Annotated in this window: 53 protein-coding genes and 1 pseudogene (2 of these 54 running past the window's edge); 36 read left to right on the plus strand and 18 right to left on the minus strand. The window is 67.3% G+C overall.

Annotation, left to right across the window (positions count from 1 at the left end; translation table 11 throughout):
• From KO481_RS19545 to KO481_RS19565, 5 genes are all read left to right on the plus strand, one after another.
• Window positions 1-177, plus strand: partial view of a sensor histidine kinase gene (locus tag KO481_RS19545; RefSeq protein WP_245401175.1) — the 3' end only. 1,107 nt of this gene lie to the left of the window's left edge; 177 of the gene's 1,284 nt are visible here — the last part of the coding sequence; its start codon lies off the left edge, out of view; the stop codon is at window positions 175-177.
• 407 nt (window positions 178-584) lie between these two features.
• Entirely contained in the window at window positions 585-1,583 is a 999-nt protein-coding gene (locus KO481_RS19550) for an undecaprenyl-diphosphate phosphatase (protein ID WP_215918906.1), read from the plus strand.
• Between the two features lie 7 nt (window positions 1,584-1,590).
• On the plus strand, window positions 1,591-2,250 hold the full coding sequence (locus KO481_RS19555; RefSeq protein WP_215918627.1) for a response regulator: 660 nt from the start codon (window positions 1,591-1,593) through the stop codon (window positions 2,248-2,250).
• Between the two features lie 65 nt (window positions 2,251-2,315).
• Window positions 2,316-4,064, plus strand: a complete 1,749-nt coding sequence (locus tag KO481_RS19560; protein ID WP_308166690.1) for a serine/threonine-protein kinase — start codon at window positions 2,316-2,318, stop codon at window positions 4,062-4,064.
• 39 nt (window positions 4,065-4,103) lie between these two features.
• The gene (locus tag KO481_RS19565; RefSeq protein ID WP_215918629.1) at window positions 4,104-5,258 is read left to right on the plus strand and encodes a hypothetical protein; all 1,155 of its coding nucleotides are present in this window, start codon (window positions 4,104-4,106) and stop codon (window positions 5,256-5,258) included.
• A gap of 17 nt (window positions 5,259-5,275) precedes the next feature.
• Here the strand turns inward: KO481_RS19565 and KO481_RS19570 are convergent, their stop codons facing one another.
• The 5 genes from KO481_RS19570 to KO481_RS19590 all read right to left on the minus strand — a co-directional run bounded on the left by KO481_RS19570 (window position 5,276) and on the right by KO481_RS19590 (window position 12,099).
• Window positions 5,276-6,307, minus strand: coding sequence for an ATP-dependent 6-phosphofructokinase (locus tag KO481_RS19570; RefSeq protein ID WP_215918630.1), 1,032 nt, complete (start codon window positions 6,305-6,307; stop codon window positions 5,276-5,278).
• Between the two features lie 75 nt (window positions 6,308-6,382).
• A complete protein-coding gene (locus KO481_RS19575) occupies window positions 6,383-7,279 on the minus strand; it encodes a serine hydrolase (protein WP_308166691.1) in 897 nt (298 codons plus the stop codon).
• 144 nt (window positions 7,280-7,423) lie between these two features.
• Window positions 7,424-9,958, minus strand: coding sequence for a serine/threonine-protein kinase (locus KO481_RS43125; RefSeq protein WP_308166692.1), 2,535 nt, complete (start codon window positions 9,956-9,958; stop codon window positions 7,424-7,426).
• Window positions 9,959-10,030: 72 nt separating this feature from the next.
• Complete coding sequence (locus KO481_RS19585; protein ID WP_215918910.1) at window positions 10,031-10,684, minus strand: response regulator transcription factor; 654 nt, start codon at window positions 10,682-10,684, stop codon at window positions 10,031-10,033.
• 50 nt (window positions 10,685-10,734) lie between these two features.
• Complete coding sequence (locus tag KO481_RS19590; RefSeq protein ID WP_215918631.1) at window positions 10,735-12,099, minus strand: sensor histidine kinase; 1,365 nt, start codon at window positions 12,097-12,099, stop codon at window positions 10,735-10,737.
• 180 nt (window positions 12,100-12,279) lie between these two features.
• Between KO481_RS19590 and KO481_RS19595 the strand changes: the two genes are divergently transcribed.
• From KO481_RS19595 to gatB, 4 genes are all read left to right on the plus strand, one after another.
• Window positions 12,280-12,600, plus strand: a complete 321-nt coding sequence (locus KO481_RS19595; RefSeq protein WP_215918632.1) for a hypothetical protein — start codon at window positions 12,280-12,282, stop codon at window positions 12,598-12,600.
• Between the two features lie 20 nt (window positions 12,601-12,620).
• Complete coding sequence (locus KO481_RS19600) at window positions 12,621-13,421, plus strand: ABC transporter ATP-binding protein (RefSeq protein WP_215918633.1); 801 nt, start codon at window positions 12,621-12,623, stop codon at window positions 13,419-13,421.
• Entirely contained in the window at window positions 13,418-15,922 is a 2,505-nt protein-coding gene (locus KO481_RS19605) for an ABC transporter permease (RefSeq protein WP_308166693.1), read from the plus strand. Before KO481_RS19600 ends, KO481_RS19605 begins: the two co-directional genes overlap by 4 nt.
• Window positions 15,923-16,034: 112 nt before the next feature.
• On the plus strand, window positions 16,035-17,546 hold the full coding sequence (gene gatB, locus KO481_RS19610) for an Asp-tRNA(Asn)/Glu-tRNA(Gln) amidotransferase subunit GatB (protein WP_215918634.1): 1,512 nt from the start codon (window positions 16,035-16,037) through the stop codon (window positions 17,544-17,546).
• A 103-nt stretch (window positions 17,547-17,649) separates the two neighbouring features.
• Here the strand turns inward: gatB and KO481_RS19615 are convergent, their stop codons facing one another.
• Window positions 17,650-18,780 carry a PQQ-dependent sugar dehydrogenase gene (locus tag KO481_RS19615; protein WP_215918635.1) on the minus strand — a complete coding sequence of 377 codons (1,131 nt, stop codon included), beginning with the start codon at window positions 18,778-18,780 and terminating at the stop codon, window positions 17,650-17,652.
• 156 nt (window positions 18,781-18,936) lie between these two features.
• Here KO481_RS19615 and KO481_RS19620 point away from each other — a divergent pair, with 156 nt between their 5' ends.
• Window positions 18,937-19,749 carry a DoxX family protein gene (locus tag KO481_RS19620; RefSeq protein ID WP_215918636.1) on the plus strand — a complete coding sequence of 271 codons (813 nt, stop codon included), beginning with the start codon at window positions 18,937-18,939 and terminating at the stop codon, window positions 19,747-19,749.
• 108 nt (window positions 19,750-19,857) lie between these two features.
• Here the strand turns inward: KO481_RS19620 and ilvD are convergent, their stop codons facing one another.
• Together ilvD and KO481_RS19630 are read right to left on the minus strand one after the other, a co-directional pair.
• Complete coding sequence (ilvD, locus tag KO481_RS19625; RefSeq protein WP_215918637.1) at window positions 19,858-21,699, minus strand: dihydroxy-acid dehydratase; 1,842 nt, start codon at window positions 21,697-21,699, stop codon at window positions 19,858-19,860.
• A gap of 425 nt (window positions 21,700-22,124) precedes the next feature.
• Entirely contained in the window at window positions 22,125-22,673 is a 549-nt protein-coding gene (locus KO481_RS19630) for a PH domain-containing protein (RefSeq protein ID WP_215918638.1), read from the minus strand.
• Window positions 22,674-23,029: 356 nt separating this feature from the next.
• Here KO481_RS19630 and KO481_RS19635 point away from each other — a divergent pair, with 356 nt between their 5' ends.
• The 3 genes from KO481_RS19635 to ilvC all read left to right on the plus strand — a co-directional run bounded on the left by KO481_RS19635 (window position 23,030) and on the right by ilvC (window position 26,807).
• Window positions 23,030-24,958 carry an acetolactate synthase large subunit gene (locus KO481_RS19635; RefSeq protein WP_215918639.1) on the plus strand — a complete coding sequence of 643 codons (1,929 nt, stop codon included), beginning with the start codon at window positions 23,030-23,032 and terminating at the stop codon, window positions 24,956-24,958.
• The gene (gene ilvN / locus KO481_RS19640; RefSeq protein WP_215918640.1) at window positions 24,955-25,458 is read left to right on the plus strand and encodes an acetolactate synthase small subunit; all 504 of its coding nucleotides are present in this window, start codon (window positions 24,955-24,957) and stop codon (window positions 25,456-25,458) included. The genes KO481_RS19635 and ilvN overlap by 4 nt, the downstream gene beginning before the upstream one ends.
• A gap of 347 nt (window positions 25,459-25,805) precedes the next feature.
• A complete protein-coding gene (ilvC, locus tag KO481_RS19645) occupies window positions 25,806-26,807 on the plus strand; it encodes a ketol-acid reductoisomerase (RefSeq protein WP_215918912.1) in 1,002 nt (333 codons plus the stop codon).
• 81 nt (window positions 26,808-26,888) lie between these two features.
• Here the strand turns inward: ilvC and KO481_RS19650 are convergent, their stop codons facing one another.
• Both KO481_RS19650 and KO481_RS19655 read right to left on the minus strand, forming a co-directional pair.
• Complete coding sequence (locus KO481_RS19650; RefSeq protein WP_308166694.1) at window positions 26,889-27,680, minus strand: SAM-dependent methyltransferase; 792 nt, start codon at window positions 27,678-27,680, stop codon at window positions 26,889-26,891.
• 151 nt (window positions 27,681-27,831) lie between these two features.
• Window positions 27,832-28,071, minus strand: coding sequence for a hypothetical protein (locus tag KO481_RS19655; protein ID WP_215918642.1), 240 nt, complete (start codon window positions 28,069-28,071; stop codon window positions 27,832-27,834).
• Between the two features lie 575 nt (window positions 28,072-28,646).
• On the opposite strand from KO481_RS19655, the gene KO481_RS19660 reads away from it, so the two are divergent.
• Window positions 28,647-29,267: a DedA family protein gene (locus KO481_RS19660; RefSeq protein WP_215918643.1), complete on the plus strand. Its 621-nt coding sequence runs from the start codon at window positions 28,647-28,649 to the stop codon at window positions 29,265-29,267.
• Between the two features lie 451 nt (window positions 29,268-29,718).
• On the opposite strand, the gene KO481_RS19665 is transcribed toward KO481_RS19660, so the two are convergent.
• The gene (locus KO481_RS19665; protein ID WP_215918644.1) at window positions 29,719-30,135 is read right to left on the minus strand and encodes a PPOX class F420-dependent oxidoreductase; all 417 of its coding nucleotides are present in this window, start codon (window positions 30,133-30,135) and stop codon (window positions 29,719-29,721) included.
• Window positions 30,136-30,427: 292 nt separating this feature from the next.
• On the opposite strand from KO481_RS19665, the gene KO481_RS19670 reads away from it, so the two are divergent.
• Both KO481_RS19670 and KO481_RS19675 read left to right on the plus strand, forming a co-directional pair.
• A complete protein-coding gene (locus KO481_RS19670; RefSeq protein ID WP_215918645.1) occupies window positions 30,428-31,588 on the plus strand; it encodes an McrB family protein in 1,161 nt (386 codons plus the stop codon).
• A 2-nt stretch (window positions 31,589-31,590) separates the two neighbouring features.
• A complete protein-coding gene (locus tag KO481_RS19675; protein WP_215918646.1) occupies window positions 31,591-32,775 on the plus strand; it encodes an McrC family protein in 1,185 nt (394 codons plus the stop codon).
• Window positions 32,776-33,626: 851 nt separating this feature from the next.
• Here the strand turns inward: KO481_RS19675 and KO481_RS19680 are convergent.
• Together KO481_RS19680 and KO481_RS19685 are read right to left on the minus strand one after the other, a co-directional pair.
• Window positions 33,627-33,980: a VOC family protein gene (locus tag KO481_RS19680; protein ID WP_215918647.1), complete on the minus strand. Its 354-nt coding sequence runs from the start codon at window positions 33,978-33,980 to the stop codon at window positions 33,627-33,629.
• Between the two features lie 224 nt (window positions 33,981-34,204).
• Window positions 34,205-34,573 (minus strand): annotated as a pseudogene (locus tag KO481_RS19685) (nuclear transport factor 2 family protein); the annotation flags it as partial.
• 272 nt (window positions 34,574-34,845) lie between these two features.
• Between KO481_RS19685 and KO481_RS19690 the strand changes: the two are divergent.
• The 3 genes from KO481_RS19690 (at window position 34,846) to KO481_RS19700 (ending at window position 36,102) form a co-directional block, all read left to right on the plus strand.
• Window positions 34,846-35,280 (plus strand): guanyl-specific ribonuclease, encoded by a 435-nt coding sequence (locus KO481_RS19690; protein WP_215918648.1) that lies wholly within the window; start codon window positions 34,846-34,848, stop codon window positions 35,278-35,280.
• Window positions 35,281-35,549: 269 nt separating this feature from the next.
• Window positions 35,550-35,906, plus strand: coding sequence for an MmcQ/YjbR family DNA-binding protein (locus KO481_RS19695; RefSeq protein ID WP_215918913.1), 357 nt, complete (start codon window positions 35,550-35,552; stop codon window positions 35,904-35,906).
• The gene (locus KO481_RS19700; protein ID WP_215918649.1) at window positions 35,890-36,102 is read left to right on the plus strand and encodes a nuclear transport factor 2 family protein; all 213 of its coding nucleotides are present in this window, start codon (window positions 35,890-35,892) and stop codon (window positions 36,100-36,102) included. Before KO481_RS19695 ends, KO481_RS19700 begins: the two co-directional genes overlap by 17 nt.
• Before the next feature lie 21 nt (window positions 36,103-36,123).
• On the opposite strand, the gene KO481_RS19705 is transcribed toward KO481_RS19700, so the two are convergent.
• Together KO481_RS19705 and KO481_RS19710 are read right to left on the minus strand one after the other, a co-directional pair.
• On the minus strand, window positions 36,124-36,516 hold the full coding sequence (locus KO481_RS19705; protein ID WP_215918650.1) for a DUF4352 domain-containing protein: 393 nt from the start codon (window positions 36,514-36,516) through the stop codon (window positions 36,124-36,126).
• A gap of 304 nt (window positions 36,517-36,820) precedes the next feature.
• Complete coding sequence (locus KO481_RS19710) at window positions 36,821-37,813, minus strand: GIY-YIG nuclease family protein (RefSeq protein WP_215918651.1); 993 nt, start codon at window positions 37,811-37,813, stop codon at window positions 36,821-36,823.
• A gap of 162 nt (window positions 37,814-37,975) precedes the next feature.
• Here KO481_RS19710 and KO481_RS19715 point away from each other — a divergent pair, with 162 nt between their 5' ends.
• From KO481_RS19715 to mraY, 4 genes are all read left to right on the plus strand, one after another.
• Window positions 37,976-38,488: an NUDIX domain-containing protein gene (locus KO481_RS19715; RefSeq protein ID WP_215918652.1), complete on the plus strand. Its 513-nt coding sequence runs from the start codon at window positions 37,976-37,978 to the stop codon at window positions 38,486-38,488.
• A gap of 72 nt (window positions 38,489-38,560) precedes the next feature.
• A complete protein-coding gene (locus KO481_RS19720) occupies window positions 38,561-39,340 on the plus strand; it encodes a bestrophin-like domain (protein ID WP_215918653.1) in 780 nt (259 codons plus the stop codon).
• A gap of 11 nt (window positions 39,341-39,351) precedes the next feature.
• Window positions 39,352-40,179, plus strand: coding sequence for a hypothetical protein (locus KO481_RS19725; protein ID WP_215918654.1), 828 nt, complete (start codon window positions 39,352-39,354; stop codon window positions 40,177-40,179).
• 80 nt (window positions 40,180-40,259) lie between these two features.
• Window positions 40,260-41,336, plus strand: a complete 1,077-nt coding sequence (mraY, locus tag KO481_RS19730; RefSeq protein WP_215918655.1) for a phospho-N-acetylmuramoyl-pentapeptide-transferase — start codon at window positions 40,260-40,262, stop codon at window positions 41,334-41,336.
• Between the two features lie 6 nt (window positions 41,337-41,342).
• Here mraY and KO481_RS19735 read toward each other — a convergent pair whose 3' ends face one another.
• The 3 genes from KO481_RS19735 to KO481_RS19745 form a co-directional block, all read right to left on the minus strand.
• Complete coding sequence (locus KO481_RS19735) at window positions 41,343-42,782, minus strand: alpha/beta hydrolase (protein ID WP_215918656.1); 1,440 nt, start codon at window positions 42,780-42,782, stop codon at window positions 41,343-41,345.
• An 84-nt stretch (window positions 42,783-42,866) separates the two neighbouring features.
• Window positions 42,867-43,874: a Gfo/Idh/MocA family protein gene (locus tag KO481_RS19740; protein ID WP_215918657.1), complete on the minus strand. Its 1,008-nt coding sequence runs from the start codon at window positions 43,872-43,874 to the stop codon at window positions 42,867-42,869.
• 88 nt (window positions 43,875-43,962) lie between these two features.
• Window positions 43,963-44,979, minus strand: coding sequence for a LacI family DNA-binding transcriptional regulator (locus KO481_RS19745; protein WP_245401177.1), 1,017 nt, complete (start codon window positions 44,977-44,979; stop codon window positions 43,963-43,965).
• A 276-nt stretch (window positions 44,980-45,255) separates the two neighbouring features.
• On the opposite strand from KO481_RS19745, the gene KO481_RS19750 reads away from it, so the two are divergent.
• The 13 genes from KO481_RS19750 to serA form a co-directional block, all read left to right on the plus strand.
• A complete protein-coding gene (locus KO481_RS19750; protein WP_215918659.1) occupies window positions 45,256-46,158 on the plus strand; it encodes a TIM barrel protein in 903 nt (300 codons plus the stop codon).
• Window positions 46,159-46,166: 8 nt separating this feature from the next.
• Window positions 46,167-47,177, plus strand: coding sequence for a sugar ABC transporter substrate-binding protein (locus KO481_RS19755; protein WP_215918660.1), 1,011 nt, complete (start codon window positions 46,167-46,169; stop codon window positions 47,175-47,177).
• A gap of 11 nt (window positions 47,178-47,188) precedes the next feature.
• Window positions 47,189-48,256: an ABC transporter permease gene (locus KO481_RS19760; protein ID WP_245401178.1), complete on the plus strand. Its 1,068-nt coding sequence runs from the start codon at window positions 47,189-47,191 to the stop codon at window positions 48,254-48,256.
• Entirely contained in the window at window positions 48,253-49,035 is a 783-nt protein-coding gene (locus KO481_RS19765; protein WP_215918661.1) for an ATP-binding cassette domain-containing protein, read from the plus strand. The genes KO481_RS19760 and KO481_RS19765 overlap by 4 nt, the downstream gene beginning before the upstream one ends.
• Window positions 49,032-49,979 carry a 5-dehydro-2-deoxygluconokinase gene (gene iolC / locus KO481_RS19770; protein WP_308166695.1) on the plus strand — a complete coding sequence of 316 codons (948 nt, stop codon included), beginning with the start codon at window positions 49,032-49,034 and terminating at the stop codon, window positions 49,977-49,979. Before KO481_RS19765 ends, iolC begins: the two co-directional genes overlap by 4 nt.
• 40 nt (window positions 49,980-50,019) lie before the next feature.
• A complete protein-coding gene (locus tag KO481_RS19775; protein WP_308166696.1) occupies window positions 50,020-50,913 on the plus strand; it encodes a Cgl0159 family (beta/alpha)8-fold protein in 894 nt (297 codons plus the stop codon).
• A gap of 90 nt (window positions 50,914-51,003) precedes the next feature.
• Window positions 51,004-51,897 carry a 5-deoxy-glucuronate isomerase gene (gene iolB, locus KO481_RS19780; RefSeq protein ID WP_215918662.1) on the plus strand — a complete coding sequence of 298 codons (894 nt, stop codon included), beginning with the start codon at window positions 51,004-51,006 and terminating at the stop codon, window positions 51,895-51,897.
• A complete protein-coding gene (gene iolD, locus KO481_RS19785; protein ID WP_215918663.1) occupies window positions 51,894-53,735 on the plus strand; it encodes a 3D-(3,5/4)-trihydroxycyclohexane-1,2-dione acylhydrolase (decyclizing) in 1,842 nt (613 codons plus the stop codon). Before iolB ends, iolD begins: the two co-directional genes overlap by 4 nt.
• Before the next feature lie 101 nt (window positions 53,736-53,836).
• Window positions 53,837-54,046 carry a cold-shock protein gene (locus KO481_RS19790; RefSeq protein WP_215918664.1) on the plus strand — a complete coding sequence of 70 codons (210 nt, stop codon included), beginning with the start codon at window positions 53,837-53,839 and terminating at the stop codon, window positions 54,044-54,046.
• A gap of 122 nt (window positions 54,047-54,168) precedes the next feature.
• Window positions 54,169-54,300, plus strand: a complete 132-nt coding sequence (locus KO481_RS43975) for a hypothetical protein (RefSeq protein ID WP_281066137.1) — start codon at window positions 54,169-54,171, stop codon at window positions 54,298-54,300.
• Between the two features lie 320 nt (window positions 54,301-54,620).
• Complete coding sequence (locus KO481_RS19795) at window positions 54,621-54,824, plus strand: cold-shock protein (protein ID WP_215918917.1); 204 nt, start codon at window positions 54,621-54,623, stop codon at window positions 54,822-54,824.
• A gap of 245 nt (window positions 54,825-55,069) precedes the next feature.
• On the plus strand, window positions 55,070-57,121 hold the full coding sequence (locus KO481_RS19800) for an ATP-binding protein (protein ID WP_215918665.1): 2,052 nt from the start codon (window positions 55,070-55,072) through the stop codon (window positions 57,119-57,121).
• Between the two features lie 221 nt (window positions 57,122-57,342).
• Window positions 57,343-57,671, plus strand: partial view of a phosphoglycerate dehydrogenase gene (gene serA / locus KO481_RS19805; protein ID WP_215918666.1) — the 5' portion only. It continues 1,270 nt past the right edge of the window; 329 of the gene's 1,599 nt are visible here — the first part of the coding sequence; its start codon is at window positions 57,343-57,345; its stop codon lies beyond the right edge, outside the window.

Raw genomic sequence — 57,671 nt, forward strand, 5'->3', positions numbered from 1 at the left:
TCGGCGAACGGTACGGGCATTTCGGGCATGCGCGCCCGTGCGGAGGCCATCGGCGGCACCCTCACCGCGAGCCCCACGACGGAGGGTGGTTTCCGGGTCCGCGCGTTGTTGCCCCTGGCCCAGGCGTCGTCGAACGATGCCATCGCCGCTGCGGTCAACCCACCGACCCTGCCGTAACGTACGCACCTTGGCATCCGCGACGGTCGCCGATGCCGTTGCTGGATTTCCACACTGCGTCGATGTCGACGCGCGCCGACCCCTGGTCTGCCGTGCGTGCTGTTGGCGCTCGGGTCGGTGGAGCGCGCCTGCGCGGCGGGAGGTGAGCGGTCGCGCGCACCGGAGCCCAATGGCCGATGCCGGATCTCCACACTGCGTCGATGTCGACGCGCGCCGACTCCAGGTCCGCCGTGTGTGCTGTTGGCGCTCGGGTCGGTGGAGCGCGCGATGTGTGTCGGGAGGTGATCGGTCGCGCGCACCGGAGCGCGACCGCCGCTGGTCCGACGCGCGTGCCGGTGTGCGTCGTACCGGCTCGCGACCCCGCACCGGAACTGGTGCGGCGCATCGGGCGCACACATGCGAGACTCGTGGCGATGCTCACCTACATCCAAGCCATCGTGATCGGTGCGTTGCAAGGCGTGACCGAGTTGTTCCCCATCTCCAGCCTCGGCCACTCCGTGCTGGTCCCGGCGTGGATCGGCGGCACGTGGGAGAAGCTGGTCACCGACGGCGATGCCAAGAACGGCACGCCGTATCTGGCGTTCGTGGTCGCCCTGCACGTCGCGACGGCGCTGGCCCTGCTCGGGTACTACTGGCGCGATTGGCGCGACATCATCATCGGATTCGTCCAGACGCTGCGTACCCGCCGCATCGAGACCTCCGCGCAGCGGCTGGCATGGCTCATCGTCGTCGCCACCATTCCCGTCGGCCTGCTGGGCCTGGCGCTGGAACATCCGCTGCGCACCCTGTTCGCCACACCCATCTACGCGAGCATCTTCCTCATGCTCAACGGCGTGGTGCTGATCGTGGGCGAGGGCATGAAGCGGCGCAATGCGCCGTCGCTGGCCGAATACGGGCGCCGGTTCGCCGAGGCGGAGGATCGGGCCGCGCGCCGGCACGGCGACTACGACGAGTACGACGAGTACGACGGCTACGACGAGTACGACGACGTCCACGAGGAGACCCACCTGGCCTCGGACGAGCGGCTCGCGGCCCTGAGCGTGAAGGACGCGCTCGGCATCGGCCTGGCCCAGTCCGGCGCGCTGCTGGCCGGATTCAGCCGCTCGGGTCTGACGATGGTCGGCGGGCTGATGCGCGGCCTGGATCACGAGGACACCGCGAAGTTCGCCTTCCTGCTCGCCACCCCGGTCATTCTGGCCGCGGGTGTGCTGAAGATGCCGGAGCTGTTGGGGCATCAGGGCGACGGTATCCGCGGGCAGGCGCTGGTCGGTGCGATCGTCGCCGGTGCGGCCGCCTGGCTGGCGGTGCGATTCCTGGAGCGGTTCTTCAAGACTCGCACCATGCTGCCGTTCGCGGTGTACTGCCTGATCGCGGGGCTGTTGTCGGTCATCAAGTTTGCCGTGTGAGGCGGACGTGCCCATCACCGTCTTGATCGCCGACGACCAGGCGATGGTCCGGCAGGGCTTCGGGGCGCTGCTGGCCGCTCAGTCCGATATCAGCGTCGTCGGGGACGCGCCCAACGGCCGGGTCGCGGTCACCGAGGCCAAGCGGCTGCGCCCCGATGTGGTGCTGATGGACGTGCGTATGCCGGAGATGAACGGCCTGGACGCCGCCCGGGCCATCCTCGCGGCCGGATTCGACCCGCCCGTGCGGGTGCTGATGCTCACCACCTTCGACATCGACGACTACGTCTACGAGGCATTGAGTCTGGGCGCCAGCGGATTCCTGCTCAAGGACGCTCCCGCCGACGAATTGGTCCGGGCGGTGCGGGTCGTGTCCGAGGGGCAGGCGCTGCTGGCCCCGACCGTCACTCGCAGGCTCATCGCCGATGTCACCCGCCGCCGTGCCCGGCCCAAGCCGTCCCCGGCTCTGGACTCGCTCACCCCGCGCGAACGTGAGGTGCTCGAGCTCATCGCGCGGGGGATGTCCAACGCCGAGATCGCCAAGGCCCTATTCGTCGCCGAGCAGACCGTGAAAACCCATGTATCGAAGGTGTTTTCGAAGCTGGATCTGCGCGACCGCGCGCAGGCGGTGGTGCTGGCCTACGAATCGGGCCTGGTGACGCCGGGCTGAGCAGGTCGGGTTCGAGTAGGATCGCGTGACGCGATGAGCCACCGCTGGAAGGGGATCGTGAGTTGTTGCGCAGCGGTGACGTGTTCGCCGGTTTCACGATCGAGCACCTGGTCGGGCAGGGCGGCATGGGGTCGGTCTACCTGGCGCGCCATCCGCGGCTACAGCGACAGACCGCGCTGAAACTGCTGAACCGGGAACTGTTCGCCGATAAGGAGATCCGCGCCCGCTTCGAACGCGAGGCCAATCTGGTCGCCCAGCTCGATCATCCGAACATCGTGGAGGTCTACGACCGCGGGATCGAGGACGAACAGCTGTGGATCAGCATGCAGTACGTCGACGGTGTCGATGCGGCCACGGTGAATCCGCTGACGCTGCCGCCGGCGCGGGCGGTCCAGATCATCGAGGGTGTCGCGGCCGCATTGGATTACGCGCACGGCAACGGGGTGCTGCACCGGGATGTGAAGCCCGCCAACATTCTGCTGGGTCGCGCCGTAGGTGGTAAGGGGGAGCGGGTCTACCTCACCGACTTCGGCATCGCGCGGCTGCGGGAGGACTCCACCCATCTCACCCAGGACGGGATGTTCACCGCCACACTGGCCTACGCCTCGCCGGAGCAGATGACCGGTTCGCCGCTGGACAATCGCTCGGACCAGTATGCGCTGGGTTGTGCGCTGTACTGGCTGCTGTGTGGAGCGGGGCCCTTCGATTCGGAGGATGCCAACGAGCTCATCCACGGCCATCTGCAACTGCCGGTGCCGCCGATCAGCGCGCGGCGCGCGGGACTGAATCCGGCGATGGATCTCGTGCTGGCCCGGTCGATGGCCAAGCGGGCGGCGGACCGATTCGCCACCTGCTCGGACTTCGCGGCCGCGGCGAAACACGCACTGACGGCACCGAAACCGGCGGCGCTGCCCGTGCCCGCCGGGGGATACCCGGGGATGCCCGTGGGCCCGGCCGCGCCGCAGAGTGCGCCGCCGCTGGCGCCGGGCGCCCCGCTCAACGGTCACGTGAATCCGGCCGCACCGCCGTTGCTACCTCCGAGTCCCACCGGATTTCCGCCGAATTCGGTGCTGCTGCAACGCCATCGAAGACGATCCTCGAATGCGGTGCTGTGGGCGGTAATCGGCGTGGTGGCAGTGCTGGTCGTGGTCGTCGCGGGAATCTTCATCCTGTCGGATGGCTCGCCGCACCGGTCTACGGGCGTGAATCCCGGTCTGCGGCAGACCGGTCCGGCCACCGATACCGCCCGGCCGACGGGTGGCGCGCCACCCTCGGCAACGTCCGCCCCCGGCCACCAGCCGGATCCGGTCGCCGCGATTGCGCGGAACTTCCCGACGCTGCTGCCGCAGGGAGATTCGGGTTCCGGCGACGCCTATCAGGGCCGGGTCGCCTGCGAGCGCAGCGCACAGGGCCAACCCGGAAAGGTGCTACAGACCGCCGGCCAGACCCGGCGCAGTGATCCACTGGCCCAGGCGAATTGGCTCGGCGCGTGGGAATGCACCTCGCGCCGGACCTCGCTCGGCTACGCGATCGTGGTGTTCGATACCGCCGCGAACGCCCGGGCCGCGCTGGCCGCGGTGCCGCCGAACACCACCGCGTCCGGTAGCAAGGGCGACAGCAGCTACAGCCAGCGCAGCTGGGCCGAGTCCGACGACGAGCACACCGAGACCGCCGAGATGGTGGTGAGCTTCGACTCCGATCCGGCCCGCGCCACCGCGGTGCTGTACGCCTTCGACAGTGGCTCAGCGGAGCCGGGCTCGGACACCCCGCCGCACGAGGTGCTGGCGCAGTGGTGGGACAAGACCCCGCTGTAACACCGGAATCCCGATCGTCCACCGCCGCAGGGGCGCCGTGTGACAGTGTGGACACTGATGATCGGCGCACAGGGTATGAGGATGCGGTGGCGGCCGGAGGCGGGGCGGCTGGTGACGTTGATGGCGGTGGCCTTCGGGCTCACCGTCGTGATCACCCGGCTGTACCTGATGGCCTCGGGATATCCGAAGATCGGCGGGGGCACCTATCACATCGCCCACGCCCTGTTCGGCGGCCTGCTGCTGGTGATCTCGGTCCTGCTGCTGCTGATGTCCTCGGGCCGGCGGGCGATGATCTGGGCGGCGCTGCTGTCCGGCGTCGGGCTGGGTCTGTTCATCGACGAGGTGGGCAAGTTCATCACCGCCAACAACAACTATTTCTTCCCGCTGGCCGCGCCGATCATCTATCTGGCGTTCCTGCTGACCGTCGCGGTCGCGCGGACCTCGGCGCACCGCACGGCCCGCTCACCGGAGCAGGCGCTGGGCGCGGTCACCCAGGAGGTGGGCCAGTTCGTCGGCACCCGCCTGACCTCCCAGCGCCGCGAGCTGCTGCTGGCCGAGCTGCGTGCGGTGGACATCGAGGGGTGCGGTCCGCAGCAGCGCGAACTCCACGCGGCGCTGACCAACTACGTGCGGGCGGTGTCCTGTGATGTCGCGCCGACTGTCGGCGGGCGCCTGGCTCGCCTCGGTGTCCGGTTCGAGAACCGCTTCCTGCCGCTGCCCGCGCTGCGCGTCGTGCTGATCGCGGTGCTGATCGTGCACGCGATCTGGTCGCTGCTGCGCTTGATCCTGGCGGGTGTCGTGATCGCCGGATGGCATTCGCGCTGGCCGCAGCTGAACCACCTGCTCGACGTCACCCAGGGCCACGGCTGGAAGTCGATGGTGGGGCTGTCGATCGCCGCCGTGGCCGAGGCCGCGGTGGGCATCGGCTGCGCGGCCGCCGCGGTGGCGTGGCTGCGCGGGCACGAGGAGATCGCACTGCGGCTCGGTATCTGGTCGGATGTCGTCTCGCTGACCGTCGTCAACGTGCTGGCCAGTTACTTCAGCCAGTTCCTCACGGTGTTCACCGCGATCGCGGAGGCGGTGCTGCTGTGGGCGCTGGTGCGGTACCGCAGCCGCCGGATGGAGCAGGCCGGCTCGACGGACGCGGGACCGGCTGGTGCAGTGCCGGCGCCGTCCGGCGTGGCGACGCCGTAGCGATCGGCCGATACGGCTCAGCCGAAGAAGGCGGCCGCTTCCTGATACCTGTTGGTGGGCACCAGCTTCAGCTGTTTGGTGGCCTCCGACAGCGGCACCAGGTTGATGTCGTTGCCATGCAGCGCCACCATCTGCCCGAACTGGCCGTCGTGCACGGCCTCGGTGGCGTGCACGCCGAAACGGGTCGCCAGCACCCGGTCGTAGGCGGTCGGGGTGCCGCCGCGCTGCACGTGCCCGAGCACGGTGGTACGCACCTCCTTGCCGATGCGGCGCTCGATCTCCACGCCCAGCTGGTGCGCCACCCCGGTGAACCGCTCGTGCCCGTATTCGTCGATGCCGCCCTGCCGCAGCGCGAAGGATCCCTCGGCGGGCTTCGCGCCCTCGGCAACGACGCAGATGAAGTGTGAATCCCCGCGCTGGAAGCGGCGTTTGATCAGCGTGCACACCTCGTCGACATCGAAGGGCACCTCGGGCACCAGCGTCAGGTGGGCGCCGGAGGCGATGCCGGCGTTCATCGCGATCCAGCCCGCGTGCCGTCCCATGATCTCCACCAGCATGACGCGCTGATGCGATTCGGCGGTGGTGTGCAACCGGTCGATGGCGTCGGTGGCGATGGTGACGGCGGTGTCGTGCCCGAACGTGGTGTCGGTGCAGTCGATGTCGTTGTCGATGGTCTTGGGCACCCCGACGACCGGTACGCCCTCATCGGCGAGCCAGCTGGCCGCGGTCAGGGTGCCCTCGCCGCCGATCGGGATGAGCGCGTCGATGCCGTTGTCGTCCAGGGTCTGCCTGATCCGGCCGAGTCCCTCGCGCAGGACGTCCGGATTGGTGCGCGCCGTGCCGAGCATGGTGCCGCCCTTGGTGAGCAGGCGGTCGGTGCGGTCGTCGTTGAGGATCTGGATCTTGCGATCCTCCAGTAGGCCGCGCCACCCGTCCTGGAAGCCGACGATCGCGTCGCCGTACCGGCCGTTCGCGGTGCGGACGACGGCTCGGATGACCGCGTTCAGTCCTGGGCAGTCTCCGCCTCCGGTCAAGACTCCGATGCGCATGCCGCCCATCATGCCGTCATTGCCGTGACGGCGAGGATTCGGGTCCGTGAACAGTCGGTGCCGGGCCCTGTGGGCTCAATGTCCCGTTTGGCATTTCCCGGCCGGCAGGTCGCCCAGATGCTTGACGATCAGGGGCGCGATCTTGGTCAGCATCGCCTCGCCGTCGTCGAGGCCGCCCGAGTTCGCCTGCGCGGCAACGGCGACCGCCATCTGACCGTTGGGTGTCTGGACCAGCCCGAGCTGGCGGACCAGATAGTTGCCCGCCTGATCGGGACCCCATCCGCCCTTGTAGGACGCGTTGTCGACATGGCCCAGGCCCCACTGCTGGCTGGACACCACCTTGCCCATCAGATCGGTCACCGTGCCGGCGTTGGGCAGGCAGGGCAGGCGCGAGGCGAACCGCACCTGATCGGTGAGGGCCCAGGTGGCCTGGCCGAAGGCCGAGTAGTCCGATCGTGCGCGGTTCGCGGGCACCTGGGTGGTGGTATCGCCGCCCTGGCGCAGAATCGCAGCGATCTGCGCGGCGGCCTGATCGGGCGTGCCGAGGGACTGCCACAGCTGATCGGCGGCGCTGTTGTCGGATTCGGTGATCGCCGCGGAGAGCTCGTAGCTGGGCGTGTTGCTGTCGCTGTGCAGCGTCGCGAGGGCCAGCGGAATCTTCATCGTCGACCAGGCCGGGCCGGTCTTCCAGTCGCCCATGGTCGCTACGACATTGCCGCCCACGGCCATGATCGCCATCCCGGCGTGGCCGCCCAGCGTCGGCAGCAGCGTGGCGAAGTCGGCGGCCAGCGTGCCCGGCATCGCGACGACCGCGCCCGGGGCCGCGTTGACGGGCCGCGACAACACCCCCGCCGTGTCGTCCTCCGGAGGCTTGGCCGAACATCCCACGCAGGCCGCGACGGTCAGGGCGAGCCCGCACACCGCCGCGATGAGGCGTCCGCCGCGCCTGCCCAGCGTTCCCGCTACGTACACCCGGCTATCCTCCAGCTTTCGCGCGGTGGCTCGTGCACGGGCCACCGGTTGGTCGAGGAATTCTGTGCCGTCGTGGTCCTGCGGTCAACCGGAACGACCGAAGTGTCCTATTTGTGACGAACGCCGAGCCACTTCCGGCGGTGCTCAGTACAGGTACACCATCGCGCCGTCGCCGCCGGTGCAGGTGATCAGCCGACCGGTCGCCGTGCAGCTCAGCGTGTATGACTTCCCGGTGGCAGGACTGACAGCGACCACCGACGACGGCGTGGCGGTACCGGAGTCGGAGGACTCGGCCGCATAGGCCTTGCGAACCGCCTCGGCGAATCCGCAGGTCGTTCCCGAGCCCACGGCCGACTTGGTATACGGGGTCTCCGTGGACGAGGTGGATCGGCAGACGGTTGCCCCAGCCGGCGGGGTCTTGCGGGCGGCGCTGGTGGTGGTGTCCGCGGCCGAGGTCACCGGCGCGCCGGCGGGGCCGGTGGTCGCGACGACCGGTGCGGCGGTGGAGACGTTGGCGGCGCCGGTGGTGGTGCTGCCGCCGGGCTTGCCCAGCACCTGCCATCCGATCACCGCCGCGCCTACGGCCACGGCGATGCCGAGGACGCTGAGTACGACCGGCAGCGCCACCGAGCGCTTGGCCGGCGGCTTCTTGTCCTCGGCCGTGCCGTATTCGCCCTCCGCGTACTCGTATTCGCCCTCGGCGCCGGCGTATTCGCCCTCGGCGTACTCGTATCCGCCCTCCGCGGAGCCGTATTCGTGCTGGGTGTATCCGTATTCGCCCGCGGCGCCGTGGTACTCGCCTTCGGCGTAGGCATATTCGCCCTCGGCGGCGTATTCGGCCTCCGAATAGCCGTACTCGCCTGCGCCGGAGGCATGTTCGTACCCGGCGTGGTCATAGCCCTCGGCCGAGTTGTAGGCGCGCGCCGAATGCGGCTCCTCCTGATACTCGTTCAGGGGGTATCCGCCGTGCTCGTACCGGCCGTGCTCCTCGCCCCGGTCGTATTCGCCGTAGGCGTCCGGTTCGACGCGCATGTAGGTGGTCTCGTCGCCGGATTCGGACCGGTAGGCGTCGTTTCGCCCGGGGCCGGCAGTGCCCGGCGACGGAAGCAGTTCGGTCCGCGGTGACGTGTCGCGCGGTTTACGCTGCGGCAGGGCCGGCGACTGCGTCGGCAGATCGAGTCCCTGCGTCGACGGATTCTGCTCGGACGCGGGCAGATTCAGCCCCTGCACCGGCATCTTCGTCGTCTGCGGGGATATGCCGGGGGCCGGCGTGACCGCCTGGGGCGTCGATGCTGCCTGATCCCGCGCGGTTTCCCGCGTCGGCAGGGGGGTGAACTGAAATTCCTCGCGACGCACCTGCGTCGCGTCCGTGGGCGTGATCACCGGCAGATCGTTGCCGGTGTCCCGGTCCTCCGGGGAGGGCGGTGCGATGATCCGTAGCGAGCCGGTGGTGGTGTAGCTGCGCTGTACGGCGGCGTCCGGAGTGTCGTCGGAGGATTCCGTGGACGGCACCGGTCCCCGGGGCATGGCACCGGCCGGCGAATCGGTCGTCGATGCGGGTGTGCCCCGGTAGTTCCGCTCGCCGCCAGGTGACGGAGCACCGGAACGCATGACCGTCGTCGGGGAGCCGGGCATCGGATCGGCGGACCGCGGCTGTTCCGGCGGCGCTTCCCCGCGCGGCTGGAACTGGGCCGCGATTGTCGGGCCCTGCGGCCCGAACGGCTGGAATGTCGTGGTCTCGGGCACCGGCGGCGGCGCACCCGGTCCGGGCGCGAGCCGGGACGGCGCCGGGGCCTCGTGCTCCGGCTTGGGCACGTATTCCCGTGCGGTGGGCTCGGATCCGGCGGTCAGACCCACCGCCGCCCGCGCGGCGCCCGCGAATTCCCCGGTGCTGGCGAAGCGATCGGCGGGCGATTTGGACATGGCGTGCGCGATCACCGCGTCCAGCGCCTCCGGGATGTCCGGCCGGTACAGGCTGGGCCGCGGGGGCGGATCGGACAGATGCGATCGGATCAGCGTGCTGACGTTCTGCACCGCGAAGGGCGTTGCGCCGGTTAGGCATTCGAACAGCACACAGGCCAGCGAGTAGGTGTCCGCGCGCCCGGTGATCGGGCCGGAGTCGAAGCGCTCGGGGGCCATGTAGGTGTACGAACCGGCGGTGATGCCCACCATGGTGGTTGAGCTGTCGCCCTCGCTGCGGGCGATGCCGAAATCGGTCAGAAATGCGAAATCGGTCGGCGTGACAAGGACATTGGCGGGTTTCACGTCGCGATGCACCAGCCCGGCGGCGTGCGCGGCGTCCAGGGCGGCGCCCACCTGCGCGACGATGTGCACGGCGCGTTCGGGATCCATCGCGCCCTGGCGGCGCAGCAGCGCGCGCAGATCGTCTCCCCGGATGAGGCGCATGTCGAGATAGAGCGTGCCCTCGATCTCGCCCGAACGATTGATCGGGACGATGTGCGGATCGGCGATGCGCGTCGCGGCATGGGATTCGCGGCGGAATCGCTCGCGGTAGGTCGGATCCTGCGCCAGCTCCGCGGGCAGCAACTTCAGGGCAACCACGCGATCGTTGTGCGTGTCGTACGCCTCGTAGACCTCGCCCATGCCGCCGCGGCCGATGAGTGAGCGCAGCTCGTACGGGCCGAATCTGCTCCCGGCTCGTGATCGCGTCGCGTTCACCCGTGAAACCTCCACTCCCTGGGCAGGGTGTGACACCGGTGCCCGGCTGCCGCACCGGGATTGCCTGCCCCTCTATCGAGACGATTCTCCGGGTGTTACCACGCCGTGGTCAAACGCGAAGACGATCGCCGCCGCCCGGTCGCGTAACCCGAGCTTGCCGAAAATGTGCCCTACGTGGCTCTTTACGGTCACCTCGGAGATACCCAGCTCCGCGGCGATCTCGGTGTTGACCCGCCCGCGGCCGATCCGCTGCAGCACCTCGAGTTCGCGCGCGGTCAGCTCGTCCAGGCGGCTGCGGCCGCCCGCGGGGGTCGGGCGGACCGTTCGGTAGGCCGACAGCACCCGTCCGGTGACCGACGGATCGAGCCACGAGCCGCCGTCGGCGACGGTGCGCACCGCGCGGATCAGATCCTCGGCGGGGGAGTCCTTCAGGATGAACCCCGCCGCGCCCGCCCGCAGTGCGCCAGAAAGTAGCTGATCGTCGTCGAAAGTGGTCAGCACGAGCACCGGGGGCGCGCCGGCGCGGGCCCGCAGGGCGCGGGTGGCGTCGATTCCGCCGAGGCGTTTCATCCGCAGATCCATCAGCACCACATCGGCGGGCTGGGCGGCCAGCGCCGCGGGCACCTCGTCGCCGTCGGCGCACTCGGTGACATGGAATCCGTCGCGCCGGCGCAGGATTCGGCGCAGGCCGCCGCGGACCAGTTCCTGATCGTCGACCACCAGCACGATGACGACGTCGTCCCCGGTCTCCTCGGCGTTCGTCGGGGTAGCCGGGATCACATGCCCTCCTGGAGCTTTCGAGTAACGGTGCTGAATGCCTCGCGCACGATGCGCAGTGGGGCGTCCGGTGCGGGGCTTCCGCACGGCAGAACCGGGCGGGCGGCGGCGATCGGGAATCCGGCGCGCACCTCCCACCCGCCCCGGTTCGGTCCCGCGCTGAGGGTGCCGCCGATGAGAGTGGCGCGCTGGCGCATTCCCGGCAGACCCATACCCCGCCCGCGGCGCACCGGCGCGGGGTCGTCGATCGTATTGGTCACCAGGGCGGTGACCTCGCTGTCGGTCACCTCGATGCGCAGGGTGGCCGCGGCATCGGGGGCGTGCTTGGCGATGTTGGCGAGGGATTCCTGACTGATCCGGAACAGCGCCAGGCCCGTCGTCGCGGAGACCGCGCGGGTGTCGCCGGCGAGTGAGAAGTCGACGTTCAGCCCGGCGCGGACGAAATCCTCGACCAGATCCTCGATGTCGTCGAGTGTCGGCTCGGGGGTCAGGCTGGATGGGCGCTGGTCGAGCAGGCCCACCGTGTGACGGATATCGGCCATGGCCTGGCGACCCAGACGTTCGGCGTCGGCGAGGGCGTCGATGGCCTCGTCCACGTCGCGGTCGGTCTGCAGGGAGTGCCGGGCCGCGGTCAGGTGCAGCAGCGTGATGCTCAGCGAATGCGCGATCACGTCGTGCACCTCGCGGGCGATGCGGTGACGTTCGGCGTCGGCGGCCTGCGCGGCGCGGATCTCCTGGTTCTCCCGCTCCTGATAGAGATACAGCCGCTGGTACTGCATCATGATGCCGACCAGGGTGCCGAGAATGACGCCGACGATGTAGAAGGGCAGCGCATCGATCGTGTACCCGACCGCCTGGAACAAGACCAGCTCGGCTATCGCGATGCCGGTGAAGGGCAGGCTGATGCGTTTCGGAGCGATCGCCGCGATCTCGCCGGTGATGACGAACAGCACCGAGGGCGAGGCGTCCAGCGGCACGGGTTGCAGCAGGAACAGGCCCTGGGCCACCAGTCCGACCGTGGCCAGTGCCACCGGCCGGGGCAGGGCCCCGAACAGTGTCATCACCGGGAACGCGAAGCTCACCAAGATCATCGCGAGGATCGGGACAGCGGTGGGAAAGTAGTGACTGCGCTGCACCGTGCCGGTGAGCGCGGCCACCGCCGCCCCCAGGTCGGCGACGATGATCACCGCCGGAGGGTAGTCGAACGGCAGCTCCTCCAGGTGCCGCATGAAGGTGCCGTACGGATCGCGGTGGAAGTCGATTACGCGCTGGCGGGCGTGCCGCCAGCCGGTGACCACCTTCCAGGCCGCGTACACCAGCAGCCCGCCGCAGGCCGCGAACACTATGACCCGGATCACCTCCATATGACCAGGCTAGCGACCGCCTACTCCCTGGTACATCGTTCCCGGAGCGGGCGCGCTCTCCTACCGGGGGCGGAGACCGGCGGGGAACAACTCACGCCCTCGGCACGAGGTTTCCGGACCGCGGCGTCCGTAGCGTCGTTGGCACGACACCGACGGCGAAACAGGGAAGGGGTGGGTGCGATGTCATGGACCGATCACCACAGCCGAACCGAGATCCTGCACGAGGTCCTGGCCCGGGCGGCCGTCGACCCGGCGGCTCCGGGCCTGTTCGAGGAACTTCCGGATTGTGAACGATTGTTCGGCGGGCCCGCGGGCGTGCTTGCTGCGCTACGGTACCGCTGGAACAACCATTTACATGCGAAGTTGGATATGGCTCTGCTGCAAGGACAGTCTCCGGCGGAGGCGTATCTCGAACTGGCCGCCGAACAGCCCGCGCTGCGGGCGCTGCTCGACGTCCAGGACGCCCCGCGTCCGCATGAACGGATGGCGCTGGCGAGCTGATTCGGCAAGAAGGGCACTGAATGTTGGAACTGACCGACGTCGTGAAGGAATACCGGGTGGGGCAGCAGCGTGTGCGCGCCCTGGACGGCATCAGCCTGAGTATCGGCGCGGGTGAGTTCGCCTCGATCGTCGGTCCGTCCGGATCGGGAAAATCCACGCTCCTGCATCTGCTGGGCGCGCTGGATTCTCCCGATTCGGGATCGATCCTCTTCCAGGGCGAGGAGATCGGCGGTCTGGGCGACGACCGGCAGTCCGAATTCCGGCGGCACCGAGTCGGTTTCGTGTTCCAGTTCTTCAACCTGCTGCCCACGCTGACCGCATGGGAGAACGTCGCCATCCCGAAGCTGTTGGACGGCACCGGATTACGCAAGGCCAAACCGCGCGCGCTGGAACTGCTCGAGCTCGTCGGCCTGGCCGATCGGGCCGAGCACCGCCCGGCCGAGCTGTCCGGCGGGCAGATGCAGCGGGTCGCGGTGGCGCGGGCGCTGATCATGGATCCGCCGCTGATCCTGGCCGACGAGCCCACCGGAAATCTCGATTCCAAGACCGGCGCGGCGATTCTGGAACTGCTCGGCTCGATCACCGAGGCCGGTAATTCGGTGGTGATGGTGACACACGACATGGGCGCGGCACACTACTGCGATCGGGTTATCACGCTGCGGGACGGGCGAATCGGCTCGATCGTGGCGGGGGAGCATGCCGGACGGACGGCGCACGACCATGCCGGGCCGCACGCGCCCGACGACCTGAGCGCTGACGACGCGCCCGAGCCCGCCGCCGTGCGATCCGGTATCGCCGAGGCGCAGGCGGTTCGTCCGTGACAACGTCCGCATTTTCGCCGCGAGCGGCCTGGGATCGCTTGCGGCTGTTCAATATCGGCGAACTCTTCGTGCACCGCGGGCGCACCCTGATGTCGCTGACCGTGCTGGCGGTATCGGCGACGCTGCTGGTCTCGGTCCTGAGCATCTCCGGATCGGTGACCGGATCGGTCGGCAAGCTGTCCAAGGCGCTGGGCGGCAAGGCCGCGCTCGAGGTCTCGGGCATCACCGACAGCGGATTCGATCAGCAACTGCTGCAGCCGATCCGGGCGTTGCCCGGGGTGGCGGCGGCGGTGCCGATGCTGCGGGCGCCGGTGAGCGCCGATCACACCCTGGTGATCGGCGCGGACGCGACCGTCATGGAGTTGGACAGCTCCCTGAACGGTTCGATCGGCAGTCAAGCGTTCGCGATGCTCGCCGTGCCCAACGGCGTCCTGGTCGGCGCCGCAACGGGTTACACGAAGGGTGAGCAGTTCACCCTCGGCGCGGCGCGGGTCACCGTGGCGGGCGTGCTCGACGACGCGACGTCCCGGCAGGTCAACGACGGGCACATCGTCGTGGCCACATTGCCGATGGCACAGCAGATCATGAATCGCGCCGGCTCGCTGGACTCGATCGAGATCGTGCCCGCCGCCGACGCCGATGTGACACAGCTGCGTTCGGAACTGACGAAGGTGGTGGGCGGGCGCGCCGTCGTCGCCGATCCGGGGCTGCGTGCCGCGCAGGCGGGCGGGGCCATCCAGCTGGTGAGCTACTCGACCGCGATGGCCGCGGTTGCCGCGCTGATCGTCTCGGCCTTCCTGATCTACAACGCGATGAGTATGGCCGTGGCGCAACGACGTCCGGTGCTCTCGATGCTGCGGGCAATCGGCGGGCGGCGGGCGCCGATGGTGCGCGACCTGATCGCCGAGGCGGCGCTGCTGGGGCTGCTCGGCGGTGTAATCGGTTCGGTCGTCGGGGCGTTCGCGGGGCGCTTCGCGATCAATCAGCTTCCCCCGGCGATGGTGGCCTCGGTACAGGCGCGCACCGACTACATGGTGCCGGGATACGCTGTCCCGGTGGCGATCGCCGCCTGCGTGGTCGCCAGCATGGCGGCCGCCGCGAGTGCCGCGCGCCAGGTCTACAAGGTGGAGCCGATCGAGGCCCTGGCGCCGGTCGGGGTGTCCAAATCCGATCTGGTGAGTCCGCTGTTCCGGTGGGCGGCACTGATCATCGGCATCGCGATGCTCGTCGTGGCGGTCTTCGTCGCCGGCGCCGACATCGGCCGGTACGCGATGGCCTCGCTCGCGCTGGCGGTCACCGGAGCACTTCACGTGTGCTTCGCCGCGACCGGGCCGATCGTCCGGGCAACCGCGGCGATCGCCCGGATCTTCGGGGCGCCGGGGGCATTGGGCGCCACCACGGTCGAGCGTGCGCCGCAGCGGGTCTGGGCGACGGTGATGACCGTCATGGTGGGGATCAGCTCGGTCGTAGCGATGGGCGGCGCCTCGCGCAATCTGGTCGACTCGGCGAGTGCGACCTTCGCCGATCTGGCCCGCCGCGACGCCTACATCAGTCCCACCTCGATGGGGCAGTTTCCCACCGGGCCGCTGCTGCCCGCCGATCTGAAGGCGAAAATCGGTGCGCTGCCGGGTGTTTCGGGTATCGGCTCGGCGCAGATGGCCTTCGCCACGCTCGGACGCGGCCAGGTGATGCTGCAGGCGTACGAGCGCGGGGACCCGGTCGGGCTGATCGATGAGCTGAAGCCTGGCGTACCGGATCTGATGGCGTCCGGAGCGGGCATTGTTTTGTCCGGGGATGTGGCCCGATCCCTGGGCGTGCGGGAGGGGGCGGAGGTGGACCTGCCGACTCCGAGTGGCGTGCACCGCGTTCGGGTGCTGCAGGTGGTTCCGTACTTCTCGGCGATCGTGGGAACCGTGCTGCTGGACCTGGACGTGATGCGGCAGTGGTACGACCGGCCCGGGGAGACCATTCTCGGGGTGAGCTTCGCGCCGGGGGTGAACCCGGCCGCCGAAATGGATCTGATCCGCAGGTCACTGCCCGCGGGCCTGCACCTCGACAGCGGCCGCGGCGCGCTCGCCGCGACGACCCGCGGGGTGGAGCAGGGCACGTCGCTGTCCACGTCGATCCTGTGGATCATGGTGCTGGTATCGACCGTGGCGCTGCTCAATACGCTCATGCTCTCGGTACTCGAGCGCCGTCGCGAGCTCGGTGTGCTGCGGGCGATGGGCACCAGCCGCCGCTTCCTGCTGCGTGCGGTCCTGACCGAGGCGGCGGGTATCGGCCTGTGCGGGGCGCTGCTCGGGCTGGCCGTGGGCGGGGCACTCCAGTATCTTGCGGACATCGCGTTCGAACGCGCCATGACCATTCCGGTGGTCTACAGCCCGAGCCCGATGCTGCTGGTCTATGCCACGGCCGCACTGATCCTCGCGCTGGTGGGATCCATACCGCCCGCGGTGCGCGCGGCTCGAATGCCGATCGTCGAGGCGATAGCCGCGGACTGACCGGCAACCCAGGAGGGGAGCCCTCACCCGAGCTCGGGCGGGTGAGGGCTTTCATCCCTCTGGACGGGGGACGGGGGCGAGGAAGTCGGGGGCTGTCCTTAGACTTGTCGGCATGACTGCACCCACGGTGGACTTGATGGACTATGCCGATGTCGTCGACCGGTTCGAGCCGGTGCTGGGCATGGAGGTCCACGTCGAGCTGGGCACGGCGACCAAGATGTTCTGCGGCTGCCCGACGGAGTTCGGCGCGGAGCCGAATACCCAGGTCTGCCCGGTCTGCCTGGGCCTGCCCGGCTCGCTGCCGGTGGTGAACGAGAAGGCGGTCGAGTCGGCGATCCGCATCGGGCTGGCGCTGAACTGCTCGATCGCCCCGTGGGGCCGCTTCGCGCGCAAGAACTACTTCTACCCGGACCAGCCGAAGAACTACCAGATCAGCCAGTACGACGAGCCGATCGCCGTGAACGGCCACCTGGACGTCGTGCTGGACGACGGCTCCACCTTCCGCGTCGAGATCGAGCGCGCCCACATGGAGGAGGACACCGGCAAGTCGCTGCACGTCGGCGGCGCCACCGGCCGCATCCACGGCGCGAGCCACTCGCTGCTGGACTACAACCGCGCCGGTGTGCCGCTGATCGAGATCGTCACCAAGCCGGTCACCGGCGCCGGCGAGCGCGCGCCCGAGGTCGCCCGCGCGTACGTCACCGCGCTGCGCGAGGTCCTGAAATCGCTCGGCGTCTCCGATGTGAAGATGGAGCAGGGCTCGCTGCGCTGCGACGCGAACGTCTCGCTGATGCCCAAGGGCGCAAGCGAATTCGGCACCCGCACCGAAACCAAGAACGTGAACTCACTCAAGAGCGTCGAGGTCGCGGTGCGGTTCGAGATGCGCCGCCAGGCCGCGGTGCTCGCCGCGGGCGGCAGCATCCTCATGGAGACCCGCCACTTCCACGAGACCGACGGCACCACCTCGCCCGGCCGCCCGAAGGAGTCCGCGGAGGACTACCGCTACTTCCCCGAGCCCGACCTGGAGCCGATCGCCCCCGACGCCGCCTGGATCGAGCAGCTGCGCGGCACCATCCCCGAGTACCCGTGGCTGCGCCGCGCCCGCATCCAGGCCGACTGGGGCCTGTCCGACGAGGTGTTCCGCGATCTGATCAACGCCGGCGCCCTGGACCTGATCATCGCCACCGTCGACGCGGGCGCCTCGGTGGACGCCGCGCGCGCCTGGTGGGTCAACTACCTCACCGAGCAGGCCAAGGAGTCCGAGCGGACCCTCGAGGAACTGCCCATCACCCCGCGCCAGGTCGCCGAGGTCGCCGCCCTGGTGGAGGCCAAGACCATCAACAGCAAGGTCGCCAAGCAGGTCGTCGACTTCGTCCTGGCCGGCGAGGGCGAGCCCGGCGCCATCGTCGAGGCCAAGGGCCTGGGCATGGTCTCCGACGACTCGGCCCTGCAGGCCGAGGTCGACAAGGCCCTGGCCGCCAACCCGGACATCGCCGAGAAGATCCGGTCGGGCAAGGTCCAGGCCGCCGGCAAGGTCGTCGGTGACGTCATGAAAGCCACCCGCGGCCAGGCGGATGCGGCGCGCGTGCGCGAGCTGGTGCTTGCCGCCTGCGGCGTGAGCTAGTCGGCCCGGGATGCCCGCCCGGTGCGCGCATCCCGGGCCTTTGACAGAACGACTGCGGCGCACCGGTTCGGAATCGGTGCGCCGCAGTCGTTTTCGGGTTCGGCTAGTCCTTGCTGCCGCTGCTGCCGCCCTTCGGCGGTGGGATGCGGATGATGCGATCGTCGAGGGGGCCCGTGACCGAGGGCTTGTTGGCCGAGCCGACCCATACGTAGCCGTCCGGGGACAGGGATGCGCCGTTCAGTGCGCCGTATTTGTTCTGCGCCACCAGCGTCGGCGGGGTGGTGATCGCGTGGGTGTTCGGGTCGGCGGTCGCGAAGGCCAGGGCCTTGGCGCCGGTCAGCGCGACCGCGACGCCGTCGGCGGCGGCCGCGCAGCCCGAAACTCCCGGCCGGTCCGGCCAGGTCCAGCCGGTGGTCACCGTGCCGTCGGGGGCAATGCGCTGCAGCCGGTCCTGGGTGGCGACGCGGTCGGTGAACCAGATGGTGTCCTTGTGATCCGGGCACACGCCGCCCGCGACGCCGATGCCCGAGGCGATAACCTTCGGCGTCGCGTTGCCCGGCGCCGGGCTGTCGATGGTGAACAGCTTGCCCGCCAGCGAATTCGGGTCGGTGGCCAGCGCCGGGTTGCCGGCATTGCTGGTGATCACCACCATCTGGGTGGGGGAGACGAAGTCGATGGAACCGCGATTACCGGTGGGGCCCTTCGGGATTCCGGTGAGAATCGGCTTCGGCACGCCGCCCGCGCCGATGCGCACGATCCGATTGTCGCTCGGCGTGGTGATGTACGCGTACATCAGCCCGTCCTGCGCATATGTTGGCGACAATGTGACATCGCTGAGTCCGCCGTCGCCCGTGGCGTCGACGTCGAGCCGGGCGACCTCGGCCGGAGCCGGCGGCACCTGACTGGGATCCACCGCGACGACCTTCACGATTCGTCCGGTGACGCGCTCGGGGACCACGGCCTGCTGCCCGTCGGGCATGACGGCGAGCTGGCCGGTCGTATCCAGGCAGGACACCACGACGGCCGGATCAGGGTCGACGCACGGTCCGGCGGGGCGTCGCGCGGCCGAGGGCGGCACGCTGGGCGTGGTGGTCGGCCCCGAACCCTCGGGGATGATCGTCGGCGCGGGAGTGAACGGTTTGGACGCGGAATCGTCGAAGCTGGCGCACCCGGCCAGCAGACCGGCGGTGGCAACCACGCTCACAGCGACACGGCCGGCGACAACCAAACTCATGCCGAAGACGTTACGGAAATACCCACGCGGGCGCTCGCAGGGGGTGACACGGCCCGGTCGCGTGGCGCGGACACGCCGCCTGGACACACCCCGCGGGCCGTCGTGCCGACATAGTCTTCTCGGGTGACCGAGAAGCCGAATGTACGCTCCGGGCCGATGTCACCCGGGCAGCCAGCGGGCAGTCCCTACGACGCGCCCACTGGTGAGTTCCCGTCCCTGAAGACCATCGGCAGGGATGTTCCACGCACCGACGACGAACTCGGCCTCGACCCGGATGTTCCCGCGGCGACCCCCGACTTGCACGGCGCGGCGGCGCGAACCGAAAAGCTGACCAGGCAGGACCCGCCCGCGGGCGATCCGGTCGCGGCCACCTACGCCTTCGCCACGATTCCCCCGGCCCCCACGCCCCCCGACGGCGCGGCTCGGCTGCGTCGCCCGCGCGCCGATGCCCGGCGCGGCACCCAGGATCTGGGCCTGCTGGGGCTGCGCCTGGTCCTGGGCTTGACCTTCCTCTATCACGGCCTGCAGAAGCTGGCGGGCTGGTTCCACGGCCCGGGCCTCGGCGGCACCCGCGACATGCTGGCCCACGGCGGCTGGAAGCACGTCGAGCTGTCCGCGTCGCTGCTCACCGTCTCCGAGGTCGGCGGGGGCATCCTGATCATCCTGGGCTTGGCCACGCCGCTGGCCGCGGGCGCCGTGCTGGCCTCGATCACCGACGCGTGGCTGTGGAAGGAGGGGATGGCCTCCGGATTCCAGTACAAGACAGTGGAACTGGAGTCGATCCTCGCGGGCCTGGCCGCCGTGCTGATCCTTACCGGCCCGGGCCGCCTGTCCTTCGACCGCAACCGCGGCTGGGCCACCCGCCCGATGTTCGGTTCGTTCGCGGTGCTGGTCCTGGCGCTGATCGCGGCCGCCGCGAGCTGGTTCTACCTGCACGGCGGCAATCCGTTCCACGGGATCTCCAGGTAGGGACCTGCCAGGACGGCTACTGCGGTTCGCCGGTGGACCCGATCCGGCCGGACAGACGCCGAAGGCCGGGGACTCGTCGCGAGTCCCCGGCCTTCTTGCTGGGTCTGCTCAGGGCACCCGGCGAACCGCGCCCTTGTCGGCCGAGGTCGCCAGTGCCGCGTACGCCCGAAGTGCGGTGGTAACGGTGCGATCCCGGGCGACCGGCTGCCACGGGCGCTCGCGCGCATCCATTTTCGCGCGGCGCTCGGCCAAAACCTCGTCGGAGACCAGCAATTCGAGCGCGCGGGTGTGCACGTCGATACGAATGCGGTCACCGTTCTCGATCAGGCCGATGGCGCCGCCGCTGGCCGCCTCGGGGGACATGTGCCCGATGGACAGGCCCGAGGTGCCGCCGGAGAAGCGGCCATCGGTGATCAGAGCACACACCTTGCCCAGGCCCAACCCCTTCAGGAACGAGGTGGGGTGCAGCATCTCCTGCATGCCCGGTCCGCCCGCAGGACCCTCGTAGCGGATCACCACCACATCGCCCGGCTGGATCTTCTTGGCGAGAATCGCGGAGACAGCGTCCTCCTGGGATTCGAGCACCACGGCCGGGCCCTCGAAGGTGAACAGGTCCTCGTCGATGCCGGCGGTCTTGAGGATCGCGCCGTCCAGGGCGATATTGCCGCGCAGCACGCACAGCCCGCCCTCGACGGTGTAGGCGTGCGCGATATCGCGGATGCAGCCGTTGTCGGCATCGGTGTCCAGCGAGGACCAGCGGTTATCGGTCGAGAACGGCACGGTCGTGCGCACGCCGCCCGGTGCGGCGTGGAAGAGCTCGACGGCCTCGTCGCTGGCCTTGCCCGAGCGGATGTCCCAGGTGTCCAGCCACTCGTCGAGGGTGCGGGTGTGCACGGAGGTGACGTCGGTCTCCAGCAGTCCGCCGCGGCGCAGCTCGCCGAGGATGGCGGGGATGCCGCCGGCGCGGTGCACGTCCTCCATGTGGTAATCGGAGTTGGGGGAGACCTTGGACAGACAGGGCACCCGGCGCGAGATCTCGTCGATGGTGCCGAGATCGAAGTCGATCTCGCCCTCCTGCGCGGCGGCCAGGGTGTGCAGCACTGTGTTGGTCGAGCCGCCCATCGCCACGTCCAGGGCCATCGCGTTGCGGAATGCCTTGGCGTTGGCGATGTTTCGCGGCAGCACCGAGGCGTCGTCCTCGCGGTACCAGCGATTCGCGATCTCGACGACCGCGGCTCCGGCCCGCTCGAACAGCGCGCGGCGCGCCGCGTGGGTGGCCAGCGTGGAGCCGTTGCCGGGCAGGGCCAGACCCAGCGCCTCGGTCAGGCAGTTCATCGAGTTGGCGGTGAACATGCCCGAACACGAACCGCACGTCGGGCAGGCGCTGCGCTCGACCTCGGTGAGGCCGTCGTCGTCGACATCGGGGGACGCGCTGGCCGAGATCGCGGTGATCAGGTCGGTCGGCGCCTGCGCGACACCGCCCACGACCACGGCCTTACCGGCCTCCATCGGCCCGCCCGAGACGAACACGACCGGGATGTTCAGCCGCATCGCGGCGTTCAGCATGCCCGGGGTGATCTTGTCGCAGTTGGAGATGCACACCAGCGCGTCGGCGGTGTGCGCGTTGACCATGTACTCCACCGAATCGGCGATGATCTCGCGGCTGGGCAGCGAGTACAGCATGCCGCCGTGGCCCATCGCGATGCCGTCGTCGACGGCGATGGTGTGGAATTCGCGCGGCACGCCACCCGCGGCCCGCACCGCGCCCGCCACGATCTCGCCTACGTCCTTGAGGTGCACGTGGCCCGGCACGAACTGGGTGTACGAGTTCGCGATGGCGACGATCGGCTTGCCGAAGTCGGAGTCGGTGAGGCCGGTGGCCCGCCACAGCGCGCGTGCGCCTGCGGCATTGCGTCCGGCCGTGGTGGTGCGTGAACGAAGCGGTGGCATGAGTGTTGGGTCCTCGAATCTCGTCGCGGGGGCTGTTCAGCGACAGCGAGTGCCTGAACGGCCTATTTACGTTACTCCCGAGTGAGGAGGTGGTGGACCGCCGGTGGGCGGGTGGTTTGCGCCGCGCGTCGATCGTGTCCCGGACGCGAGCGCACCACTACCAGCGTATACACCGCGGCCGGTATTCCCTCGCCGCGCGACCTACTACTGGCCGGTTAGCTGCGCGCGGATGCGTGCGCGGCTGACCCGCAATGTCGGCAGTCCCGATGCGGGTGATGTATCCGCGTTCAGGTGCCCGATCGTTCAGGTGCCGGAATGGAAGAGGACTCGCTGCGGGCGCCCGCTGCGATGCGGTCTATGTGGGAGTGCGCTGGTTCGCGGGCCGCGCGGAGAGCCGTTCGTCATGCGCGGCGATGTGTCCGCCCTCAGCTGCCGGACTCGGACGTGGGCTCGGTGTCGGCCTCGGCAATGTCCGGCCCCTCCGTAATGTCCGGCCCCTCAGTGGCGGGTGTCGTGTTTTCGGTGCTCTCGCCGTCGGTGTTCTCCGACACATCCTCGGCCCGCTCCGCTTCGGCTCGCTCCGCCTCGGCCTTGGCCGCCGCCGCCTCTTCCGCCGCGGCGAACGGGTCGGGAATGCGGCCGCCGGAGGCCTCGATCAGGGCGCGCAACCGGTCGTAGCCGACGGCGGGGAGCTTCACCTCGGACCCGTCCGTGAGGTGCGCGCGCACATATCCCCGCTTCGGGATGCTCACCCCCTGCACCTGTGACCAGTCGATATGCCGGGAGCCGAAGAAGGTCCGCAGGTCCAGCCCGGCCGCGGACACGGTGGTGCGGGTCCGCTCGACCCAGATCGCGGCCGCCGCTGGGATCGCGAACAGAATCCACATCACCTGGGGCCAGCCGAAGAACGGGAATGCCGCGCAGAACAGCAGCAGGAAAACCCCGATGTGAACCAGGCGGGGGATTCTGATCACCCGACCCGTATCAGCTCCCGCCTCGGCGGTGTGGGACGATCGAGCAGGTGGCACGGACTGATGCGACGAGGACACACCCTCATCCTCGCATTATGGCGAACGGACACAGATAACCGCCCTGTCTCACATAATGGGACGCCAATGTCAAGTAATTTGACTCCACGCCTCACGCACACATACCGTCGTTTGCGTGAATCGAATCGAGCTCCTCGTAATCGGCCGGCGCGTCCAGCGCTGAGACTGATTACTTCAGCTCGCAGCTGCGACGCGCCACCCTCGACCAGCCTTGGCTGTCGGGGGCTTTTTTGTGTTCAGGTCAGTTCCGCAAGAACGACAAGCAGTAAAGGATCAAGACGGTGAGCGCACCTACCGCTCGGCCCGGGCCCAGTGCCCGCAGGCCCGCGCCCACGGCTACCCAGCCGACACCTGCGGCTACTGCCGCCCCGAACCGCCGCCAGATCCCGCCCGAGCGGGTCACCGGCGCGCAGTCGGTCGTCCGCTCCCTCGAGGAGCTCGGCGTCGACACGGTCTTCGGCATTCCGGGTGGTGCGGTACTCCCGGTCTACGATCCGCTCTTCGACTCCACCAAGGTGCGTCACGTCCTGGTCCGGCACGAGCAGGGCGCCGGTCACGCGGCGACCGGCTACGCGCAGGCCACCGGCAAGGTCGGCGTGTGCATGGCCACTTCCGGCCCGGGCGCGACCAACCTGGTCACCCCGATCGCCGACGCCCAGATGGACTCGGTGCCGCTGGTCGCCATCACCGGCCAGGTCGGCCGGAGCCTGATCGGCACCGACGCCTTCCAGGAGGCCGACATCTCCGGCATCACCATGCCGGTCACCAAGCACAACTTCCTGGTCAACGACCCGATCGACATCCCGCGCACGATCGCCGAGGCCTTCCACCTGGCCGCCACCGGCCGCCCCGGCGCGGTGCTGGTCGACATCCCCAAGGATGTGCTGCAGGCGAACACCCTGTTCAGCTGGCCGCCGGAGATGCACCTGCCCGGCTACCGTCCGGTGACCAAGCCGCACGGTAAGCAGGTGCGCGAGGCCGCCCGGATGATCATGGACGCCAAGGCCCCCGTGCTGTACGTCGGCGGCGGCGTCATCAAGGCCGACGCCTCGGCCCAGCTGCTGGAACTGGCCGAGCTGACCGGCATTCCGGTGGTGACCACCCTGATGGCACGCGGCGCGTTCCCGGACAGCCACACCCTCAACATGGGCATGCCCGGCATGCACGGCACCGTGGGAGCCGTTGCGGCGCTGCAGAAGTCGGACCTGCTGATCACCCTCGGCGCGCGCTTCGACGACCGCGTCACCGGACAGCTCGACTCGTTCGCCCCGAACGCCAAGGTGATTCACGCCGATATCGACCCGGCCGAGATCGGCAAGAACCGCCACGCGGATGTGCCGATCGTGGGCGACTGCCGCGAGGTGATCGCCGAGCTGATCGAGACCCTGAAGGCCGACCCGGCCGCGAAGGGCGCTCCGCTGCTGGAACTTTCGGAGTGGTGGAGCTACCTGGACAACATCCGCACGAGCTACCCGCTGGGCTGGAATCCGCCCTCGGACGGTTCGCTGTCGCCCGAATTCGTCATCGAGAAGCTGGGCCAGCTCGCGGGTCCGGACGCCATCTACTGCGCCGGTGTCGGCCAGCACCAGATGTGGGCCGCCCAGTTCATCAAGTACGAAAAGCCGCGCACCTGGCTGAATTCCGGTGGTCTGGGCACCATGGGCTACGCCGTTCCGGCCGCGATGGGCGCCAAGATGGGCGCGCCGGACAAAGAGGTGTGGGCGGTCGACGGTGACGGCTGCTTCCAGATGACCAATCAGGAGCTGGCCACCTGCGCCGTCGAGGGCGTGCCGATCAAGGTCGCGCTGATCAACAACGGCAACCTGGGCATGGTCCGGCAGTGGCAGACGCTGTTCTACGAGAAGCGCTACTCCAACACCGACCTGGGCACCCACACCCTGCGCATCCCCGACTTCGTGAAGCTGGCGGAAGCCCTTGGCTGCCACGGCATTCGCGTGGAGAAGGAGGAGGACGTGGAGGCCGCGATCCGCGAGGCGCAGTCCATCAACGACCGCCCCGTGGTGATCGATTTCATCGTGGGCAAGGACGCGCAGGTGTGGCCGATGGTCGCCGCCGGCACCTCCAACGACGAGATCATGGCCGCGCGCGGCATCCGCCCGCTGTTCGACGACGACGAGGCGGCCGCCGAGCCGTCCGTCATCCACGAGGCGATGGCGCACGGGCGGGAACAGAAGGGCGAGAACGAATGAGTACGACCCACACGCTGAGCGTGCTCGTGGAGGACAAGCCGGGCGTGCTGGCGCGCGTGGCGTCGCTGTTCTCCCGCCGCGGCTTCAATATCGAGTCCCTCGCGGTCGGCGGCACCGAGATCCCGGAGATCTCGCGCATGACGATCGTGGTGACGGTGGAGGATCTGCCGCTCGAGCAGGTCACCAAGCAGCTGAACAAGCTGGTCAATGTCATCAAGATCGTCGAGCAGGACGCCGACAACTCGGTGGCCCGCGAGCTGATCCTGGTGAAGGTGCGCGCCGATGCGAGCGTGCGGACGCAGGTCATCGAGTCGGTGAATCTGTTCCGCGCCAAGGTGATCGACGTCTCACCCGACGCGCTGACCGTCGAGGCGACCGGGACGCGGTCCAAGCTCGATGCGCTGCTGCGGATGCTGGAGCCGTACGGGATCCGGGAGATCGTGCAGTCGGGTGTCGTCGCGGTGGGCCGCGGGCCGAAGTCGATCACCGCGACTCGCTAACGCTCGCCACGGTGCCGCACTGTGTCTCTGGGCACTCCGCAAGCTCCGTGCCGGGCTAACGCTCGCCGCGGTGCCGCGCTGTGTCTCTGGGCACTCCGCAAGCTCCGTGCCGCGATAGGTACCTGTCCGCAGGCTTCGTACCAGCAGGTAATGGATGGGCACTGCAAAGATGCGGTGCACCGGAGACTAATGTGGTCGCCGATCGAAGGTTGGCGCACTGCTTCCCGCAGCTGCGGGGTCCGATCGAAATTGATGAATTGAACTGAACGTGCGCTTCGGCGTGCACCGCACATTCCCCGCCCGCCGGGGATGAGCCTCTCAGAAGGGAAACACCAGTGGCTGTCGAGATGTTCTACGACGACGATGCCGACCTGTCGATCATCCAGGGCCGCAAGGTCGCCGTCATCGGTTACGGCTCGCAGGGGCACGCGCACTCGCTGAGCCTGCGCGACTCGGGCGTCGAGGTCCGCATCGGCCTCAAGGAGGGCTCCAAGTCGCGCGAGAAGGCCGAGGAGGCCGGTCTGACCGTCGGCACCCCCGCCGAGGTGTCCGCGTGGGCCGACGTGATCATGGTGCTCGCCCCCGACACCGCGCAGGCCAAGATCTTCACCGAGGACATCGAGCCGAACCTGAAGGACGGCGACGCGCTGTTCTTCGGCCACGGCCTGAACATCCACTTCGGCCTGATCAAGGCCCCCGCTGGCGTCACCGTCGGCATGGTCGCCCCGAAGGGCCCGGGCCACCTGGTCCGCCGTCAGTTCGTCGACGGCAAGGGCGTTCCGGCCCTGATCGCCATCGACCAGGACCCGAAGGGCGAGGGCCAGGCCCTGGCGCTGTCGTGGGCCAAGGGCATCGGCGGCACCCGCGCGGGCGTCATCAAGACCACCTTCAAGGAGGAGACCGAGACCGACCTGTTCGGTGAGCAGGCCGTGCTCTGCGGTGGCACCGAGGAACTGGTCAAGACCGGTTTCGAGGTCATGGTCGAGGCGGGCTATGCCCCCGAGATGGCCTACTTCGAGGTGCTGCACGAGCTCAAGCTGATCGTCGACCTCATGTACGAAGGCGGCATCGCCCGCATGAACTACTCCGTCTCCGACACCGCCGAGTTCGGCGGCTACCTCTCGGGCCCGCGCGTCATCGACGCCGACACCAAGAAGCGCATGGAAGCCATCCTGAAGGACATCCAGGACGGCACCTTCGTCAAGCGCCTGGTCGCCAACGTCGAGGGCGGCAACAAGGAGCTCGAGGGGCTGCGTAAGCAGAACGCCGAGCACCCGATCGAGGTCACCGGTGCGAAGCTGCGTGGGCTGATGAGCTGGGTGGATCGCCCGATCACCGAGACCGCGTAAGGGTTTTCGCTGCTTCGAGGGCCCGTTCGCCGAAAGGTGAGCGGGCCCTCGGCCGTGTGACGATGCGGATGCTCGCGGCGGTCATGGTTTGCGGCAGATGCCGCCCAGCCAGACCATCTGGGTCGTGGGCTGTTCGCCGTCGAGCCAGTCCTGTACCGGCACCACCCCGCCTCCGAGGAACTCGAATCCGTCGAAGAATCCGGCCAGCTCGGTCCGGGAGCGGGAGACGAATTGCGTTGGGCTGCCGATGTTGTGGGATGCCAACTGAGCCATGCCGGCCGGACTGACTTCGTCGGATGGGTGCGTGAAAGCCACATAGCTGCCCGACGGGATCGCGGTGCGGAACCGCGCGATGATCTCGGCCGGATGTTCGTCGTCCAGCACGAAATGCAGGATGCTACACAGCAGGATCGCCACTGGCTGTTCGAAGTCGATCAGCGCGCCGGACCGCAGCCGGTCGATGATGTCGTCGGGTCGGCGGACGTCGGCCTGCATCGTCGTCACGCCCGGCGTGCCGGACAGAAATGCGTTCCCGTACGCGTGCACGACCGGGTCATAGTCGATAGACACCACCGTTGCCGCCGAGTCGACCTTCTGGGCGACCTCATGCACGCTGGGTGAGGTGGGAATGCCCGCACCGATGTCGATGAACTGCCGTATGCCCGCCTCGGCAATCAGCTCAACGGCTTTCAGGACGAACTGGCGGCTGAGGCGGGCCACGGTCCGGCTGTCCGGCGCGATCGACAACAGCCATTCGGCCAGCGCCCGGTCCGCCGCGTAATTGTCCCTGCCGCCCAGGAAGTAGTCGTATACCCGCGCCGCGCTCGGCGTGGATGGGTCGATCCCTTCGGGTACCCGCTCGATATCCGGCACTCTACCTCCTATAGAGCTGCGCTGATCGTAACAAGCGATCGATTGCCGGCGGCCCGTTCCGACGTCCTGTAGATCAGCCCACCACCGCGAACGGCGACGGCCCGGCACCCTTCCCGGGTGCCGGGCCGCAATCCACGGATCAAGCGGGAGATCAGTCCCAGTCGGAGCCCGTGGGCAGGTAGTGCCGGAACCAGTCCGGGTGGAACCAGTGGTCGCCATCCCAGCCGCGGTCCCAGCCACCGTGCCGGCCGTCGTGATCCCAGTGGTGATCAACCGGGGCAGCGGTCACCGGGGCGGCCGAGGCCGGGGTGGCCAGGGCGGCGGCGGGAGCCGCGATGATCGCGCCGGCCAGGACGGCACGGGTGAGGTTCTTGCGGGTCTTCGACAGCAAAGCAAAATCCTTCCAACTCAACTGCAGCTTCGATGCGTTAGCTGCGGTGTGGGTGAGCGTCGCATGGGTATGCGGCGATCTGGACCCATCGCTAATATCTGGCATTCACTGGGGTCCGTTACAGCTGGATTGACTTCCGGAATGCGAAAATTCCCTGGTCTCGGGGTATGTCGGCGCAACTGGGAAGCGGGCCCAATTGTGACGATGTTTTGGGGGAATCGATGGTTGGAAGTTGTTAAATCAGCAATGACTCGGCATCCCTGTTGGTTGTCGATCTGCTTGTTGTGCGTTGGCCACCCATTGGCGTGAAGGCCGACAACCGCGCCTCTGGATCGGCGCTGCCCGACCGGCCGCCGGTTACCCCTTCCTCGCTCGTCGACATGCCGGGTCGGCGTGCCCTGGAAGGTGTCGCGGTCGGGCACGCCGTAGCTGATGTTGAGCGTGTGCGGGTGGTAGGACCAGCCGGCCTGCCCCGTTGTGCCGCTGAACCTGTAGTTGAGCTGACACCGAAGCGCCTGTGCGGTGTCAACGAATAGTGTGGGCGGCGGCGTCCGGCAGTGGATACCGTCGAGGATATGAACTCGCTCGTGGAGCGGATACTGAGCTTCTCGCCGGTGTGGACCTACCTGGTTGTGGCGTTGCTGGTGTGCGCTGAGGAGGCGATGGTCTTCGGACTGCTGGTGCCCGGCGATACCGCGGCGGTCCTGGCCGGCGTCGCCGCGAACCGCGGACATCTCGACCTGCCGACCACCCTGGCTCTGGTAGTGGTGGCCGCGATCGTCGGTGCCAGCATGGGATTCGGCTTCGCCCGCTTCTACGGCGAACGATTGTTGCGATGGGCGATCTTCGAACGCTATCGCGACCGCCTCGACCGATCCGGCCGGTTCCTGGACCGCCACGGCACAAAGGCCCTGGTAGTCGGCCGCTTCAGCACCTTCTTCCGAACGATGCTGCCCCAGTTGGTCGGCATGTCCACGATGCGCTACCGACGCTTTCTCCTGGCCAGTACGGCAGGCGCGATCATCTGGGGTTCGGCGATGGTGATGGCCGGGTATGCGATCGGGCAGTCGTTCACGGTGATTCTGAAGCGAGTCAACTCGTGGGTGGCGGTAGTGCTCGTGGTCGTCGTGGTGCTGGGGGTGGTGTTGTGGAAATGGCGCCGGCACCACCGGACCGAACCCAGTACCTCGGACTGACGGCCCGGCCACCCATTCCCGCGGCCTCCCGAGCAGTGCCGAACAACGGCCCCGCCCCGAAATCAGTTGCCGCTGAACGATCCCGACTGCCATCGCGGATGGTGATGCCGGTGGTGGTTCCACGAATCCCAGTTGTCCCGGTGGCTTCGAGGATTCCACCGGTTCCAAGGCCCCGGCTCATCCCACGGATTGGTCCACTGATCGCGCCACACCTGCGCAGCGGGCGAACTGCCAACCGTCGCAGCCTGCGCCGGAATCGCCAGCACGGCAACCGAAACGGCGCCGATCACACCCGCCGCAACCAGACGTCTACTAATCGAAAACACGGTGACCCCTCTCAACTCGATTGCCCCGCTTACACTCTCGCGGGTTCCGAGTCGATGGTCACGGGTGCTGGCACGAGTTCCGGGTGAAACCATCCCGGAGGATGACCCCTCCTCCGGGGCAACCCCTATGCGACGGTCCGCGTTTCACCCTCAGGGTTGCCCGGATCGATATGCCAGCTGTGAATCCGCCGAGGATGAATCCGAATGATCTGATTCGCAAACCACTCCGGGGCCACCGGCGGAGTCTCGACGGCCAACACCTCGGCCTCCCCGCGAATGATGACACCACGCCCCCAACCGGGCTTGACCTCGCCCGGATCGTCCGGGGTCATGTCATCCACCACGAAGCTGACGTTCGGATTGGCTTTGACGTTCCGGTACCGCTGCGAGTTCGGGTTGGGGCCACCGATGTCGATGGTGCCGTCGGGGTTGAGTTGGAAGCCGACGGGGGCGATGAGGGGGAGGCCGCCGGGGGTGACGGTGGCCAGGCGGCCGAGGGGGTGGGTGAGGAGGTAGGTGCGTTCGATCTTGGTGAAGGGCATGGGGTGACGCTATGACCTCAACTCCAGTTGAGGTCAATCGCCCAATGAAGCATGTCCGGACCGGACAGAGGCAACCCGCCGCGCCTGCCATGGAGGTTGTCGGTTGAACGTTAGCCTTCTTGTTGTGGCAGCCCCTGAGACTCGCAACTTGGACTATCTCTGGCCGAGCCTGCTGTCGTCTCGGGCTCTGCTCCCTGTCTCGTCATCGCAGGGCAATCCCGGCAGGTCGGATCTCGGCGCGGCCGGAGGTTTCCGCGAGCAATAGAAAATATTGGAAGGAACTCGTCGATCAATGGCACGCATTCTGAATATTGTTCCGAGTGAGCAAAGAATTCGACCACACAAGCTCGAAGAAGGCGTTACCTGTCAGTACAAAGTGATCGAGGCTGATGACGGTCAGCGGCTGGTGCATTTGTCTACCTTTGGGTCGGATGGGCGTGAGTCGCCGCCCAAGAGCAGTCAGTCGATGCAATTCGATCGGGAACATGCGCTCGAGCTTATCGGAATTCTGCAGAATGCGTTCGGGCGTGGAGCTCAGCGGAATCGGTCAGATGAAGAGGTAGTCGAACCCAATTTTCTCGATGCTACCGATAAACTTGCAGATGAGCTCAATGTATCGAAGGATTGGCTGCAACAGTGTATCGAGCTGATACGGGATCGTCCACAGCTCGTGTTCTATGGACCACCGGGTACGGGTAAAACATATATAGCCAAGGCGATCGCGGAGCATATTTCCGGTCACGACAACGTCATGATGGTTCAATTCCATCCATCATATTCATATGAAGATTTCTTCGAAGGGTTCAGGCCGAGCAAATCGAATAACGGACAGCTACTTTACGATGTTCATCGAGGACCTTTGAAGACTATGGCAGATGCGGCAACGAAGAATCCTGACAAGATATATACGCTAGTTATCGACGAGATGAACCGTGGAAATATAGCCAAGACGTTCGGCGAGCTGTACTTCTTGCTCGAGTATCGCAACAATGATCTGAGTCTGATGTACTCCGATGAGATGGACCCGGCATTTTCCCTGCCTAAGAACTTGGTCATTATCGGCACGATGAATACAGCTGACCGGTCGATTGCACTTCTGGATTCTGCAATGCGTCGCCGCTTCGCTTTCGTTCCTCTGCATCCGTCGGAGGAGCCAACGAGGAGTATCCTGCGTGAGTGGCTCAAGAAGGGGAAGCATGCTGATGAAATTGCTGACCTTCTGGATACGCTCAACGCCGAGATCGACAGTGATGATTACAAGATTGGGCCATCATATTTTATGCGGTCGGCTGCTCTGACACCCGATGGGATCGAGCGTACGTGGCGCACGTCGATCCTCCCGCTTCTGGAGGAATATCATTACGGTGATCGGAATATTGTTGTTCGCGAGAAGTATTCTTTGAGCAGGATTCAAGGAATTGCTTCGGATAGTCGCTCAACGACGGACGCTTAGGAATGACGAATAGTCTGGACCTCATCGAATGGGGAGATGCCGGTCTGCTAGAGCTCTCTCGGGCTGAGTACGAGACCCTGACCGAGCTGAAGATAGCAGGTGTTAGCCGCAAGTCGGGTAGTAAGTTTGCAGTCAAGCCTCGGCGGCACGTCGGATCGATCCGATTCGGCGGCGTGCAACTGAATGTGCGACCCAAAATAACCGAGATAAACAGGCTTCTGTTCTTCATAGGTTATTGCTCGAATCCCGCGATATGGCGGGACGAGTTCGTTCGTCTCGATAAGGCCGATGGATTGTTCCCAGCGGTGGCGGAATCTTTCGTGCGCTTGGTGTCGCGTGCCATCGAACATGGATTACTGCAAGGGTACGGTACGACAACCGACAGGCTACCCGTGCTGCGCGGGCGAGTGCTGTTTCGTGAACAGATCGCCAGGAACTTCGGTCTGCCGTTACCCATTGCGGTTGAATACGACGACTTCACAACTGACATCGTGGAGAATAAGATAATTCTACTCGCGGCTCTTCGGTTGCTGGGCATGCCTGAAATTGGGACCTCGGCCCGGCAGCATCTGAGCAGAATCCGGATATTGTTGGATGACATTACCCTTCCGCGAAGATCTACTGATTCCCTCCCGTGGACCGCGAGCCGCCTGAATGTCAGATACCACGACGCCCTCAGGCTATCTGAGGTTATCTTGGACAATAGCTCGTTCGACCAGGCCAATGGCCCGTTGGTAGTGTCGGGGTTCATGTTCGACATGTCGAGGATCTACGAGGACTTCGTCACGGGCGCGATCGGCATGGCGATGCAGCAATTCGGCGGCAGTCCGAAGGTTCAGGCTGAGCGGTACATGGACAAGGCCTCCAAAATGAAGATCAGACCTGACCTTGTGTGGCTTGATGAAAACGGCGTACCGGTTGCGGTGGTCGATGCCAAGTATAAGGCTGAGCGGCCAAAAGGGTTCCCCGAAGCTGATCTGTACCAAATGCTGACATATTGTTCGGTCTTGGATCTAAGCGAGGGGCATCTTGTTTACGCGAAGGGTAATGAGTCGGCGCGGAGGCATGAGATTCGGAACTGCGGCATAACAATCCACTGCCATGCTTTGGATCTAGGATTGTCGCCTACTGATCTATTGAATTCGATCGATGCACTCGCGCACACGATTCTAGGAAAAGGCAGTTGATTCCCGCTAGAACATCTCCGTCGGATTACCATTAGCCGCGGCAAATTTCGACACTCAGCCCACAGGCTGCGGAGCAGCTCTGTCGAGAGTCTGGTTACGAGGACCGTGATTCGTGTTGCCAGTCGTATAGGAGGTGAGTGTCGTGATTAGGTCGATCGTCTTCGATGTGGGGGAGACGCTGTTGGACGACATGCGGGAGTTCGGGGCCTGGGCCGACTGGATTGGTGTTCCTAGGAATACGTTCTCAGCGGTACTCGGGGCGGTCACTGCTGCTGGGCGGAACAACGCGGAGACGTTTCAGTACTTCCGGCGTGGCTTCGATGTGGCTCGGGAGCGGGAGCTTCGGGAGGCAGCTGGGTGTGGGGAAGAGATCCAGGAGGGGGGATTCTGTATCCGGACGTTCGGGGCGCGATGTCGGCTCTGCGGGAGCGGGGGTTGTGGGTTGGGGTGGCCGGGAACCAGACGGCTCGGGCGGCTGAGCTGTGGTCGAGGTCATTGATTAGATGCCCACGTGTCAGGCCGTCTGCTGCCGGGTCGTCGTCGAGCTGGGTCCAGGTGATGCATTGGGAGCGTCTAGTTCATCGCCTCCCAGCTACACGCCGGGACCAGTCGGCCTGCCTCCACCCAGTGTTGCCAGCGCTTGGCGCTTGCGGGGACAGTCCTTTGCTGAGCATTCACGGTGGACCTGGGTGATGCGGTGGGCCTGGGCCACCGTCGGAGGGCGAGCTTGTGCTGCGTGCGTGTACGGTGCAGGCGCGAATTCCGCACCGGGGTAAGGCTTCTGCCGCCGGTGTCTGCGGCGGGCGCTTTGGTTATGGTTTTCAATCGGCTTCTCGTCGCGCGCGTAGGGATCAGTAGTACTCGACCAGGCAGAATTCGTGGTCTTCTGGATCGGTCATTACGACAACCACACCCTGGGGGTACTCGTGTCGCTCGCCGGTGTGCCGGCCGCCGAGGGTGATCACCTGGGCGATGCCCTCGTCGATGTTGTCTACGGCGATGTCCAGGTGTAGGCGGACCTTGCCGTGTTTGGGTTCGGGGACGGGTTGGAAGATCAGGCGGGGGTGGGGGTCGTTGGGGTGGCCCAGGTAGATCCAGCCGGGTTCGGAGGGGCCCTGGGGGCGGTTGAGGAGGGTGCTCCAGAAGGTGGCTACTCGGGGTACGTCTAGGCAGTCGATTGTTACGCCGATCCAGCGGTTCGTCATTTCGTCAGTATTCCTGTGCGGTCACCCTGATCGGTGGGTGTGGAGCAATCATCAGGTGCAGCAGCCTCTTTGACGCCTTCGAGGTGGTGTGGATCGATGTCAGCTATCGATGCCGCCTTGAATCGACGTTGTGCTGGGCCCTGTAGCTGCAAGTTCGGCACTGGACGCTGGAAGTCACGGCGGCGCAGCAGGTTTCGCAGCCCACCCCGTGATCGGGATAGAAGTCACTTGGTGCAGGCCGCGGCGATGGAGACGCTGTTCTCGTACAGGTGGTGCCGGGTGATGCGACCGTTCTCAACGGTCGGGCGCACTGCGAAGGGGCGCTCGAATGATTTGCCGGTGGCACGTACGGTTCCGGAGAGGTGTCCGAAGAGGACGGCGTCCGTGTCGTCGATCAGGCAAGTGTCGATACTGGCCTGGGCGTCCTGCGAGACGGTGTGGGCCATCAACTCATCGAACTGTGCGGCGCATTCGGCGGCGGTCCGGCGCGGCCTGATCCAGGGGACCACGGGATTCTCCGCCGGCCGCCAGTCGACCTCGTCGGCGAACAGGGCGGTGAGTTTGTCGGTGTCGCCGTTGGCGCGGGCGGCGAGGAAGGCGTCGACGGTGGCTCGGGTGGCGTCTGTTGCTGTGGTGCCGACTGCCTATACACACGACATTCGCATGGCTTCGGCGCAGGGGCGATTATCTCGGAGGTAACGCCTGTTGGTTGTCCCACGCCCGCCGACATGGCGGTCCCACGGCTCGGCGCGGGCAAACAACACTATTTCGGCGATGTTGGCGATTCATTCACCCCGGGATGTCAGGCTGACAGCTCTACGGAGCACCAACAGTTGGTGTGGGGCAGTTGAGGATAGGGGATCCTATGTCATCGAAACGATTGCAGTCCAAGGCTGTTGCGTCGCTGGCCGCCGTGGTGCTGGCCGGCCTCACCGCGATGTCGGTGCTGCTCGGCGGGGTCGATGCCGTGCGGACGCCGGGGATTACCGTGGCCGCGGCCCAGATTCAGCAGGTGGGCTGCGCGATTCCCGATCGTGCGTGGCAGACGTTGAAGTTGATCGATGCCGGGGAATGGCCGCCGAACGATGGGTCCGGTACCAAGGGTGGGACCACCTGGACCGATCGTGAAGGGTCGCTGCCGCGCACGGGGGCCAATGGGAATCCCGTGCACTACACCGAGTGGGACGTCAACGAGAAGCAGCCGGGTCAGACGCGCGATGCCGAGCGGATCGTGACCGGTGATGACGGAACGGCCTGGTACACAGGCGATCACTATGCGAGCTTCTGCCAAATGCGTTGACGCGCTGGTCCGCTGTGGGTAAGGCTGAGTATGCGCGGCAGCTCGGCTCCGGCTCAGCCGTGGGGCAGCGCAATCTGGGGTCGAACATGGCAGTGCCATCCGGGCCCATCACTACATCTGGAGAAGGTCGGCGTGATCGCTGCACGTGTGCGCCGGTCGGCCCCGGTAGTGCTCTGTGGCGGAAACCGGGTTCGGTCTGTAGCTGCCAGGTGGATTCCGTCGCCCTAATCGGGCCGGAATATGTCGGTGCCCCCTGCGATCATCGGCAGGTGATCACAGTGGACGACGTACGCGACGTGGCGCTGCGACTGCCGCGCTCGTATGAGGTGATTGTGCGCGATCGCATCAAGTTTCGGGTGGGGCGGATCGTGTATGTCGCCTTCTCGCGGGATGAGACCGTCATGGGGTTCGCCTATCCGAAGGAGGAACGGCCGGCGCTTATTGCCGCGGAACCGGAGACGTTCCTGATGCCGCCAGCGTCGGATCAGCGGTACAACTGGGTGGACTGTTCGATGGCAGCGCTGGACGAGCACCGGATGCGCGAGCTGGTGGTCGATGCCTGGCGCATGGTGGTGCCGAAGTTTCTGCACGACCATCCGAGTACGAGTATTGGGCGACGACGGTAGCGATCGGGACGTCGCGAACTGGGTGAACAGCGAGATCTTCGGCACGAATGGCCGGATGGATGTCGAATCGGTGACCGATGGTGGGCGGGCGCTGGTTGCGCAATTCACCAACGATCGCTGGGGTGCGATGCGCACGGCGTGGCGTTTCACGGTCGACGGCGACAAGATCTCTCGCTTCGATACCGGCCAAGCTTGATCGCACGGCGGCCGGGCGTCGCTAGGTGGTCAGCTGAATTACCGTGCCGCACACCGTATCCCGCAGCGATCGAGCGGTAGTGGTCGTCGGGATGTCGTACCAGAGCTCGACTTCCAGGCGGTCGCCCGCGCCGATCTCCACCTCATCGGGCTGGCGTTTGATGCGCATCGCGTCCACGCTCGTTGGATATTCGGCGCCGGCGGCATCCAGGAGCCGATAGTCCGAGGTGCGGGTCGTGTGATAAGTGGCGTCGGAGTTGGTGATCACCACGCGGATCCGTACGAACTGGCCCTTGGGATCCCACTCGGCGTGGGTGCCGATCACATAGCCGATACCCGGCTGCACGACCAGGGGCGTGACGGTCAGCTTTGCGCAGTCACCGGGCGTGCGCGCATAGGGGGTCGTGGTTGTCACGGGTGGAGGTGTTCGGACCGGCGCGCTCGTGCAGCCGGTCAGCAGGACACTCCCTGCCAGCACAACGAGAAACCAACGCACCTGCCAAGAGTAGATCCGCCTGGCGGACCACACAGCGGATCCACGATTGATACACCCGAACCCGCACAACGACTGCCAGGTCTCGAAACCAAATAGCATGAGGCCATGACCCTGTACCTGTTCGCGGGAATTCCGGTGCGTAATTTCACTGCGGCGTACGGAAGACTACGTACAACGACCCGGACGGCAACGAGATCGGGTTCGGCGGACTGCCGGGCTGAGCCTACTGCTCCTCGCCGAAATCCATCTGTTGCCGATACGCCTCGGCCAGCACGTCATCGGCCAGATCCGGGTTGTGGTTCTTGGCGTAGCGCGACACCCCGCGGCGCATCATCCGGATGTTGAGGCTGTAGGCCAGGTCGAAGAAATCGTGCCCGCCGGTGACCGAGTCGACGTTGATGTCCTCCTCGATGAGGTCGTAGAGGCCGAAGACCCAGGACCAGACCCGCTGATTGCGGTAGGTGCCCGGGAGCGCGTGGAACAGGTCGCTGTCGATGCTCAGATCTTCATCGGTCATGCCCTGGGGCACATCGACATTCATGCGGATCGTGGTGTAGAGGCTGCCGTCGTCGAGCTTGCTCTCCGAGACGAACAGCGTCTCCAGGTTGCCGCAGCGCAGGGTCATGAGGCGGCGGCCGTACTTGGAGCGGGTGGGTAACGCGGAGATATTCCACAGGTAGCGTTGGGTATTCACCGGATCGGGGACAGTTTCGTTGATGTAGAGCGCGATTGCGGCGCGCAGCGCGGGATAGTCGTTGTGCCGGTGCAGTTCCCAGTAGCGCAGCCGATGCTCCGAGGTGGCGCCCGAATCGACCGTCACCCGTGCGGTGCGGTTCCAGGGCAATACGATCTCGCGGGCCCGCTCGGCCGTGACGTCGTCGTCCTTGTCGTCCGCGGAAAGGTACACCCACTGCTTGTTGCGCAGTTCCTTGGTCTGCTCCAGCAGTTCGATCAGGCGGTCCTCGGCACGGTCGAGATCGTCGGCCGGCCAGGGGGCGAAGTCCAGCGTTTCGATGTCGTTCCACATCCGGGCGTGCGCGGAGAATCTGGCCGCGACATTGACCGATTGCCCCACGTAGGCCTCGCCGTCCGCGAAGTGCAGGACGTACAACCCGCACAGGGTCGCCTCGGCGGCCAGGATCGGCGTGACGGTACCCAGGCCGGACACGGTGTAGCACGTGAATCGGTACTCGGGCTCTGGTCCATCGTTCGCCATGCCACATCGATATCAGAGTTGCCTGACGGCGGGGTAATTTTGGGCGTCGATCAGGGCCTTTCGACGGGGTTGCCGCAGGGCGATTCCAAAGGTCGGCGCGGTGAGGCGGCGATATGAGATCGTGGTCGGCGAATGGGTACGGTTTCCGGAAGTGAAGCCCTCATGGTGAGGGCTGGTGAGGTCGGTGTGGGCATGCATGCCTCGTTCGAGCAAACGGATTACACTCCAGAGGTTTTCGCCCGACCGTGGTTGGCCGCAGGTGCGTTGTTCGTGCGCGAGGAGTCGCTATTCCTGGTGCACAAAACCTATGGGGACGACTGGGACATCCCGGGGGGCTTCGTCGATGTGAGTGAGGCGCCGGTCGAGGCGTGCCGGCGGGAGATCGCGCAGGAGCTGGGCATCGCGCGCGTGCCGCGGCGGCTGCTGGTCTGCGATTGGTCCCCGCACGACGGGACCGATCGGCTGCTGTTCGTCTTCGACTGCGGTGAACTCGGCGACGAGTCCGCTGTCGTGCTGCAGGACAGCGAGCTGGATCGCTGGGAGTGGGTGCCGATCGCGGCCCTCGAGGACTATGTGGCGCCGCGGTTGGCGATCCGCCTGCAGCGGGCCTATGCGGCGTACCACGAGGGCGGCACGGAGTACTTGGAGCGCGGCGAGCCCGTACCGGCCGACTGAGACCCGCCGGGGCGACACGCGGCTGGCGCACGGCAACACATCCGGGCGCATCCGCCGCCACGAATACCCGGCATGACTCAGGAATTGATCGTCGCGATCGCGGCGGCGATCCTGGCGATGGCCGTCTTCGTGATCGGGGATCGGTTGCGCCCCAAGTCCTGGCGCCACACCGACGACGAGGCCGCGGGCACGCTGGTGCTGGACCTGAGCAAGACGTTCTTCACCGCCGTGGTCGCCTTCGTGGTGGTGATCTGCTGGCAGCAATTCCAGAACGCGCACAGCCACACCGTCACCGAGGCAAAGGGATTGGTCGACGCCTACTGGGTGGCGCACTTCATGCCCGAGCCCGATCAGCAGCGGATCGAGGGCCTGCTGCAGGCCTACACCCATCAGGTCGTGAGCCAGGACTGGCCGATGATGAACCAGCACGGGCGGCTGAGCCCCACCGCGCAGCACACCCTCGACACCGCGCGCGAGGCGGTGACGGCGGTCCGCTCGACCGATCCGGTGGTCACCGATCAGCGTTCACGGGCCCTGGCGAGCCTCGAGAAGGTCGCCGAGGCGCGTAGCGATCGCACGTTGGACCAGGGGCACAGCATTTCCGGATTCCTCAATGTCGTGCTGCTATTCGGCACCGTCCTGCTGCTGCTGAATCCGGTGCTGTCCGGGGTGCGGGTGAGCTGGCGAAGTGTCGTGATGACCGGGCTGCTCGGGGTCGTGGTCGGCTCGGCACTGCTGGAGATCCACAAGCTCGATCAGCCCTATGCCGGTGTGGTCGTCGTCTCGCACGAGGCCTTCGACCAGGCGCTGTCGCGGTATCAACAGATCAGCTCGGTGACCGGCAACGAATGAGGTTCGCGCACATGGCATCCGGAACAGGCGCGCTGAAGAGAGGTCTGGCGGCCGCAGCCGTGCTGGGCCCGCTGGTCCTAGGCGGCATCCCAGCGGCCGCGGATCCGCCCGTGCCGCCGCCGGGGGCCTTCGCCACGGGGAGCAGCACGACCGGATCGGGCGGCTTCGCCTCCGGCAGTGGCATTGTCGCGAGCGGAAGCGGTAACCCGGGCCCGCGGGACAATGCCCTGCGACTCGGCCCGATCGCAGTCCACACCTCGCCGCCGCGCATGCCGCAGGTCGAGGCGGCACCCGTGCCCGCCCCGCCCGCGCGCGAGGTCGCCGCCCCGGATGCCTCATGGGCCCATACGCTCGGCCTGAACTCCGGCAGCGTCGGAACCGCCTGTGCCGGAAGCGCCGTCGCCGGCGGCAGCGGAATCCTGCTGGGCCTGTTGACCGGCAGCGGTCTCGTCGGCCCGGGCACGGTCGGTGTCGGGTCCAGCGGATCCTCGCTCGGCAGCGTCGCGGTGGGCAGCGCCCTCACCGGTAGCGCCCTGCTGACCTGCCTGCTGCTCCTGCCCGGAATCCCGCCTCCCGCACCGGGGCTGCCGCTGCGCATTCCCATGCCGATCCCGCCGATCGCCCCGGTCCGTATGCCCGCCCCGTTGCGACCGCCACCGCCCGCGATCATGCCCGCGCCGTCGCGAGTCGTGCCCGAATCCGAGCCCATCGCCGAATCCTCGCCGCCCGCAGCGCCTGTCGCGTGGAACGTGTTGGAACTGGTGACGGTGTTGGTCGTCTCGGTGATCGCGGCGTACCGCGGCCGGACCTCGGGAGGTGGTCAGCGGGCGCGCGCCTAGGGCGCGGCTTTTCGCCATGGTTACCATCGGTGCAGTCCGCCGTAGTAGTCGGCGGCAGCAACTCGGTGGTTCGGGGGCGCATGAAGCAGGTTCTGTACGCGGCGATGATCGCCCTCGCGGTCTCGATCACGTTGACGCCGCTACTGATCAAATGGTTCGCGCGCACCAATGTGCGGCAGGAGATTCGCGTCGACGGCCCCGCCAGCCACCAGTCCAAGGCGGGGACACCGACCATGGGCGGCATCGCGATCCTGATCGGGATGTGGGCCGGATACCTGGGCGCGCACCTGATCGGCGTGAGCAACCATCCGCCCGGAATCACCGCCTCGGGCCTGCTGGTCCTGGGCCTGGCGACGGCGCTGGGCGTCGTCGGATTCATTGACGATCTGCTCAAGGTCCGCAAGCGCCGCAATCTCGGGCTGACCGCGTCGGGGAAATTCATCGGGCAGATCTCGGCCGCGCTGATATTCGGCGTGCTGGCCTTGCGTTTCCCGGGCGCCACCGGGCTGACCCCGGCCAGCCGGCACGTGTCCTACGTCCGCGATATCAACACTGTGTCGTTCGGCGTGATGAGCTTCCTGGTCGCGGTCTGCTTTCTGGTGGTGGCCTGGTCGAACGCGGTGAACATCACCGACGGCCTGGACGGGCTGGCCGCCGGGTCGATGAGCCTGGCGCTGTGCGCGTACGTGGTCATCACGATCTGGCAGTACCTCAACGCGTGTGCCGCCCGGCCCCGGATCGGCTGTTACGACGTGCGCGACCCGCTCGATCTGGCCGTGGTGTGCGCGGCGGGGGCGGCGGCCTGCATGGGATTCCTGTGGTGGAATGCCGCCCCCGCGCGGATCTTCATGGGCGACACCGGGGCGCTGGGTCTGGGTGGAATGCTGGCCGGATTGTCGATCACGACCCGGACCGAACTGCTGACGGTGGTGGTCGGGGCGCTGTACGTCATGGAGATTTCCTCCGTGCTGCTGCAGATCGTGGTATTCCGCACCACCCGCAGCCGGCTGTTCAAGATGGCGCCCTTCCATCACCATTTCGAGCTCAGCAAGTGGGCCGAAACGACGGTGATCGTTCGTTTCTGGGTGCTCGGTGGGATCGCCGCCGCAGTGGGCCTGGCACTGTTCTACGGCGAATATCTGCATATGGTCGGCTGAGCCCGGCTATCCGGCCGCTGCGCAATGCGTATGCGGTTGCGGCAGTGTGAGATTGATCAGGTAGTTGTCTCCGGCGGATACCGTGCACGGCGTGCGGTCGTAGATGCCGTGGCCCCATCCGTCGTAGGTGAGCAGTGTCGTGCCCGGGGTGTCGGCAGCGATGTGTGTGGCCCACTCGTAGGGCGTGGCCGGGTCGTACAGAGACTCCATCAGCAGGATCCGGGGCGCATCGTGGACGTGCGGGGCGTGCGGCGGATTCGGCGGCGGCGTGGGCCAGGCCGAGCACAGACTGCCTGCGGCCCAGGCGAAGTGGGCGCGCAGGGTGCCCGCGTTGTCGTTCTGCTCGCGCCACAGTCGCGCCCAGTCGGCCTGGCCGGGAATGTCGAAACGCCAATCGGCGCAAACCTCGAGGGGCGCCATCGACATGGGGACACCGCTCGGATGCGGGACGGCGGGCGATGGCGCGCTGCCGGTGGGCTCCTGGCTCAGCGCCCGCAGATCGGTTGCCAGGCCGGGCCAGTCGGGCCGGGACAGATGCTGGGTGAGGGCCTGGCTGAGCGTGAGCGGCGAGAGCGGGCGGTGCGATGCGTCCGAGGCGTGCAGGTCACCGCGCTCCGCGCGAGCGAACAAGACGTTGTACAGCGCCGGAATATCGGCGCCGTGCAGCACGCAGGAGCTCTCGCGAGCACACCACGAGGTGAACTCAGCGAACGTATCCCGCGCGGCGCGGGCCTCGCCGTCGAGGAATCCGGGCCCGTCCAGGCTATGGTCGTCGGCGCTGTCCAGCAGCAGGGCGCGCATGCGTTGCGGGTACATTTCGGCGTAAGCCTGGCCGTACATGGTTCCGTAGGATCGGCCGTAGAGGGTGACGGTGTTCTCGCCCAGGGCCTTTCGCAGCGCCTCGACATCTTGTGCGACGCTGGCCGCGTCCATGTGGTCCAACAGCGGGCCGGTGTAGTGGCGGCAGCTGTCGGCGAGCTGCCTCACGTAGGACCGCACGTCGTCGAGGCGGGCGCCGTTGTCGGGCACCAGATTCGGCCACGTCGAGGCCAGCCCGGCATCACATCGGATCGAATGGCTCCGCCCGGCGCCGCGTGCATCGAAGCTCACCAGATCGAAGTGCTCGGCCAGGCCGGGCGAGAAATGCAGGGATCCCTGCAGGATCTGGTCCACGCCGGAGGTACCCGGCCCGCCTGGCAGCGAAATCAGGGTGCCGATCCGGGTGGCCGCCTCGGTGTGCTTGCGGATGACGGCCATATCGATGGTCGCGCCTCGGGGATGTGACCAGTCCACCGGCACAGGGAGATTCGCGCACTCGAAGGCGGCGTCCTCCGGGCACGGCCGCCAGGTGAGGGGCGACGGTGGCGAGCTGGAACACGCGGCGGTCGCTCCCGCGGTCAGGAGCAGGGCCGAGACCCCGGCGATCATGGTGTGGCGCAATGACATGGGCCGATCTTGTCCGCCGTCGTCCGGGGCGCGAATCACCCTCGCGAGTGGTTTCGGTCTAACCCCGGGGTATGAGTCCGGCCACTAGCGCCGCACCTCCTCGACCGCGACCGGACGGCGCTGGTGCAGCGACAGTTCGCAGGCCTCGGCGATGTAGAACGCCTCCAGCGCATCGGCTGGGCGGCAAGGGTTTTCGGCCGCCCCGGTGGCGACTTCGACGAAGACGGCCAGCTCCTCGGCGTAGGCGCTGCGGAAGCGTTCCATGAAGTTCGGATAGGCGGGCAGGGTCGCGGCCGGGTAGCCCGGCTCGACCGAGCGCAGCGGGGCCCGATCATCAAGGCCGACAACGGCGTTGCCCTTCGAACCGAGCACCTCCAGGCGCACGTCGTAGCCCGCGCCGTTGTACCGGCCGAGCGAGACCGTGGCGAGGGTGCCGTCGTCGAGAGACAGGACGACCGCGGCGGTGTCGACATCGCCCGCGTCGCGGAAGAACTGCTCGCCCCGATTGGCGCCCAGCACGAACACCTCGGCGACCTCGCGGCCCGAGACCCATCGGATGATGTCGAAATCGTGCACCCCGCAGTCCCGGAACAGCCCGCCTGAGCGCGGAATGTATTCCGCCGGTGGGGGAGCCGGATCCAGGGTGGTGGCGCGCAGGCTGTGCAGCCAGCCGAGCTCGTGTGACCGCACCGCGGCCCGCGCCGCGCGGTACCCTGCGTCGAAGCGGCGCTGGAAGCCGATCTGCACGGGCACGGTGGAGTCTTCCAGGTGCCGGATGACCGCCAGGGTGCCGTCGATATCCGCGGCCACCGGCTTCTCACAGAACACCGAGATGCCGAGATCGACTGCCCGCGTGATGAGTTCGGGATGCGAATCGGTCGGTGTGGCGATGACGATGCCGGTCGGGTCCGTAGCCAGCAGTGCCTCGATATCGGGGGCGAAGTCCACCCCGAGCTTCGCGGCCGTATCGCGGGCGCGTGCGGCGTCGGCGTCGGCGACGACGACCGCGTCGACCCCGGGCAGTGAGCGCAGCGTTTCCGCGTGCGCGGCGCCGATGCGGCCCGTACCGGCCAGGCCCAGCCTGATACTCATGTGACACCTGCCCTTTCGTCCGGGCCGTGGAGTGTCCGCGTGACCCGGCGGCCCAGGGGCCGGGTCGGACTTTGATTGCGGAGCCCCGTCATGCGGTGTTTCCTTGTGCCGGAAACAGATCCGCGGGCGCGGCGGTGGTGGAGCGGACCACCAGCGACGGCTGCACCCGTTGCCGGACCGGATCGGTGCGATCGGTGCGCAGCCGCTCGACCAGCGCCTCGACCGCCAGCCGCCCGATCTCGGTGCGGGGTTGATCGACGGTGGTGAGCGCGATGTGCCGCAGCGCGGCCAGTGACGAATTGTCGTAGCCGACGACCGAAACGTCCTGTGGCACCGACAGACCCGCCTCCTCGAGCGCGGACATCGCACCGACCGCGTTGAAATCGTTGCCGCAGACCAGCGCGGTCGGAAAGTTGGCCGGGGAGAACACGGTCAGGAGTTTGCGCACCGCGGCGATGCCGGCCGCGTCGGTATGCTCGCTCGGGATGACCATCGGCTCGAGGCCGTGCCGGGTCATGGCGGCGACATAGCCCTTGCGCCGGGGCGTGGCACTGAAGGCCGCGCCGCCGTCGAAGTGCACGATGCGCCGATGTCCCAGCGCTACCAGATGGTCCACGGCCAGGGCCGCGCCGTTCTCGCCATCATCGTTGACGGTGTCGACGGTGGGCACAGTCGAGCTGCGTGAGACCAGCACGACCGGGCACTGCGCCGCGGCCTCGCGAATGGCCGCGGCGGAGAGTACCGGCGAGAGCAGAATGACCCCTCCCGGCCGGAAGGCCAGCAGGCTGGCCAGCGCGCCGCGCTCGCGGGCGGCGCTGCGGCGGCCGGTATTGAGGATCAGTTCCAGCCCGGCCTGCTGGGCGGCGGTATCCATGGCCTCGACCACATCGGCGAAGAACGCGTTGTGCAGGTCCGAGACCATGACGCCGACGATGTTGGAGGTGCGGCTGGCCAGTGAGCGCGCCATCGCGTGCGGGCGGTAGCCGAGTTCCTTGGCCGCGGCCAGCACCGCGCGGCGCCGGTGCTCGCTGACCTTCGGCGAATCGCGCATGACGAGGGAGACCAGCGCGCGGGAGACGCCGGCAAGGGCGGCAACGTCTTCCATCGTCGGTCGCGGCATGGTGGCTTTCTCCCAGGAGCGTGGGCGGAACTCTGTGTCCGGACGTTACCGGGTTGGAGCGCTCCAAGCAATAGAGCGCTCTAATGTGGTCGGCTCGCACGCGGGCAGGGCGGAAATTTGTCCTAATGTCGCGCGTTCTTCCAGGTAGATATGTTGAAGCTGCGCTACATTCGACCCTTGACATCGTCGTGACACAGGTTACATTGTTAGAGCGCTCCAATGGAGGCGCGAAAGATACACCGACAGGCCGGAGCAGTCCCGATGACCGAACCGACGCATCCGCTGCGCATTGCCGCGGCACCGATCTCCTGGGGAGTCTGCGAGGTGCCCGGTTGGGGGCACGTGCTCGACGCGGCGACCGTGCTCACGGAGATGGCCGCGCTCGGCCTGTCCGCCACCGAATTCGGCCCGCCCGGATACCTGCCGAGCGAGCCGAACGAGCTGCGGGAACTGCTGGCCCCCTATGGAATCGCCGCGATCGGCGGATTCGTGGCGCTACCCCTGCACGTCGAGCCCGAGGCGGCGCTGGCCGCGGCGCGGGCCAACGCGAAGCTGTTCGCCGCCGCCGGGGCCGAAGTGCTGGTACTCGCGGCCGCGACCGGCGTCGACGGCTACGATTCCCGCCCGCAGCTGGACCGGGAGCAATGGCGCACGCTGCTCGACACCGCCGCCGGTATCCGCGATCTCGCCGCCGAATACGGCCTGCGCACAGTACTGCACCCGCACGTGGGCACCCTGGTGGAGACCGAGGCCGAGGTGGAACGCCTGCTCGCGGATTCCGATCTGGACCTGTGCCTGGACACCGGACACCTGCTGATCGGCGGCACCGACCCGGTGGCACTGGCGCGCCGACATGCCGACCGCATCGGCCATATTCACCTCAAGGACGTTCGCGCCGATATGGCCGACCGGATCCGCAGCGGTGCAATGGAATACAGCGCCGCAGTGCGCAACGGGCTGTATGTGCCGCTGGGCGAGGGTGACGTCGATGTCGACTCCCTGGTGCGGTGCGTGTACGAGTCCGGATATCGAGGCTGGTACGTCCTCGAACAGGACACGGCGCTGGCGCCCACCGACACCGCGGCGGGTCCCAGCCGCGATACCCAACGCAGCTTGCGCCGCCTCGAAGGCATCGGCGCCGCCATGGTTTCCGCCGGAATGTAGGAGATGCAATGACAACGAAGTCCGTCTCGGCCCGCAGCACCCGTTCGCGGTGGCGGCGCGTGCTGCCCTGGCTCGCCGCCGGGGCGCTGCTGGCCGCCTGCAGCGGGCCCGCCGCGGAGAACTCGACGCCCACCGCCCAGGCACCCAGTGCGACAGGGACATTGAAGTCCGTGTCGGTGGTCACCCACGGCAGCGCGGGCGACGCGTTCTGGAACGTGGTCAAGAACGGCGCCGACGCCGCCGGGAAACAGTTCGGCGTCAAGGTCGATTACCAGTCCTCGGGTGATCCCACCCAGCAGGCCAAGCTGATCGACAACGCCGTGGCCCAGGGCGTGGGCGGTCTGGTGGTGTCGATGGCCAATCCGGACGCGCTGAAGCCGTCCATCCAAAAGGCCGTCGCCGCAGGGATTCCAGTGGTGACGATCAACTCCGGTGAGGAACAGAGCGTCAGCGTCGGGGCCATCGGGCACGTCGGGCAGAGCGAGGAGTCCGCCGGTGCGGGGGCGGGCAAGCGCCTGGCCGCAGCCGGAAAGCACAAGCTGCTCTGCGTCATTCACGAGGCGGGCAATATCGGTGACAACCAGCGCTGCCAGGGCGCGACGACCGGCTTCGGCGGCAACACCACCACGCTGCAGGTCGACATCAACAACCCGACCGACGCCCAGTCGCGAATCAAGGGCGCGCTCGAGGCCGATCATTCGATCGACGCGGTGCTGACGCTGAATTCGCAGGTCGCCGCGCGCGCGGTGGACGCGGTCCAGGAGTCGAGCTCCGCGGCCGTCGTCGCGACCTTCGACCTGAACAGTGACGTCGTCGGCGCGATCAAGGCGGGCAAGCTGCTGTTCGCGGTCGATCAGCAGCAGTACGAGCAGGGATACCTGCCCATCGCGATGCTCGCGCTGTACAAGTCCAACCGCAACACCGTCGGCGGCGGCGCACCGGTGCAGACCGGGCCGGCCTTCGTCGACAAGGACAATGTCGATGCCATCGCGACGCTGGTGTCGCAGGGCACGCGCTGAGAGGCGATGAATTGAGTATTGCCGCAACGCCGTCGCAGACCGAACCGTCCGAACCCTCCGGGGCGGAGCCGGTGTCCAGCCCCACCCTGTGGCAGCGCACGATCGTGCGACCGGAGCTCGGCGCGCTACTGGGCGCCGTGCTGGTGTTCGTGTTCTTCTCCGTCATCACCGACAAGTTCCTGAGCCCGCTGGGCACCGCGAACTGGCTGGACGACTCCTCGACGCTGGGCATCATGGCGGTCGCGGTGTCGCTGTTGATGATCGGCGGGGAGTTCGATCTGTCGGCCGGAGTGATGACGGCCTCCACCTCGCTGGTCACCGCGCTGCTTGCGGTGCACGCCGGCTGGAACGTCTGGGCGGCGTTGCTGGTATCACTCGTATTCGCCCTGGCCGTGGGCGCATTCAACGGCTGGGTCGTGATGCGCACGGGGCTACCGAGCTTCATCGTCACGCTCGGCACCTTCCTTGCACTGCAGGGACTCAACCTCGGTGTGACCCGGTTGGTCACCGCCACCGTCGAGGTATCGGGCATCCGCGGCGCGGCCGGATACAGTTCGGCGGGTTCGGTGTTCGCCTCCACGATCAATCTGGGCGGCGCCCAGCTCCAGGCGTCGGTGCTGTGGTGGATCGTGCTGACCGTGCTGGGTTCGATCCTGTTGGTGCGCACCCGTTTCGGGAACTGGACCTTCGCGGTCGGCGGTGCACTGGACAGTGCCCGCGCGGTCGGCGTGCCGGCGGTCCGGACCAAGATCCTGCTGTTCATGGGCACCGGCTTCGCCGGATGGGTCGTCGGTTCCTGCAACATCCTGCGATTCGGCAGCGTGCAGGCCAATCAGGGCGTGGGGCTCGAGCTGCAGTTCATCATCGCGGCGGTGGTGGGCGGCTGCCTGCTCACCGGCGGGTTCGGATCGGTGGTCGGGGCCGCGCTGGGCGCGTTGATCTTCGGAATGGCGCGGCAGGGCATCGTCTTCGCGCGCTGGGACGACGACTGGTTCATGTTGTTCCTCGGCGTGCTGCTGCTGGCGGCGGTGCTGGTGAACAACGAATTCAAGAAGCGGGCGGAAAGGGTTCGGCGATGACCGGCACGCTTATCGAAACCATCGGCATCGGAAAGAGTTACGGCGGCGTGGTGGCGCTCGAGGGCGTGTCCACCGTCGTCAACGCGGGCGAGGTCACCTGCGTGCTCGGTGACAACGGCGCGGGCAAATCGACACTGATCAAGATCCTCGCCGGGGTGCACCAGCACGATGCGGGCGAACTGAAGGTGGAGGGGCAGCCGGTCCGATTCGCCTCTCCGCGTGAGTCGTTGGATCACGGGATCGCCACCGTCTATCAGGATCTGGCGGTGGTGCCGCTGATGAGCGTGTGGCGCAACTTCGTGCTGGGGTCCGAACCGACGGTCGGCATCGGGCCGCTGCGGATGCTAGACCGGGCCGAGAGCCGGGAGATCACCCGTAAGGCCCTGTCGGACATGGGCATCGAACTGCGCGACCTCGAGCAGCCCGTCGGCACGCTCTCGGGCGGGCAGCGGCAGTGCGTCGCGATCGCACGGGCCGTGCACTACGGCGCGAAGGTGCTGATTCTCGACGAACCGACCGCGGCATTGGGTGTGAAACAGGCCGGGGTGGTGCTGCGCTACGTTGTGCAGGCCCGCGATCGGGGCCTGGGCGTCATCCTCATCACCCACAACCCGCACCACGCCTATCCTGTCGGCGATCGGTTCCTGCTGCTCAAGCGCGGCGCGATGCTCGGATCCTACGAGAAGTCGGAGATAGACCTGCCCGAGCTCACCCGCCAGATGGCCGGAGGGGCGGAACTGGCTGCGCTGCAACACGAATTGGAGCGGGTGCAGTCGTGATCGGCGGATCTCTGGAGGCGCTGACCATCGGCCGGGTCGGCGTGGACCTCTATCCCCAGCAGAGCGGAGTCCCGCTGGCACAGGTCAGCTCCTTCGCCAAGTTCCTCGGTGGTACCGCCACCAACGTTGCCGTCGCCGCCGCCCGGCTCGGGCGACGCAGCGCGGTACTCACCAAGGTCGGCGCCGACGGATTCGGCGAATACGTACGAACGGCCCTGTCGGAGTTCGGTGTTTCGCCCGAGTACGTGTCGACCTCCCCGGATCTGCTGACACCGGTGGTCTTCTGCGAGCTGAATCCGCCCGCCGATCCGCCGCTGCTGTTCTACCGCGCCCCGATCGCCCCGGACCTGACCCTCACCCCCGACGAAATCCCCTGGGATGTCATCGATTCGGTGCCTCTGCTGTGGGTGACAGGGACCGGTGTCAGCGCCGAGCCCGGACGCGGTACCCAGCGTGCCGTGCTCGAACGCCGAGCGGGCCGCGGACACACCGTGCTCGATCTGGACTACCGGCCGATGTTCTGGCCCGACGAGCCGACCGCCCGTCGCGAGATCGGCTGGATGCTCGATCACGTGAATGTGGTGGTGGGCAACCGAACCGAGGCGCAGGTGGCGGTCGGCACGGCCGACCCCGATCAGGCCGCGGACCGGCTGCTCGAGCGCGGGGTCGAGCTGGCGGTGATCAAGTGTGGCGCGGACGGAGTGCTGATGGCCGATGCCGCCGGCGGGCGGTGGACGGTGCCGCCGTGCCGGGTCGAGGTGGTGTGCGGGCTCGGCGCGGGTGACGGGTTCGGCGGCGCGCTGGTGCACGGACTGCTCGCGGGCTGGGATCCACGGCGGATCGCGGCGTATGCGAATGCCGCCGGGGCGCTGGTCGCCTCGCGCCTGGCGTGTGCCGACGCAATGCCCACGCCCGCCGAGATCGAGGAATTGCTGTGTGGGTGAGGCGATTCGCGGCCCGCGAGAGTCGACCGGAGGAGAGAGCGTGTATCTGACCGACGAACGCTGGCGCGAGCTGCTGCGCCTGCGCGGCACCGAACCCGAGGCCGTCCGGCGCGCCTACGCCGCACGCCGGCGACGGGCGAGCCTGCTGTCCGAGCGCGGCACCCTGTTCCTGGTGGCCGCCGACCATCCCGCGCGTGGCGCGCTGGGCGTCGGGTCGGACCGGACCGCGATGGCGGATCGCCGCACGCTGCTCGAGCGCCTGCTGATCGCGCTGGACAACCCGGCGGTGGACGGGGTGCTCGGCTCCCCGGACGTGGTGGAGGAACTGCTGCTGCTGGGCGCACTGCACGACAAGGTTGTCATCGGATCGATGAACCGCGGCGGCCTGGCCGGGGCCGACTGGGAGATCGAGGACCGGTTCACCGGCTACGATGCGCAATCGCTGGTGGATTTCGGCCTGGACGGCGGGAAAATGCTGCTGCGGCTGGTGGATTCGGATCCGCGCACGATTCCCACCCTGCAGGCTTGCGCGAGCGCGGTGTCGGAACTGGCGGCGCACGGCCTGATGGCGATGGTCGAGCCGCTGCCGTACCACCGCGACGCATCCGGATCGCTGGTGATGCACAAGGATTCGGCCTCGTTGCAGCGGGCCATCACCGTCGCGTCCGGGCTGGGCGTGACCTCGGCCTACACCTGGCTGAAAATACCAGCGCCGGAGGATATCTCGGTGCTCGACGCGACAACCCTGCCGGTGCTGATGCTGGGCGGAGTGCCCTCGGGGGATCCGGCGGCGGATCTGGCCGCCTGGGGCGGGGCGCTGCGGCACGAGGTGTCCCGGGGGTTGGTCGTCGGGCGCAGCCTGCTCTATCCGCCCGACGGTGACGTGGCGGGAGCGGTCGAGGCGGCGGCGATGATCCTGAAGGAAGCACGGTGAATTCCTCGGTCGGCCTGGTGATTCCGGCCGGAAACGGGCCGGACGACAGGGCGGCCGACACAGCTACGGATCGGAATGGGAGGCAGCACGATGAGTAAGTTGCATTACCCGGCGGGAGAGCTCTCCGACGGGGACGATCCCATACTGTTGTCCCCCGAGGTCGCGGGGTGGTCCTACGCCGGACTGCGAGTGCTGCGGCTGAGCGCTGGGCGGGCGAGGTCGGTGCACACCGGCGACTACGAGGCCTTCGTGCTGCCGCTGTCCGGCGGCTGCACCGTCCGGGTGGACGGCGAGGTCTTCGAATTGTCCGGTCGGGATTCGGTATTCACGCGAGTCACCGACTTCGCCTACGTTCCGCGCGATGCCGAGGTGGAGCTTTCCGCGGATCGCGATGCGGAGATCGCGCTGCCGATGGCCCGTTGTGAGCGGCGACTCGAACCGAAATACGGTGCTGCCGAGGATGTTCCGGTCGAGGTGCGTGGTGCGGGCCAGGCCACCCGCCAGGTCGCCAATTTCGGTACGCCCGGCGCCTGGGAGCACGCGGACAAGCTCAACGCCTGCGAACTGATCACCCCGGACGGCAACTGGTCCTCGTATCCCCCGCACAAGCACGACGAGGCGAGCGAGTGCGAGGTGGTCAACGAGGAGATCTACTACTTCCGCATCGCCGGGCGCGATGGAATCACCCCGTCCAGAGAGGGTTTCGGAATGCACCGCACCTACACCGCCGACCGCGCCCTGGACGAGAACGTCGCCGTGCGCGACGGGGATGTGTTCCTGATACCCCGCGGCTACCACGGACCATGTGCCGCCGCGCCCGGCTATCCGATGTACTACCTGAATGTCCTTGCGGGCCCGGCGGCCGAACGGTCCATGGCCTTCTGTGACGATCCATCGCACGGATGGGTGCGCGCCGAGTGGGATGCGACGCCGGTTGATACCCGCTGCCCGGTTACCGACCACACAGGACGGGTGCGCCGATGAGAATGACCACCGCGCAGGCGCTGGTCGCCTGGTTGATCGCCCAGCACTCCGAAACTCTCGACGGCCGCGAGGTCCCGCTGTTTCCGGCGGTTTTCGCGATATTCGGGCACGGCAACGTGCTGGGCCTGGGCACCGCGCTCGAGGAACGCCGCGATGTGCTTCCGGTGTGGCGCGGCCACACCGAACAGGGCATGGCCCTGGCCGCGGTCGGCCTGGCCAAGGCCACCCATCGGCGGCAGGTCGGCGTGGCCACCTCCTCGATCGGGCCCGGTGCGCTGAACATGGTGACCGCCGCCGGTGTCGCACACGCGAATCGCCTTCCGCTGCTGTTGCTTCCGGGCGACACCTTCGTCAGCCGCGCACCGGATCCGGTGCTGCAGCAGGTGGAGAACTTCGGAGATCCGACGATCACGGTGAACGACGCCTTCCGGCCCGTCAGCCGCTATTTCGATCGGATCACCCGCCCCGAGCAGCTGATCGCCACCTTGCCGCAGGTCGCCCGGGTGCTCACCGACCCCGCCGATGCCGGGCCCGTGACTCTGGCACTGCCGCAGGACGTGCAGGCCGAGGCCGCCGATTTCCCGGGCTCGCTGTTCGCGCCGATGGTGCACGCCCTCGCCCGGCCGCGCCCCGACCGCACGGCATTGGCCCGTGCCGCAACGGCATTACGTTCGGCCCGCCGCCCGCTGCTGATACTCGGCGGCGGCGTCCGGTATTCGGGGGCCGGGCCGCGGGCGCTGGAATTCGCACAGCGGCACGGCATTCCGGTTACCGAGACCACCGCCGGACGTACTCTGGTGCCGCACGACCACCCGCTGTATGCCGGGCCGCTCGGCATCACCGGATCGGCGTCGGCCAACACCCTCGCCGCCGAGGCGGATCTCGTGCTTGCGGTGGGAACTCGCCTGCAGGACTTCACGACCGCGTCGTGGACGGCGTTCCGCCCCGACGTCAGGATGGTCAGCATCAACGCCGCCCGATTCGACGCGGTCAAGCACGGTGCGATCGCCGTGGTCGCGGATGCCGATGCGGCACTGGAGGAGCTGGGGCCCGAGCTGGGGGACTGGCAGGCGGCACCGGACTGGACGACGCGCGCGGCCACGGTGCGCGGCGAGTGGGACGACCACATCGACGACCTGCGCGAGCCCACCCCCGGCATCCCGACGTACGCGCAGATCGTCGGTGCGGTCAACGATCTCAGCGAACCGGCCGACTACGTGATGACCGCGTCGGGCGGCATGCCGGGTGAGCTGGTGGGCGGCTGGCGATCCGGTGGCGATGGGCCGAGTATGGACGTCGAATACGGATTCTCCTGCATGGGATACGAACTCGCCGGAGCGTGGGGCGCGGCGCTGGCGCATCGTCGCGGGCTGGTCACCACCATGCTGGGCGACGGGTCATATCTGATGCTCAATTCCGAGCTGTTCTCGGCGGCCTTCGCGGGCCATCCACTGGTGGCCGTCGTCTGCGACAACGACGGTTATGCGGTGATTGCCCGGTTGCAGGAGGGGCAGGGCGGCAACGGATTCAATAATCTGTACCGCGATTGCCGGACAAATCACCCGGCTCCGCCGCGGGTGAATTTCGCCGCCCACGCCCATTCCCTGGGCTGCGCGGTATTCACGGCCACCGACCTGGACGGATTCCGGGACGCGTATCTCCGGGCCCGGGGCGCGGCCGTACAGCAATCGCGGCCCGCGGTGGTCGTCGTGCGCACCCAGCCGTCGGCCTGGACCGAGGCCGGAGCCTGGTGGGAGGTCGGCGTGCCCGCCCAGCTATCGGGCCGCGAGGCGTACGACGCGGCTAAACCCGGCCAAGTCCGCTATTTGCGGCCATGAACTCCGCACCCGTGCGGGAGGATCCGAGCGGGCGAAACCTGGACGGGCACTTGCATGTCTCGCTATGGTCTGGCTGGCCCGCCGGCGAGAGGGTAAGTGATATGACACAGGGCATCGTGAAGTGGTTCGACACGAAGAAGGGCTTCGGGTTCATCACGCAGGACAGCGGTGGACCCGATGTCTTCGTCGACTACACCGAACTCGAGGGCGCCGGCTTCCGGTCGCTGGCCCAGGGGCAGCGGGTGGCGTTCGAAATCCGCCACACCAAGACCGGTCCCGAGGCCAAGGACGTCCGGGTCGTGCCGAACTGATTGTGGCGTGGCACACAGTCGGATGATTTTGTCGCCCCAGTCACTCTTCCGCAAGTCTGGCTAACGACTGTTTCGGACTGCTCGATACGCCTGTTGAAAGCCGGTTCAGCCGGGTTGCAACAATGAAAGGCAATTCCATGATCCCCGTTATCATCGACACTGGTTCCGCTGCACTGAACGGCGTTCTGAGCACGGGCAGCGCTGCGTTCCACGGCCTGGTGAACACGCTGTGGACGGGTTCTTTCGGCGGCTGAGCTCGCATGATGGTCGAATGAATCGACCCACGGCCGGCCTCGGGCATTGTTTGTCCGGGGCCGGCCGCATTTCGGTACCGGTCGTCCTGATTCGTTCGGGCTCGATGCTGGAATCGTCAAGACCATCGGCGCCTCCCGTGATATCTCGCTGAGATAACACTCAATGAAATAACGGCTTGCCAGGTAGCTGGCATATGGGTCGCAAACATGTGTTCGTCGCGACAGTAGTGGCGCGGCCACCGTTCGGCATGGCACGATGGAACATCGAGACCGGGTTCAGCGGACGTTTGCTGGCCTGGCTCGTCTACAGAAGGTATGAAATGGCGCAAGGCATTGTGAAGTGGTTCAACAGCGAGAAGGGCTTCGGGTTCATCGCTCAGGACGACGGTGGTCCCGACGTGTTCGTGCACTACTCGGCTGTTTCCGGATCGGGTTTCCGGTCCCTCGATGAGGGTCAGCGCGTTGAGTTCGAGATCGGCCAGGGCCAGAAGGGTCCTCAGGCCCAGGGCGTCCGCGTGATCTGAGTCACCGCGACTTGGCAGGGCTCCGCACCGATGGGTGCGGGGCCTTTTGCGTTTCTGGGGCCGTTGTGCGCCAACGGGTTTCCGGCAGACCGGTCGGTAATGATTCCGAGATGTGTGGCATTTCCGGAACCGGGTTGTGACGACCTGGATGTTCACCGTTAAACCCCTGGTCAACGATGCCACGCAACATGGGGTGGAGAGGTAGCTGAACGGCGGCTGCCGAGCGGGCGCGCGGGAGGCCCGACATGTACGACGAAGTGCGCGACGACCATGCGTGGACCGATCACAAGTACACGATGCGGATCAGCCGCCTGGCGATCGACAAGCTGGGAATCAAACTCTACGACCGGGTTTCGGCGGTACTGGCCGAGCTCATCGCGAACTCCTACGATGCGGACGCCACCGAGGTGGCGGTGTGGCTACCGTGGGGCATCACCCTGGCCGGCACCGTGCGCAGTGCGCAGGAACCGCAGTACGAGATCGTGGTGTCGGACAACGGCCATGGCATGACCACCGACGAAATCAACGACCACTATCTGATGGTCGGCTCCGACCGGCGCGTGCGCACCGGCTCGGACCTGTCGCGCGAACGGCGGCGACCGGTCATGGGTCGCAAGGGAATCGGCAAGCTCGCGGCCTTCGGGATCTGCCGGACCATCGAGGTGATCAGCGCCGGTAGTGGCGAGTCCGATCGCACCGAAGACGGCTGGCCCGTCTCGCACATCGTGATGGATCTCGACGATATGTTGAGCGACACCGAAAGTGACTACTTCCCGGCGATCGGATCGCAGGACGGCACCCTCAGCCCGCAGCGCGGTACGACGGTGATCCTGCGGGATTTCTTTCGCAAGCGGGTGAATTCGGGTGCCGAGCTGAACCGGCAGCTGGCCGCGCGGTTCGGCATCGAGCGCCCGGACTGGCGGGTCGAGGTGCACAACAGTGCCGCGCTGGGCGCCCGCGAGAGCTTCATCCTGAGCGACCTGCCGATCGATGTGATGGAGGAGACCCGCATCGACGTGTCCTCGCGCCCGGTCCACGCGGGGCGGCAGTTCCTTCCGGTCACGGGGTGGATCGCCTATTCCAAGCAGCCCTATCGCGACGAGGCGATGGCCGGTGTGCGGATCTATGCGCGCGGCAAGATCGTCGCGCAGACACGGGATTTCGGCATCGGACACGGATTCGCCGGCGAGTTCAAGCTGCGGTCCTATCTGGTCGGCGCCATCCATGTGGACTGGCTCGACGACGACGAGGACCTGGTGCGCTCGGACCGTCAGGACATCATCTGGAACTCCGGACGCGGTGAGGCCCTGGCCGCGTGGGGGCGCGAGCTCATCGCCGAGATCGGGCGGATGGGGGAGCGTTCGATCCGGAGCCGGGTATGGGAGGAGTTCGTCGAGAAGTCGAATATCTTCCAGACCCTCGAGGCGATCGCACCGGGGGACAAGATGTTTCGTGAGTCGGTTGTGGCCGCGGCCCGGATCCTGGTGGCCAACAAGGATCGCGCCGCCCTCGACAATCCCGGACATGTGGAAAGCACTGTGCGCCTAGCGCTGTCGCTGGGACCGCAGCGCAGTCTGCTCGAGACGCTCCAGCAGATCGCGGTGGATGCCGATCCGCGCCTGGATGTGGTGGTGGCGCTGTTCGAGCGAGCCCGGGTGGCCGAGATCTATTCGCTCGGGCAGATCGCCGGTGAGCGGGTCGCCGTGGTGGACAAGCTGCGCGTGCTGATCGACGACCGCCGCTCGCTCGAGCGGCCCTTCCAGGAGCTCATCGAGCGCGCGCCGTGGCTACTCGCCCCGGAGTGGACGCCGCTGGGCATGAACGAATCGCTCAAGCGGGTGCGCGCCAGCTTCGAACGCTGGTACGCGCAGAGATTCGGGACGACACTGGTGACCACCGCGATCGGCAGCGAGAAGCGCGAACCGGATTTCGTGCTGCTGCACGACTCCGGCGAGCTGTGGATCGTGGAGATCAAGCGGATGGACTACCACCTCACCGACGAGGAGTACAACCGCGCCATCAACTACCTGTACTCGCTGGACACGTTCCTCACCGAGAACCCCCGCATCGGCGCCCAGTTCCCGCGCCGCAGGCTCACTTTCATCGTCGACCACGTCGACAAGCTGCGTCCGGCCTCGCGCTCGTCCCTGGACAGCGACTCGCGCATCGACCGCCGCACCTGGCGCGAGCTGCTGGATTCGACGCTGCGCGCGCACCGGGATTTTCTGGAGCGGGTGTACGCGATGCGCGGTGCCGAGGAGGAGTCCGAGCCTGCCGGGCACGAGCAGGCGGGGTAGGCGTACCTCCGCATGTCCCGGAATGCCATGTGTCCCGGCAAGCCGGGATGACAGCGGGCGGCGGCCGGGAGTGGTGGAATAGGCGATCGACCAGGTGAGACTCAGGTCACCCGGTCGACGACGCGCTCGCGCGATCCGCCCACCCGCACCACTTTCCGGAATCCGGCCGATTAAGCTAGGCGGCGGTAAATGCCGATCCCCATTCCCCAGGAGTGCCCCCAGTGAGCCAAAATGGCCGTCCTGTTGTTCTGATCGCCGACAAGCTCGCCCAGTCGACCGTCGATGCGCTCGGTGACGGTGTCGAGGTGCGCTGGGTCGACGGCCCCAACCGACCCGAACTGCTGGCCGCCGTGCCCGCCGCCGACGCGCTGCTGGTTCGCTCCGCGACCACCGTCGACGCCGAGGTCCTCGAAGCCGGTAAGAACCTGAAGATCGTCGCCCGCGCCGGCGTCGGCCTGGACAACGTCGACGTCCCCGCGGCCACCGAGCGCGGCGTCATGGTCGTCAACGCGCCGACCTCCAACATCCACACCGCCGCCGAGCATGCCGT

The organism is Nocardia albiluteola (assembly GCF_018860155.1).
Classification (GTDB): domain Bacteria; phylum Actinomycetota; class Actinomycetes; order Mycobacteriales; family Mycobacteriaceae; genus Nocardia; species Nocardia albiluteola.

What these genes read in the sequence shown, in the direction of transcription:
- KO481_RS19665 (WP_215918644.1), bottom strand. Translation starts at nt 30,135, where the DNA reads ATGCCCTTCACCAAGATCGAACGCACCTACCTCCTCACCCACCCCCTC.
- KO481_RS19660 (WP_215918643.1), top strand. Translation starts at nt 28,647, where the DNA reads ATGAACTCGCTCGTGGAGCGGATACTGAGCTTCTCGCCGGTGTGGACC.
- KO481_RS19715 (WP_215918652.1), top strand. Translation starts at nt 37,976, where the DNA reads ATGGTGAGGGCTGGTGAGGTCGGTGTGGGCATGCATGCCTCGTTCGAG.
- KO481_RS19800 (WP_215918665.1), top strand. Translation starts at nt 55,070, where the DNA reads ATGTACGACGAAGTGCGCGACGACCATGCGTGGACCGATCACAAGTAC.
- KO481_RS19765 (WP_215918661.1), top strand. Translation starts at nt 48,253, where the DNA reads ATGACCGGCACGCTTATCGAAACCATCGGCATCGGAAAGAGTTACGGC.
- KO481_RS19745 (WP_245401177.1), bottom strand. Translation starts at nt 44,979, where the DNA reads ATGGAAGACGTTGCCGCCCTTGCCGGCGTCTCCCGCGCGCTGGTCTCC.
- ilvN (WP_215918640.1), top strand. Translation starts at nt 24,955, where the DNA reads ATGAGTACGACCCACACGCTGAGCGTGCTCGTGGAGGACAAGCCGGGC.
- KO481_RS19620 (WP_215918636.1), top strand. Translation starts at nt 18,937, where the DNA reads ATGTCACCCGGGCAGCCAGCGGGCAGTCCCTACGACGCGCCCACTGGT.
- KO481_RS19595 (WP_215918632.1), top strand. Translation starts at nt 12,280, where the DNA reads ATGTCATGGACCGATCACCACAGCCGAACCGAGATCCTGCACGAGGTC.
- KO481_RS19740 (WP_215918657.1), bottom strand. Translation starts at nt 43,874, where the DNA reads ATGAGTATCAGGCTGGGCCTGGCCGGTACGGGCCGCATCGGCGCCGCG.
- gatB (WP_215918634.1), top strand. Translation starts at nt 16,035, where the DNA reads ATGACTGCACCCACGGTGGACTTGATGGACTATGCCGATGTCGTCGAC.
- KO481_RS19615 (WP_215918635.1), bottom strand. Translation starts at nt 18,780, where the DNA reads ATGAGTTTGGTTGTCGCCGGCCGTGTCGCTGTGAGCGTGGTTGCCACC.
- KO481_RS19680 (WP_215918647.1), bottom strand. Translation starts at nt 33,980, where the DNA reads ATGACGAACCGCTGGATCGGCGTAACAATCGACTGCCTAGACGTACCC.
- ilvD (WP_215918637.1), bottom strand. Translation starts at nt 21,699, where the DNA reads ATGCCACCGCTTCGTTCACGCACCACCACGGCCGGACGCAATGCCGCA.
- KO481_RS19720 (WP_215918653.1), top strand. Translation starts at nt 38,561, where the DNA reads ATGACTCAGGAATTGATCGTCGCGATCGCGGCGGCGATCCTGGCGATG.
- KO481_RS19690 (WP_215918648.1), top strand. Translation starts at nt 34,846, where the DNA reads ATGTCATCGAAACGATTGCAGTCCAAGGCTGTTGCGTCGCTGGCCGCC.
- KO481_RS19590 (WP_215918631.1), bottom strand. Translation starts at nt 12,099, where the DNA reads ATGGAGGTGATCCGGGTCATAGTGTTCGCGGCCTGCGGCGGGCTGCTG.
- KO481_RS19755 (WP_215918660.1), top strand. Translation starts at nt 46,167, where the DNA reads ATGACAACGAAGTCCGTCTCGGCCCGCAGCACCCGTTCGCGGTGGCGG.
- KO481_RS19670 (WP_215918645.1), top strand. Translation starts at nt 30,428, where the DNA reads ATGGCACGCATTCTGAATATTGTTCCGAGTGAGCAAAGAATTCGACCA.
- KO481_RS19600 (WP_215918633.1), top strand. Translation starts at nt 12,621, where the DNA reads ATGTTGGAACTGACCGACGTCGTGAAGGAATACCGGGTGGGGCAGCAG.
- KO481_RS19710 (WP_215918651.1), bottom strand. Translation starts at nt 37,813, where the DNA reads ATGGCGAACGATGGACCAGAGCCCGAGTACCGATTCACGTGCTACACC.
- KO481_RS19795 (WP_215918917.1), top strand. Translation starts at nt 54,621, where the DNA reads ATGGCGCAAGGCATTGTGAAGTGGTTCAACAGCGAGAAGGGCTTCGGG.
- KO481_RS43975 (WP_281066137.1), top strand. Translation starts at nt 54,169, where the DNA reads ATGAAAGGCAATTCCATGATCCCCGTTATCATCGACACTGGTTCCGCT.
- KO481_RS19675 (WP_215918646.1), top strand. Translation starts at nt 31,591, where the DNA reads ATGACGAATAGTCTGGACCTCATCGAATGGGGAGATGCCGGTCTGCTA.
- KO481_RS19750 (WP_215918659.1), top strand. Translation starts at nt 45,256, where the DNA reads ATGACCGAACCGACGCATCCGCTGCGCATTGCCGCGGCACCGATCTCC.
- KO481_RS19735 (WP_215918656.1), bottom strand. Translation starts at nt 42,782, where the DNA reads ATGTCATTGCGCCACACCATGATCGCCGGGGTCTCGGCCCTGCTCCTG.
- KO481_RS19570 (WP_215918630.1), bottom strand. Translation starts at nt 6,307, where the DNA reads ATGCGCATCGGAGTCTTGACCGGAGGCGGAGACTGCCCAGGACTGAAC.
- KO481_RS19725 (WP_215918654.1), top strand. Translation starts at nt 39,352, where the DNA reads ATGGCATCCGGAACAGGCGCGCTGAAGAGAGGTCTGGCGGCCGCAGCC.
- iolD (WP_215918663.1), top strand. Translation starts at nt 51,894, where the DNA reads ATGAGAATGACCACCGCGCAGGCGCTGGTCGCCTGGTTGATCGCCCAG.
- iolB (WP_215918662.1), top strand. Translation starts at nt 51,004, where the DNA reads ATGAGTAAGTTGCATTACCCGGCGGGAGAGCTCTCCGACGGGGACGAT.
- ilvC (WP_215918912.1), top strand. Translation starts at nt 25,806, where the DNA reads ATGTTCTACGACGACGATGCCGACCTGTCGATCATCCAGGGCCGCAAG.
- mraY (WP_215918655.1), top strand. Translation starts at nt 40,260, where the DNA reads ATGAAGCAGGTTCTGTACGCGGCGATGATCGCCCTCGCGGTCTCGATC.
- KO481_RS19790 (WP_215918664.1), top strand. Translation starts at nt 53,837, where the DNA reads ATGACACAGGGCATCGTGAAGTGGTTCGACACGAAGAAGGGCTTCGGG.